The following is a 57,671-nucleotide window of genomic DNA, read 5'->3' on the forward strand; positions in this document are numbered from 1 at the left end:
TGTCCTCCTCTCAGGGATGGACGGCGACTATTTCATGGAGAACGGCATCATTCGTCTGCAGGTGTTCCATATCTTCTCACCGATGGTCGATATGGTGCTGAATGGAGCCGTTACGTCACAGGGGATTCTTGACCTTGATGCCGAGGTGCGTGATCTTGACATGAAGCGGTTCCAGCACAAACTCCCCTATGAGGTGGAGGGACACGGCACGTTTGACGGCAAGATTGTGGGCTCCATTTCTCATCCCATTTTCCGCGGAGATCTCAAAGCGGACCGCATCGTGATGAACGGCACCGAGCTGACGGAGATTCGGAGCATCGTTCATTATGAAAACGGTATCGTCGAGATGGATCATACCGGATTCCGTCAGGGCGAGTCCGGCAGTGTGACGGCAAATCTGCGTTACGATACGCAGACGGAAGCCCTGCACGGGACGATGGATATGGAAAACTTTGATGTGGGAGCGCTCCTCGCGCTTGCAGATCAAAAAGAGGATCGCATCGCGGGTAAAATTACCAGCCGTGCATCCTTTGGCGGAACCCGGGACAACCCGTCCGCCGTGCTGACGGGGACAATTTCAGAAGGGACGGTCGCGGGCTATCCCGTGACCGACGTCGCAGTGGATATTTCATATGTCAACCATGTATTGACGATCAAGACGCTCGCGGGGAAACAGGGAAGCGGAACGTTCTCCGCTGCGGGAACGGCTGATTTTTACGGCACGTCGAACGTAGACATCACAGCGTCGGATATTGCGCTCGGCATGTTCACCGGGCTCGCAGGCATCCCCGACGAGGTGACGGGAACGGCGTCGGCCGCAGTGCATATCGGGGGCAATACGCAGAGTCCCGAGGTGGATATGAATCTCACGGCAGTGAACGGCGGCATTCACGGTTCCGCCTTTGACGAGCTGACGGGAGCGGCACAGCTGCGCGGCTCCGTCATTGAACTCAGCAGCCTTACGGTGAAAAAAACGATCGATGGTGTTGCCTATACGGCAAGTGCCCATGGAAAACTGCCCGTGCGCGCCCTGACGGCGGAGCGCGGCGAAACGCTCAGCTCCTACGAGCAGATCGATCTCACGCTGTCGCTCGACAACGCCGATCTCTCGCTGCTGCCTGTGTTCTCAGACCGCGTGGAATGGGCGCTCGGCAAGACGGAGGGCGGCCTGCATGTGCAGGGATCGCTCGCGGCACCGCGCATTGAAGGTTCTCTGCGTGTTACGGGCGGTGCCGTTAAAATTAAGGGCGTAGAAATTCCTATAACAGAAATGCAGGTGCAGATCGATGCACTCGGGGATTCCCTTGCCGTGCGCACCTGCACGGGACGGATGGGATCGGGCGGCTATATGCTGACGGGACAAACAAAGCTGAGCGGCGTCCGTCCGACTGCCTACGATTTCACACTTGTCATGAACGCGCTTGAGCTCAAAACATCGTTCTACGACGGGCCTTTTACCGGGACGCTGCATCTCACGGAGGATACCTATTGGGGAGAGACGCTGCCGAAGATTTCGGGCACGATCGATATTGACCGCGCGCTCATCTCCATTCCATCACTTCCGGATACGGAAGATACGCTGCCGAATATCATCCTGGATGTGGATCTTTCGGTCGATCGCCATGTGCATTTCTTTAGTCCAAATCTCTACGATATGCATCCCTCGGGGCATGTGCATTTTGGCGGGACGACCCGGCATCCGCGCACGACGGGACAGATCAGTGTGCGGCGCGGCGATACGGTCAGCTATCTGCGCACAGTGTTCAAGATTCGCGAGGGTACGGCGACGTTTAATCAGATGGAGTCGTTCCTCCCGGAGATCGATTTCTATGCGCAGGCGCAGCTCTCCCGTACGCGGGTATACCTCTCTGCACACGGACCGCTCGATCATATGGATTTCAAGTTGGGGTCATCGCCGGAGATGTCCGAAGAGGAGATTATTCGGATGCTCACATTGCGCAGTGCCTATAACAATGGAGAGAGCGGCATCACGGCGGCAGATCTGTTGTCGATAGGGCTTCAGATGAGCATCCTTTCAGAGGTGGAGGATACGGTGAAGAACTTCCTCCGGCTCGATGTGCTCCGCATTTCGAGCGGCAGCGGTGCGCTGTTTGAAACCAAGGATGATGAGGCGATCAAAAAACATGAGGACGAGTATAACATCGAGATGGGGAAATATCTTGGCGACCGCGTGCTTGTCCGCTATGTACAGGGACTTGGCGGCGCGGCAGATAAGCATCGCTATGGCGTCCAGTATGATTTCAATGATAAATTCGGCATATCCTACGATCGCGACGAAAGCGGGAAGCATCTGCTCGGCGTAGAGGCGCGGATTCGGTTCTAGAATATGCTTCAGGAAAAGAGGTGAGACCATGTTTGCAGATTATGTGAAAAAACTCTCCGCCGTCGAGAAATTGCGCCCCGACGAGGAGCGTGCGCTCTGGCGCGCTTATAAGGAGAAGGGAGACGAGGGGGCGCGGCGGCGCATCATCGAGGCATATCAGCCGCTCGTCTTTCGGGAGGTGATGCCGTATCGTGCACTGCCTGCCGTCATGGATGCGGTACAGGAGGGAACCATCGGTCTCATTGAGGCGGTCGAGCGCTATGACCCGGCGCGCGGTGTTGCCTTCAGCCTCTATGCGGTACACCGGGTGCGCGGATGCATTCTGGATTTCCTGCGGCGTGAGGGAACGGTGGATCTCCCCTGTCTCGAGGCATCGGATGAAATGCATGAGACGGCAAAGGAACTGATCGCCGCCGTGCAGCCCTCCGTCCCCGAACTCGCAGAGCATCATGCGCTCGTCGGTGTGCTTGGTGATGCGATGGCACGTCTGCCGCTGCAGGAGCGCCGCGTCTTGGAGGGCGTTACCATCGGCGGAACCCGGGCGCAGACGATGGCGCAGATGCTCGATGTGACCCCCGCGCATATCTATCGGCTGCAGCAGAGCGGCATTCGCCGCATACGCGGAATGCTCTCGCGTTTTATGCAGTACTGGTAAGACTTGAATCTATTACCCTGCTTGTAGTATAATCTAAGATATCTGTGCAAAAGGAGGTGCGGCGATGGATGCGGATCGCCAAGAACGGCAGAAGTCTATCTGTGCTGCCCGTGACTGGCTCTCGGGTGCGGCGGATGCCATTGCGGGTGAGGACGACCTCGCAGGTGATCTGAAGGTCATGCTCGCGCATGCGGAGCTCTCCCGTCTCGCCGCAGCGCGCAGAAAACGAGTGCGCCGCGTCCTGCGGTGGCTCGTTCCGCCCCTTGCGGCAGCGGCCGTATGGGCGGTGGTGTCGTGGAGCGGAGCACCGCCCGCAGAGCGGGCGCAGGCAGTACCGCCCCCACCCGCTGCTCCGCCGCAGGAGCAGCGCATTGAGACACGTGCACCTGTGACGGTACCTGTGCAGACGGAACAGGCGGCACATACCGCCGCGGAAACCGAGGGAGCAGCGCAAACGGCAGCAGCCCCCTCCGCACCGCAGGAGGAGCGTGTGCCAAACGCCGCTCAGCCGCAAGAGACGCAGGCGCCGGCGCCGCAGACAGGTTCCCATGAGACGATTCCCACCCGCGACATGCAGCGTCTGATGCAGGTCGGCGGTAAGATTTTAAGAGAATAGCCGAGTAGGAGGTTTCCCTTTGAACAGTAAAAGATATCAAAGACTTGCATGTGCCGTAGCTCTTGGACTTGGTGTGTCCGCATCCGGACTCCCGCATGGATTTGCGGCAGAGGAGACACAGGACGCTGGTGCGGCAAGCGCCGCCGCAGAGATGGCAGGAACGCCTGCGCCCGCGGCAGCGGAGACTGCCCCCGCACAAGCTGAGCCATTGACCACCGGCGATACCGTTGTATCAACGGATGGGCGTGCAGCGGCATGGGCGGAGAAACGTCCCGCTGAGGAAGCGATCGAGAGCAGCATGATGTCCGTTGTTGGAAAAACCATTGTGGAGATCAACTTCAAGGGTGCAGCCGAGGTGACCGAGTCGGCGGCACGCGGCGCATTGACACTGCACGTTGGAGATACGGTGACGGAGGAGGGACTGACGAAAGACCGCGATGCGATCTATGCTACGGGCTATTTTTACGACCTCTATCCCGTATTTGAATCCGTGCCGGAAGGGATTGTACTCACCTACTATGTCCTCGAGAACCCGCTGCTCAAGGAAGTGAAGATTGAGGGCAATACCGCCGAGTCTACGGAGACCCTGATGGGGCTTATCACGGTGAAGCAGGGGGAGCTGCTGAACTCGCGTACCTTACAGGAAAACGTGCAGGCGATTCAGGAGAAATACCGCGCAGACGGTTATATTCTCGCAAAGATCACGGATCTCAACATCGCACAGGACGGCACGCTCACCATTAAAATCAGCGAGGGCAATCTTGAGGGGTACAAGGTCAAGGGGAATAAAAAGACAAAGGATCGTGTGATCCTGCGTGAGATGCGTCAAAAACCTGGCGAGCCGTTCAATGCGAACATGGCGCGCCGCAGTATGCAGCGCGTCTACAATCTGGGCTACTTCGAGGATGTCAATGTTAAGATGAACCCCGGTATTGAGCCGAATGCGGTCATCATGGAGATTGACGTTAAGGAGAAGCGCACGGGATCGTTCGGTATCGGTGCAGGGTACTCGAGTCAGGACGGCATGGTCGGTATGATCAGCATCAGCGACACGAACTTCCGCGGCGTGGGCGATACCATCAGCATCAGCTACGAGATGAGCGGCGACGATACGGATGCACGCGGCTATACGTTCATGTACCGCCGTCCGTGGCTCGATAAAAAGGAGACTGCGGGGACCCTGCGTCTCTACAATCGCACCTACGAATATGACGACTATGATGCGAACGGCAATCACAAGGAGTCGTTCATGCGCAAGTATGCGGGCGGAGAGTTCACGCTCAGCCGTCCGATGAGCGAGTATTCGACCAACTTTATCACCCTGCGCAACCGTAAGGACGAATATGTCAAACATACGGAGACGGGCAATGCGGGCGATCGCAGCGGCGATATGGTTTGGCGCAAGAAGAACTTTGGAACGACGCGCAGCATTACGCTCGAACATGTGACGGATACGCGCGACAATGTCTATGAGCCTACGATGGGCGCACGTGCCTCGATCTCGGCGGAGTTTGCAGGTTTTGGCGGTGACTTCAGCTTCCGGAAATACACGATCAGCGACACGCATTATTTCAAGGTGGGACACGCGCAGGTCTTTGCTGTGCGGGGACAGTACGGCATCGGCAGCGGGTCGATCTCGGAGTACAACCAGTACCGTGTCGGCGGACAGGATACGATTCGCGGCTACCGTGAGGATCAGTTCCGCGGCGACCGCATGGCGCTTGCCTCGATTGAATACCGCTTCCCGATCGTCTCGAAGGTGACGGGCGCACTCTTCACTGATTTTGGCGGTGCGTGGGACAGCGGCTTTAAGCCGTCCAATATGCACGGCAGCGTCGGCATCGGGCTCGGGCTCAATACGCCGATCGGTCCGCTGCGCCTTGACTATGGGCGCGGCTCGCAGGGCGGACGCGTACACTTCCGCGTCGGCGGCACGTTCTAATGCGTGGGGGGCATCCCCCGGCGGTACTTCCGGGGTGGGTGCGTGCATTCGTATGCCTGCTCGTTCTCTTCTGCGCATCGCCCGTCTTTGCGGGAGAGCTGCGGGTGGATGGGGCGACGGCAGTTGTGACGGGAGCGCAGCCTATCCCACCGCTCGTACGTGCGCGCATGGAGCGCACGGTCGCGGCAATCGCGGCGGAACGCATGGAAGGACGGCGGATCTCTGAGATTGCTCCTGCAGAGGAGGAGCAAATCATCGGTGCGGTCTTTGACCGCCTGCTCGTCGGCTATACCGTCACCGGAGTGCATGTCCGACCGGATGTATCCGCTGTTGTTGAGATCACGCTTGCCCCGTGGGCGGACACGATTACGTCGGTCACGGTCACGGCAGAGGTGGAGGGAATGCCTCCCGCGGTGGAGGCGCTCGTACGAGAGGATTTGACCGGCGCGGAGCAGGTCTTTTCCGATGCGCTCATTGGCCTGCCTGTTGCGGCGACGGACTGGGCGTCAGGCGCGTTAAAGCGCCGATTGACAGATTATATGGAAGAACACCTGCCGTCGTTTCGTGCGGATTATGATATCGATGTGGATCGGACGGCACATGTGCATCTGACGGTTTATCCGCGGCTGCCCGTTGTGCGGACGGTCGATCTTTCGATGCGCTCCGACACCATACCGAACGTAATGCTGCTCACGCGGCGCTCTGTCCTGGAGGCGGAGGTCAACCGCCTGGTGGGTGTGCCGGTTGCCTTTATCGAGCAGCACCGCACGGATTTTGAGCGGCAGCTTTCCGGTGTGATTGACAGCGGGAGTGACTTTCGACGGCTGCATCTGGTTTCGCATGTTGAGATCACGCCGGGCGAGCGCATGAGCGTTATGTGCCGTACGGATACGACGCGCTATCGGCTGCGCCTTACCGGGTGGCTTGATATTGGGCGTTCGGCGCAGGGGAACGACCACACACGGCGCAATCTGAACGTGCGTCTGCACGCAGGGCAGATGCTCAGTGCTCGCGAGGAACTCTATGTGGAGGCGGATGTTGCTCCGGAGGATGTTCGCTTTGACGGGCGGATCGGCTATGCGCGCACACTCCTGCCGCATTTAACGGGAGAACTGCGCTGCGACCTGCGTGGGGGGGGACTCTCTGTGGCGGGGTTGTATGCATTCCATCCGCGCTGGCTGCTTCGTTATGAGCACTTCACGAAGAGCGGCACAGGGGAACTCGAACTGCGCTATAAGCTGCACGACTTCCTTAGCCTTGCGGGGCTCGTTGACCGACACGATGCATGGCTCCGATTGATTGGTAACTTCTAGGGAAAGCTACCGTACAACAGGGGAGAGGAGGCACAGACTGCATAGTGAAACGAATTTCCATTGTTGTTCCCGTTTATAACGAGGAGGGGAACATTGCGCATTTTGCTCGCAGCATCGCCGTCGTAATGGCAGCGCTCCCCTATGATTACGAACTCCTCTTTGTGGACGACGGCTCCCGCGACGGCAGCAGGGAAATCCTCCTGGAACTCGGCGCGGCGGATCGACACGTGCAGTCGATTTTCTTGGCGCGCAATGCGGGTCACCAGATCGCGCTGACCTGCGGCATCGACCATGCGGACGGCGATGCCGTGATCACGATGGACGGCGACATGCAGCATCCCCCCGAACTTCTGCCGGAACTCATCAAAAAATGGGAAGAGGGCTTTGAGATTGTACAGACAGTACGTCTGACGACCGAGGGCGTGTCCCTCCTCAAACGTCTGACGTCAAAATATTACTATCGTCTTCTCAACGCACTTTCGGATGTAGAGATTCAAGAGGGCGGGTCGGATTTCCGTCTGATGGACAGGAAAGCCGTCCTTGCACTGCGCCGTTACCGCGAACATGCACGGTTCATCCGCGGTATCGTCGGCTCGATGGGATTTCGTAAGACAATTGTGGAGTTTGTGGCACACGAGCGATTCGCCGGGCAGTCGAAGTTCTCCCTGCACAAGATGATTTCGTTTGCACTCGACGGTATCCTTGCGTATTCGGTGCAGCCGCTGCGCGCCGCGTTCTACGTTGGAATGCTCTCGGCGCTCTTTTCCGTACTGCTCTTCCTGCATGTTCTCTTTGAGACCATGCGCGGTGAGACGGTGCCGGGATGGTCGACTATCGTCGTCTGCTGTGCTTTTTTCGGCGGGATGCAGATGATGATGCTCGGCATCTGCGGAGAATATATCGCGCGCATCCTGCAGGAGGTCAAAAACCGCCCGCTCTACCTCATCGCGCAGGATAACCGGCAGGGGGCGGCGAAAGAGGAGGAGGTATGAACGACAGTCTGAAATACGGCGGCACGCTCTTTCTGCTCGCCGTTCTCTACTTTTGGGGCAACGCTGCCCTGCCCGTTACGGCACCTGTCGAGGTGAACTATGCCGAGACCGCGAAGGAAATGCTCGCTGCGGGGGATTATCTCTCGCCGCAGATCTATGGCAATTATTGGTATGATAAGCCCATCTTCTTTTACTGGGAGCTGATCGCGGCGTTTTCTGCGTTCGGTGTGACAGATTTTGCCGCGCGGTTTTTCCCCGCCCTCTTCGGTGTTTTCGGGCTTCTCTTGACTTACGCCTTTGCGCGGCGCCTCTATGACGAGCGGACAGCCTTTTGGTCGACGCTGATCCTCGGCTCCTGTGTGCTCTATGCCGTGCTTGCGAAGCTCATTCTTACGGATATGAGCCTTTTTGTCTTTTTTGGGGGGACGCTTGCGGCGTTTTTCCTCGGCTACGAAACGGGCGGGCGAGGATATTTCTACGCCGCGTATGCCTGTGCGGGATTGGCGACATTGACCAAAGGACCCATCGGGATTCTCCTGCCCGGTCTGGTTATCTTCGTATTTCTCGTACTGCGGCGGGACTTTGGTGCACTCGTGCGCATTCGGATTCTGACGGGGCTCGCGGTCTACCTCGCGGTCTGCGCACCGTGGTACTGTTATATGTATCTGACGCACGGCGCAGATTTCGTGAATACGTTCCTGGGAATTCACAATGTCCTGCGCGCGACGGTCTCCGAGCATGCACAGTGGAACGTGTGGTATTTCTATCTCGGTATCTATTTCCTCGGCATGTTTCCGTGGAGCTTTGCGCTGCCGCTCGCACTCTTTCGCGCGTGGCGCGTGAGCCCTGTGATCGATGTGCGCGCGCAGTTCCTGCTCGTTTGGGCGATTGTTGTGCCGCTGTTCTTTCAGTGTATGGCGACGAAGTACCCGACATACAGCTTCCCCGCTTTTTTGCCAACGGCGATTCTCACGGCGCGTCTGCTGCTGCAAAATCCTCGCGTCCTGCGCGCTGCAGGGACGGTGGGCGTCGGGATGTACCTCGCCGTGGTGCTCCTCGTGACGAATTACGCGATGCACGACGGGCATTTCAGCGGGAAGGAAGCGGCGGAGCTCATCCGCCCGCAGATACAAGCCGACGATCTGCTCGTTTGTTACGGCGACTATACGGCGACCGTTCCCTACTATACGGGGCACACGATGTATGAGCTCGCGGCGCGCGAGGAGATTGCGGCGCGTGCACCAAAGGAGATGAGCTGGAACAGCAAGAACGTTATGCCGTTCCTTCCGCTCGACGAGCTGCCGCGTGACCGCACGGTCTATCTTGTGGTGGAGCGGCACGCCTTCGACGCTTTTACCGAGAATTTTGCGGCGGAGGAGTGGGAGCTGCTTGGCGAGATGCCTGCGCAGAAGACGAAGCTGCGCATCTACCGGCGTGCGGCACAGAAGGAGTAAGCGGTTTTATGTGTTTATCTTGCGGAATTACGCCGTATGGTGTATGATTGAGACATAACTATTCTGCGGGGAATTGTTAGGAGAGTTGTGCCCGTAAGGGCACGGAGAAAGAGGGGAAGCCATGGTGAACATTAAAAAGCAAGGTCTTGCAGCCGCCGTCTTTGTTGTCTCGTCCATGCTGATCATGGGCTGCGGAGGAAAGTCGGCGGAGCGTGCACCGGGATCGGGGGCTCTTCAGGGAGAACGCGACCCGCAGCAGGTGATTACTGCTGAGAATTTTGCTTCTATCGAACCGGGGATGACGCGCGGCGATGTCGAGGCAATGTACGGAAAGGGACGCCACGTTGGCAAGAGTATCGAGAGCGGCGTCTACACGGATACCTATGAGTGGCAGGACGGTCCCTACAAAGTGGTCACATGCACGTTCCTGCATGAGAATTGGCTCAACAATCCGCTCTCTTATCCGCGGCTCGTCAGCAAGGAGCTCCGTGCAACGGATGAGATTGCCGAGACGGTGAACGGTTCCGTGACCAAGGCAAAATACGATACGCTCACCTACGGGATGAACCTTGTGGGCGTACGCTATGCGCTTGGTGCGGACGGAACAAAGCTCGGCGAGAGCGTCGTCCCGGGAGCCGAGACAGAGACCTACGGGTGGGCGGTACCCGACGGACGCGTAGCCCGCGTGACCTTTCAAGACGATAAGCTGATCGCGATGAATCTTGAAAACGCGCTTTCCTCTTATCGCAAAGTAAAATGATATTGAATTGCGGCGCACTCTTTGTTATAATGAGTGCATTCGGCATTCGTGCCGGAGTTTCTTATAGGAAAAGGAGATTTTTTCATGATCAAACTTGAGAAGAAGCAGGTTAAATTCATCAGCATCCTCATCGCCGTCGTCTTCGTCGGCTCGGTGGTTGCGCTCGCGCTCACGCAGAGCGGCTCGGGCATTGCGTCGGCGGCGTCGTCCGCGGTCGGTGTTGTGGACTACCGTCAGGTCGGCAGCCAGCATCCGCAGCTCGCGGCGGCCAGTGCAGAGATGCAGAAGGCTGCGCAGGAGGCACAGGCGGATTTTGAGTCGAAGTCGGCAAACATGAATGATCAGGAGAAATCCGATTACTATCAGCAGACGAGTCAGCGCCTTCAGCAGAAGAATGAAGAGCTGATGGAGCCGATTGAGAAGAGCATTCAGGACGCCGTGAAGAGCGTCGCGGAGAAGAAGGGACTCTCCGTCGTCATCGATAAGGGCGCTGTGGTCTATGGCGGACAGGACATCACGCAGGATGTCATCAAGCAGCTCAGCAAGTAATCCACATCCTACGATATTGACATGCGCATATGTACCGGGCAGAGCGCTGCTCGGTACATTTTTATAGGAAAGCGCGGGAGGAGACGGGCGTATGCGCGAACTTTGGCACACAAGGCGCGGGCAGATTCTTGCGGGGGGAGCGGCGCTGCTGCTGATTCTCCTGCTCCTCATGTTCCTCACTCCCAAAAAAGAGCATGCTTCCGAAGAGAGCGACATTGCTTTCCTTCGGATCACGGAGGTACTCGCGGCACACCCCGCCTATGAACGTCTCGTGCAGCTTCGCGCCGAGGAACGCATGCTTTCGCTGCGCATAGAGGATATGCCGGCCGCACAGGAGGTTACTCCGCCTGATGCAGATCCCGCGCCATTTGATGACTCCGTGTGGCAAAAGAACGCGCAGACTGTCATCGGGGCGCGCGTCGCACTTGAACGTGAGCGCAAACGCCTGATGGAGGTCTATGCAAAGGAAACGGAGGCGGACTACAAGGCGCGCAGCAAGGCGATCGACGACGAGTATCTGAACGCGATCCTCAACCTCAACCTCAAGATCGACAATCAGCGCGCCATGCACGGGCTGCGCGTCTCCGAGGAGGAGCTTGCTCGCGAGCGCGCGGGCTGGGAGCAGCAGCTAGATGCGCTTAAGACCGAGCGCGGGGCGCGTCAAATTGCGCTCTACAATGCGTGGCGGGATGAGATTGCGGCACGTGTCGCGGCGCGCATCGAGCCGCAGGAGGCAGCATGGACGGCGCGCGCGGGGGAGACCGTCGCCGCGCAGAAAGCGGAGGCGGATCGTCTGCGCGCCGCAGCGGAGGAACGCGGCGCGCAGATGATGAAGCGCGCGCAGGAGGCACAGGAAGCGCGCAGTGCGGCGGCGCAACGCGCCCTGCGCTTGGCGCAGGTACGCAGCAGTGCGGATGCCCTTGAGGAGCAGATTTTACGCGATGTGCGCAGCCGCGCGGCAAAGCTCGCGCTCATGCATAAGCTCTCCCTCGTCCTCGCCGCGCCCGAGGAGCGCGCCGCGGCACATCTGCCGGGGGCAGATGCATTTGCTCCCGTGCGGCGAACTCCGCTTGTCTCCGTGACGGCGCGTGATATCACAGCGGAGATGGTGCAGGAAATGCAGAGCATCAAAGAATGAAAGGAACTTTATCCATGAAATATTTCAGCGCAGCCCCTGCGGCTGTCCTTCTTGCGGCGAGTATCTTTACGGCGGGCTGCGGCCAGGTGCATGTCGGCACGGTCGATCGTGAGCGTGTGCAGAATGAAGCACCGCAGCTGCAATCTCTCGTTGCGGAAGCCAATACGAAGCTCGCCGAGGCACAGGCGGAGGCACAGCAGCGGTTCCAGGCGAACCCCAATATGACGCCGGAGGAAGTACAGCAGGTACAGATGGACGCCCAACGCAAGATGGCGGGGCTGAACCAAGTCTACAGCGTTCAGCTCGAACAGAAGATGGACGCTGCCGTCCAAGAGATTGTAAAGGATAAGAAACTCGACGTCGTGATGGACAGCTCAAAGAAGTACCCAACCGTCATCTCCGGCGGCACAGATCTGACCGATGAAGTCATTCAAAAACTTCAATAAAAGGGGAATCATGCATGGAAAAGACAGTCGGTGAGATTGCTGTACTGGTTGGCGGCAGGGCGGGCGGCGACACCGGACGCATCATAAAAAGCCTTGCCGCTCTCGATGAGGCGGGCGTGGACGATCTCGCCTTTGCCGTGCCCCCGCATATTGATGAGGCACGCGCCTGCGAAGGGCGCGTGGGTGCCCTCCTTCTGCCCGGCGGCACGGAGGGCTTTTCGTGTGCGGTGATCTATGTGGACGATCCCAAGGCTGCGTTTGCAAAGCTGCTCGCGATCTTTACTCCTGCGATCGAACACCCGGTCGGTGTGAGCGACGAGGCGTACATCGGCGCAGGCGTCCGCATCGGCGCGGGCGCGACCGTCCTGCCCTTTGCCTATGTGGACGACAACGCTGTGATCGGCGCAGGCGTGACGCTCTATCCGCATACCTACGTCGGGCAGTACAGCGAGATCGGCGACGGGACGACGCTCTACCCGAACGCCGTTGTGCGCGAGCACTGCCGCGTCGGGGCGCGCTGCACGATTCACAGCTGTGCGGTCATCGGCGCGGATGGCTTCGGCTTTACGACGGAGCGGGGCGTACATACAAAGGTGCCGCAGGTCGGCGGCGTCGTCATCGAGGACGACGTTGAGATCGGTGCCCATGTCGGCATCGACCGCGCGACACTCGGCGCAACCGTCATCGGCAAGGGGACGAAGATCGACAACCTCGTCCATATCGGGCACAACTGTAATATCGGGGCGAACTGTCTTATCGTTGCGCAGACGGGCATCTCCGGATCAACGAAGGTCGGGCACAACGTTACGTTCGGCGGGCAGGTCGGCACGGTCGGGCACATCAACATCGGCGCAAACTCGGTCTATGCCGCGCGCTCGGGCATCATCGGCGATATGCCGGAGGGGACGTTCGGCGCAGGGTTCCCGGTGCAGTCTCATGCCGAGTGGCTGCGCGTACAGGCAGCGATCCGTCGTCTGCCGGAGATGGCAAAAAAGCTGAAGGCGCTCGAAAAGAAGCTCTCCGGGGACGCCTGAGATGCTTTCCTACTATGCGGTAAAACTCCTCAGCCGTCTCATCTGTCTGCTGCCCCATACCGCGGCGATGCTGCTCGGCGAAGCGCTCGCAAAAATCGCATGGATCTTCGTCCCGGCAAAACGCAAACGGCTCGCACGCGAACAGGTCATGCGCTGCCTGCATACGGACGCGGCGCAGGCGGATCGCATCGCGCGTGCGAGCAGCCTGCGCTTTGGCACGATGCTCATGGAAGTGCTGCGTTTCCCGGTGATGAAGGAGCACATGTCGGACTATGTGACGATCGTCGGCGCGGTGGACGAGCTGAACGCCGTCATGGCGGAGGGCAAGGGCGCGATCTTTGCGACCTCGCACAGCGGCAACTGGGAGCTCATGGGAGGGGCGTTCGCCTGTGCGGGCTACCCGCTCGTCGGCGTCGCCAAGAAGCAGTCCTCGGCGGGGATGGATCGCTTCATCAATGAGTACCGCACACTCGTCGGGATGCACATTACCTACAGCAGCAGTGTGCGTGAGATGTTCCGGATGCTCGCCGAGGGCTGGATCATCGGACTCATCAGCGATCAGGATCCGAGTCTGCGTGACGGCATCATCATCGATTTTTTCGGCCGGGAGACGAACGCGTTCACAGGCGCGGCGTCCATCGGACGGTTCCGGAGCGTTCCGATTTTCCCCGTGTTCATGCATCGGGAGCCGAACGGGCATCATGTGCTCCTCGTCGAGTCTGCGATCCGTGCGCCCAAGACCGAGGATAAGGAAGCGGATATCCGCCAAACGACGCAGTACGTCAACGATCGTATCGAGGCATGGGTGCGGAAATACCCGGAGGAATGGTTTTGGCTGCACGATCGATGGAAATCTATTCGTGAGCGCAGCACTTGACAAGAATAAAATCAATGTTATAATAAGCGCAAATAATATAGAATGTGCAGAGAGAGCGGTGCACGCAGCATCTTGCGTGGTGTACCGCCCGTACTGCACGGGTTGGGTATCCGCAAGGATTTAATAGAGAAGCCGGAGCGTTTCCGGCGCGGTCACGCCACCGTATTGGGGAGCAAATTTGCAGAAAAGCGCGATGTTTTTGCCGAAAGGTGAAAATGTGCGTCTTTCGATAGAGCCACTGAAGCTGTTGCTTTGGGAAGGTGCAGAGGAGCTGTGAACCTGAGCCGGGAGAACTGCCCTACCGACAGTCACCGTTTGACCCACGAGCGATGGGGAGGGGATTTGCAGCGTCGGCAGAGCATTGACCGCATTGTGCCGCAGGTCGGCGCGTAGAATCCACCGAGGGGTGGATTTTTTTATTGTCCGCGGCATCATAACAAGGAGTTATCGGCGTTATGCATATCGCCTTTTATACCAACGTATCGAGAAATTATTATATGGCGGGACGTCTCGCGCTGCCGGAGGGCGTCTCCTGTGCGGCATACTATGTGCAGGGCGAGGACGAATGGTCGCCCGCCCACATGCGCATCTCGGCGGCGGCGGATGCCGTGCTCTTCCTATGGATGGGGACGGGGCTGGATCGCCCCTTTCTTCAACGTGCATCCGCCTATCTCCTGCGCGCGCGGAAATGCCATGCGTTCCTCGTAGAGAACAGCGGGGCGGAGCGTATTTCGCATGGCATGACGGATGACGATCTGATGGAGCTGCGCCGCTATTTCCGCTTTGACGGGGAGGAGAACGTGCGCGGTGCGATGTTCTATCTCGCGGCACGCTTCGGGGGCTATACGGGAGAGGTGCCGCCGCCGCAGGAACAGCCGTGGCACGGCGTGTGGCATCCCGACTACCGGGGGAACTGCGCCGACATCGCGGCGTACCGTGCGGCGCACGTCGACCCTGCGCGTCCGACGGCGGGCATCGTATTCTACCGCTCCGAGTGGATCATGGGCGATTTCACCTATCACACGGCGCTCGTGCGCGCTTTTGAAGCGGCGGGGCTGAACGTCATCCCTGTATTTACGAATACGCTTGCGAACGCAGAGCTCGGTTCGCCGCCGTTTGCGGAGACGCTGCACCGTTACTTTTACCGTGACGGGGAGCCGGCGGTCGACGTCGTCGTGAGCTGCTTGAAATTTTCCCTGCACGCGGCGGGGACGCCGATCGAAGAACTCGTACGGCTCGGTGTGCCGTGGCTGCAGGCGTATACGATACTCGCCGAGCGCGTGGAGTGGGAGGACTCCCTCATCGGGATGAACGCGATGGAGGTCTCCATCAGCGTGAGCCTGCCGGAGTTCGACGGCGCTATCCACGCCGTGCCGATCGCGGCGAAACAGCGCATGGAGGACGGGCTGTCCGTCTATGTCGCGCTCCCCGAGCGCATGGAGCTCCTCGCGCGGCGGGCGCATCGCTATGCCGTATTGCGGCGCAAAGAGAATGCCGAGAAGAAGATCGCCGTTATTTTCCACAACTATCCGCCCACGAACGCGAGCATCGGCAGTGCGGCGGGGCTGGACTCGCCCGAGAGCGTCGTGCGTCTCCTGCGCGCGATGAAGGAGGCGGGATACCGCGTCGAGGACATCCCCGAGACGGCGCAGGCGCTCATGGACGAGATCACGGCGCAGGCGACGAACGACCGCCGCTGTCTGACCGACGCGCAGATTCAAAATGCCTGCGGGCGTCTCCCGGCGGCGGATTACCGCGATTACTTTGAAACGCTCCCCGCACGCGTTCGGGAGCGCATGTGCGTCGACTGGGGCGAACCGCCGGGCGACGTGCTCGTTGCGGACGACACCTTTATCCTGCCCGGCATCGAAAAGGGCAACATCCTCATCACCATACAGCCGCCGCGCGGATTCGGCGAAGATCCGGGGAAACTCCTCCACTCGCCCGACGCCGCGCCGACGCATCACTATCTTGCGTTCTATCACTGGCTGCGCACGGTACGCCGTGTGGACGCCGTCGTCCATGTCGGCACGCACGGCTCGCTTGAATGGCTCCCGGGCAAGAACGCGGGACTCTCGCCCTCGTGCTACCCCGACATCTCCATCGGCGACCTGCCCGACATCTATCCCTACTGGATGACGATTGTCGGCGAGGGCATTCAGGCAAAACGGCGCGGCGCGGCGTGTCTCATCAGTCACCTCTCGCCGCCGATGAGCCTTGCAGGCGCGTGCGACGATATTGCGGAGCTCGAGCGCGCACTCGACGAGTACGGGCATTTTGCCCGCACGCAGCCCGAATCGGCGGACGCCGCCGCGGAGCTTGTGCGCGAAGCGGCGCGCGCGGCGCATCTCGAGGACGAGGTGCCCGAGGAGGAGGATTTCGAATCGTATGCGCTGCGCCTGCACAACTACATCACAGATCTTAAAAATCTCCAGATTCGCACGGGGCTTCATGTACTCGGACGGATGCCGCCCGAAGAGGATCGCGTCGATTATGTGAAATCCCTCGTCCGCATGGACAACGGCGACATTCCCACACTCACACGCGTACTCGCCGACGGGCAGGGATATGACTATGACGCACTGCTCGATGCGGGCGGGACACTGCTCCCCGACGGCACGACCTACGGCATGGCGCTTGACCGCCTTGAGCAGTTGGGAACACGGCTCGTCGCCGCATTGATGGCGCAGGATTTCGCACCGGATGCCGTGGATGCGGTTATGGAAACGCTGAGAGAGGAGGAATGCAATGCGGAGATGCGGGCGCAGCTTGCGCGCGTTCTCTCCTACATCTGCACGGATATCGTGCAGAATTTGCGGCGCACGGACGAGGAGATCACGCATACGGTAACGGCGCTCTCGGGCGCATATATCGAGCCTGCGCCGGGCGGCGCGCCGTCGAGCGGCGGGGCAGATTTGCTCCCGACGGGGCGCAACTTCTTCGGCATCGACCCGCGCACACTCCCCTCGCCCGCGGCGTGGGAGCTGGGAAAGCAGCTCGGTGACGCCGTGATTGAGGACTATATTCGTGAGGAGGGGCATTATCCCGAGGCGGTCGGCATCGTCCTCTGGGCGGGCTCAAACATGCGCAGTCACGGACAATGCATCGCTGAGTTCCTCTACCTCATGGGCATACGCCCCGTATGGCAGCAGCCGAGCGGACGCGTGCGCGCCATCGAGGTCATCCCGCTTGCGGAGCTCGGGCGTCCGCGCATCGACGTCACAGGGCGGATCAGCGGACTGTTCCGCGATACCATGCCCGACGGCGCGCGCTGGCTCGATGAGGCGGCACGCATGGCGGGCGCGCTCGACGAATCCCATGAGGAGAACTATATCCGCAAACATATGGAGGAGGACACCGCGGAGCTGATCGCCGCGGGCGAAAATGAAGCGACCGCATGGGAAAAGGCGTCCTACCGCATCTTTGGCGACCCGCCCGGCGCATACGGCGCGGGCATCGGCGCACTGCTCGAATCCAAGGAGTGGGAAACGCTTGACGACCTCGCCGCCGTCTATACGCGTTTTTCCGGACACGCCTACAGCGGCGGCGTGTGCGGCAATTACGAACCGGAGATCTTTCGGCGGCGCATGGCGGGGCTTGCGGTCACAATCAAGAACGAGGACAACCGCGAGACGCACATGTTCAGCTCGGACGATTTCAACGCGTACCACGGCGGTATGATCGCGACCGTGCGCGCCCTCACGGGGAAAGCGCCGCGCTCCTACAGCGGCGACAGCTCCGACCGGCGGCGCACCTGCGTCCGCACGGTGCAGGCGGAGGCAAAGCGCATCTTCCGCGCCGAGGCGATGAATCCGAAATTTATCAACGGCATGAAAAAACACGGCTACAAGGGCGCCTCCGACCTCGCCTCCTATCTCGCGCACAGCTACCAATGGGATGCGACGAGCGCGGTCATGGAGGACTGGATGTATGAGAAGTATGCCGAAAAATATGCGCTCGACGAGGACATGCGGGAATGGATGAACGAGGTGAACCCGTGGGCGCTGCACCGCATCGTGGAGACATTGCTCGAAGCGGCGCACCGCGGACTTTGGCGGGCGCAGGAGGAGACCCTTGCGCAGTTGCGGGAACTCTATCTGTCGATGGAAGGAGAGCTGGAGGAACGTGCGGACGGATAAACGACTAGGCGGCATTTTACTGCTCGTCCTATTTTTACTGACCATCATCGGTGCAGGATGCGGGAGCGATCAGGCGGCAAAGCCCGCGGAGAAGCATTTCGTCACCGACGCGCAGGGGACGAAGGTCGAGGTGCCTGCAAAGGCGCAGCGCATCATGACCTACTCCATGTCGATGGACGAGATCGTGCTCGGACTCGTCGAGCCGGAGCGCATGATCTCCGTCGACGAGCTGCACACCGATCCGATGCACTCAAACGTGGCGGCATACGCGCAGCGCGTGCCGAACGCGATCCCGCGGATGCCCTCGGTGGAAAAGGCGGCGTCCATGAAGCCCGATCTCATCTTTACGATTCCCTTCATGCCCGCCGAGCAGGTCGACGCCCTCCGCGCGCTCGGTATTCCCGTCGTCGCGTGCCGGCAGGTGCGCAATCTCGACGATGTGATCTACAACATCCGTCTTGCGGCGGATGCCGTGGGCGAGCCGGAGCGCGGGGCAAAGCTCGTCGAAATGATGCAGACGGAGCTCGCGGCGCTCAAGGCACGCGTGGACGCCGTACCCGAGGAGGAGCGCGGCAAGAGCGTCGCCTTTATCTCCATCATGGCGGGCTACGGCGGCGCGGGGTGCAGCTTTGACGTCATGTGCGACTACGCGGGCGCGATCAACGCAAAGGCGGCGGCGGGGAATAAGAGCGGGACGGTCATGACGAAGGAACAGCTCGTCGCGGCGAACCCCGACTATATCTTCCTCCCGTCCTATCGGATTCCGAGCTCGAACGAGGAAACCTACGGGCGCGAGTACATGAGCGACCCGTCGCTCGCGCAGATGACGGCGGTGCGCGAGGGGCATATCAAGCATCCGTGGGGGCACTATGTCTACAACGGCTCGCAGAACATCGTGTTCGGCGCGCAGGAGACGGCGGCGATGCTCTACGGCGACGCATTTGCACAGCCGACGAACCGTCATTTGACCGCCGTGGAGGGTGAATGATGAAAAAAATCGACTCTCGATTGCCGTCCTGCTCCTCTTCATGCTCGCGCTCGCGGGCTGCGGCAGGGACACGGCGCAGAATGTGCCGCAGGGCGGCTACGACGTCACCGATATACAGGGGCATGTCACGCATTTTGCAGAAAAACCGAAGCATATCGTGACGCTCTCCCTCAGCACCGACATCACCATGCTGGGACTGGTCGAGCCCGAGCGCATGGCAGCGATCAACGCACTCGCGGATGATCCCGTCAGCTCGAACATTGCGGGGATCGCGCAGAATATCCCCGAGAAAATCGGAATGCCGACGAGTGAGCAGCTCATGGCGCTGCATCCCGATCTCGTCGTCGCGCCCGACTGGGGAGACATCACGATCGTCGACAGCCTGCGCGATCTCGGTATCCCCGTCGTCGTCTGCAAGGGCGTGCGCAGCATCGACGAGATACGAGAGACCGTCACGCTCCTCGCCGCGGCGGCGGGAGAGCCGGCGCGCGGGGAAGACCTCGTGCGGCAAATGGATGAAAAACTCGCGGCGCTGAAGGAAGAGACAAGCAAGATCCCGACAGCGGAGCGCAAGACCGTTGTCCTCATCTCGCTCATGAGCTCGTACGGCGGCATCGGATCGACCTTTGACGACGCGTGCGGTTATGCGGGCGTGAAGAACGGCATGGCGGAGCTGGGGATACACACGGGGCAGGTCATGACGAAGGAACAGCTCGTCGCCATCGACCCCGACATTCTTTTCCTGCCGACCTACAACGCGCACGGCACGTATGATGTCGCCGCGTTCCGTGAGAAATACCTCGGTGATCCCGCGCTCGCAACACTGAAGGCAATCAAGACAGGCGCACTGCGCGAACCGCGCGAGGGCTACATCTACAACGGTTCGCAGGACATCGTATTCGGCGCGCAGGAAATTGCGTACATGGCGTACGGCGACGCGTTCGCGCAGCCCGACGGGCTGCACCTCACGGCGGTCAAGCGCTAGACAGTCGGATCATGCGCGTCCGTTCCTGTATGAGGAGGACGCGATGATATATATCCCGCTTTCAAACATATAGGAGGAACTGAAATGAACGCATGGAACACAAAGAATGCACATCGAAAACTCTCGGCTGCTGTTGCGGTTGCACTGCTGACGGGGGGGTATTGTACTAACGATGTGTATGCAAATGAGGTGCAAGATCGTGATACATATACACTGCCGGATGTCGTTGTGACGGCGGAGCGCGTGCCCACTCAGATTTCTCAGACGGCGGCGAACGTCGCGGTTGTGACCGCCGAGGAGATCGCGGAGAATCACTACCGCGACGTTGCGGAGGCAATCTCACATGTCAACGGCGTGGTTGTTTCGAACAATATGATGCAGGATGCCGTACGACTCAACGGCGACGAGCGCGTCCTCGTACTTGTGGATGGACGGCGCATCAATACCTCACAGGGCATGGCAATGAATCGCGCGACGGCATCGCTCAAGGAAGCCCCGCCCATGTCCATGATCGAGCGTATCGAGATCGTGAAGGGCGGTGGATCGGCACTCTACGGCAGTGATGCGGCGGGCGGCGTGATCAACATCATCACGAAGCGCGGTAAGGAGAATCGTACGACAATCGATGTGGCTGCGGGGGCGTGGAGCACGCAGGAGTATCGCGTCATGCACGAGGGCAGTGCGGGTTCTTGGAGTTGGACGGTCGGCGGCGGTCTCGAACGGCGCGGCTATATGCGGTTCAAATATGACGGAGAGACACGGCGGATGCCCACGAGCGACTACCGCAACAATAATTTGAATCTGCGTGTCGATAAAAAATTCGGCGCGGGGAATTCTCTGACGCTGTCCTTCGACCACCGGGGACTCACGGGGAACAGCTATTATTATGATAATTATGCAAAGAGCTTTGTCCCGTCCTATCATGCGACGCGGCTTTATAACGAGTGGAGCGCCGCGTACAATTTTAAGGAAAATACCGAGACACCGGGCGTCCTGCGCGTTTTCAACAACCATAAATCGATGGAGTTCGGCGGAGCGTTCCAATCGAAAATGACGGGCATCGAGTATCAGAACGGCTGGCGGCTCGGTGCGCATCATCGCCTTGTCGCAGGTGTCGATTGGCATCACAGCAAATCGGCGAATGCGCAGAGCGGCTATGCGGGGCGCACATTGACGAATACGGCGGCGTATGTGCAGGATACGGCGGAGTTTGGAAAATGGTCGATCATCCCCGGCGTGCGCATGGATCGACACAGTACCTTCGGCACACATTATTCGCCCAAAATTGCCGTAAACTATGCGGCGAGCGATAAGACACAGGCATATGCGTCTTGGGGGCGGGTATTCAACGCTCCGAATGCGGACGATCTGTATTACCATGTCGAAGGTTTCGGTTGGGGACTGTATGGGGATCCCAATTTGAGACCGGAGAGCGGCTATACGGCGACCGTCGGTGTACGCCATGCGTTCGACGGGACGAAATCAATCGAGGTCAGCGCGTTCCGGAGCAAGATTCACGATGCGATAAATTGGAAAAGCAGGGGAGCGAATACCTATGCGGAAAATATCGAGCTGGAGAAGAAACGCGGCATCGAGCTGAACTATCGGCAGGAGCTGAGCAAGAAGTGGAGCTATGATCTCGGCTATTCCTATATTCGCAGAGAGCGTGACAGCTCCAATGGCAAAGGGCTTGTTTGGGAGAACAGGGATGCACAGCCGAACGGCTACCGTGCGGGGATTCGCTACAGCGCGGACGCGTGGACGGTCAATCTGCACGCGACGAGAGCTGCGGGGCTTGACAGCGAACAGTTCGGGCGGAAGAGCTATACGGTCGTCGACCTGAACGCGGATTATGCGATCGACACGCACACGAACGCCTATGTGAAGCTGCTCAACCTGACGAACGCCCAGTATTCGGTACTGACGGGCAAAAACTATCCCGGGCAGGGACGTTTCTTCGAAGCGGGACTGACCTATGAATTCTAACAACGACTGAGGTTTTTGATGAAACAGGAGTATATCTATCCATTTGCCGCTATCGTCGGGCAGGACGAGATGAAACTTGCGCTCATCCTGAACGTCATCGACCCGACGCTCGGCGGTGTGCTGCTGCGCGGGGAGAAGGGGACGGCGAAGTCGACGGCGGTGCGCGCGCTCGCGGCGCTCTTGCCGCCGCTGCGCACCGTGCGCGGGTGTCGCTACCGGTGCGCGCCGACGGGCGGAACGCTCTGCGCCGACTGCGCGGAGAAAGTTGCGGCAGGGGAACGGCTCGCCGAAGAGATGCGCCCCATGCGCGTCGTGGAGCTGCCCGTGAACGCGACGGAGGATCGCGTCGCTGGAACTCTCGACATCGAGGCGGCGATCCTAGAAGGGAAGAAGAAATTTGAGCCGGGCATTCTCGCCGCGGCAAACCGCAATATCCTCTATGTGGATGAGGTGAACCTGCTCGAGGATCACATCGTCGACATCCTCCTCGACGCGGCGGCGATGGGCGTCAATACCGTGGAGCGCGAGGGCATCTCCTACGCGCATCCTGCGCGCTTTGTTCTCGTCGGGACGATGAACCCCGAGGAGGGCGAGCTGCGCCCGCAGCTGCTCGACCGATTCGCGCTGTCCGTGGAGATTCACGGCGAGCGCGACGCCGCGCAGCGCGCCGAGGTTGTGCGCCGCCGTCTCGCCTATGAGCGCGATCCCGCAGTGTTCGCGGAGGAGTATGCGGCGGAGCAGGCGACGCTCGCCGCGCGCATCGCTGCGGCGCAGGAGCGGCTTGCATCGCTCGTTCCGGATGATGAGAGCATCGACAAGGCGGCGCGGATCTCACTCGAACTCGGCGTTGACGGTCACCGCAGCGACATTGTGCTCATCAAGACGGCGCTCGCCCATGCCGCTTACGAAGGACGCGACGCCATCGCGGCGGACGACCTGCGCGCGGCGGCGCATCTCGCTCTTGCCCACCGCGTGCGCCGCCGTCCCTTTGAGGAGACGGTCGTCGACTGGGCGCGCGTGGAGGAGATTCTCGCATGAGCTCTTTTCTGTGCGTGGCACCGTGTGACTTGCGGCGTTGGGCAATACGATGAAAAATATTGTTTATCCCATGTCCGCCATCGTCGGACAGGAAGCGGCAAAACGCGCGCTCCTGCTCGCCCTTGTGAATCCGCGCACGGGAGGACTTCTCCTCTCGGGTGCGCAGGGAACGGCAAAAACGCTCCTCGTACGCGCGGCGGGCGCACTCCCGCAGGTGGGAAAGCTCACGCAGCTCCCGCTCGGCGCAACGGACGACATGGTGTTTGGCGGTGCGGACATCGAGCGACTGCTCGCGGACGGCGTACGCAGAGCACAGCCGGGGATTCTCCGGCGATCGGCGGGCGGTCTGCTCCTCCTCGATGAGGCAAATCTATTGCCGCGCCCCTTCCTCCACGCCGCCATTGCTGCGGCGGCGGCGGACACCTCCATCGTTCTCGTCGGGACGATGAATCCCGCCGAGGGGACGCTCCCCGCCGCCGTGCTCGACGGATTCGGTATGTTCGTCTCTCTCTCGGGGGCGGACGATGCGGCGGAGCGGCGTGAGATCGTTCGCCGCGCCTGCGCCTACAGCCGTGCGCCTGAGGCGTTTGCCGCGGACTATTGTGCGGAGGAGGAGGAACTTGGCGCGTCTATTGCGGCGGCGCGGGAGAGACTTGCGGATGTCGCTGTGTCCTCCGCGATGCGCACGCTCGCGGCGGAGTTCGTCGTGCGGGCGCGCTGTGCGGGCAACCGTGCGGAGCTGTTTCTAACGGAGACGGCGCGTGCCGCCGCCGCCCTCGCGGGACGCACCTATCTCCTGCCCGCCGATATGGAGGAAGCGGCGCTCTACGTTCTGCCGCACCGCATGAGCGCGCCGCCCGAGATGCCCGCGCCCCCGCAGAGTGCGGAGGAAAATGAGGGGGACGGTGCGGACGGCGACACGCAGGATGCGGACGATACGGCGCAGGAAGAGCAGGGGCAGGATGCATCGCAGGGCGATCATCCCGAGGTGGGAGATGCCGCAGGGGATGATTCCCGTGCCGACGAGTCCCCGTCGGAGGAGCGCACGGAGGAAAGCGCGGACGAGGACGGCGGCGATTTGGGTGACGCGGAGCCGCCGCAGAATCCTGTCGGGGGCGGTACGGACGCGATATTCGACGCGCTCGCACAGATGACGATGCCGCTGCTGGATTTTACGCGGGAGCGGCGCGCCGTGGGAGCGGGCAGCGGCAAGCGCCTGACGGCGGCGAGCACGGCGGGAGGGCGCATGGTGCGTGATGCCGCCGCGCGCGAACGGGAGCATGATATTGCCCTTGCCGCGACACTGCGTGCCGCCGCGCCCTATCAGCGCCTGCGCCGCAGTGCGGCGGACGGGCGGCGCATCGTCATCGCGCGGAGCGATCTGCGGCGTGCGGTGCGCGAGCGAAAACGCGGTGTGAATATCCTCTTTGTCGTGGATGCGAGCGGGTCGATGGCGGCGCGCGCGCGGATGCGCGCGGTGAAGGGGGCGATGCTCGCCCTCCTGCGAGAGGCGTATGTGCGCCGTGACCGCGTGGGTCTCGTCGCGTTTCGCCGCGATCGTGCCGAGACACTGCTGCCGCTGACGCGCAGCGTGGAGCTGGCACAGCGGTTGCTGCGGGAACTGCCGACGGGAGGGCGCACGCCGCTCGCGGCAGGTCTGTCCGAAGCGCTCCTGCATCTCGCGGGGGCGGCGCGGCGCGGGGAACTCGCGGAGACGCTGCTGGTGCTCCTCACGGACGGGAGGGCGACTGCCGCACCGGAGGGAGAAGACCCCGCGCAGGCGGCGCTCACGGCGGCGGAGACCATCGGGAATACGGGCGTCCGCGCTCTCGTTCTCGATACCGAGCAGGACCTTGTGCGCCTGCACCTCGCGGCGCAGATTGCGGCGCGGATGCACGCGCCGTGTTATACGATCGAAGAGTTGTCGGTACAGAGAATTTTACATCTTGTCAAAGGCGTGACGCGGGATTTTGGCGCCTAGCGTCGTCATTTTTGGCAAACGCTTCGTCGACGTAGGTTATGCCTTACGGCAATCGATACCGAATACATTATTGCTCTTGAAAGGAGGTCTTTTATGAACGCTGTTCTTGAGGCGCGCGATTTGTCCGTCGGCTATGCACGGCATCATACGATTCTGCACCATATGAATTTCACCGTCGGGCGCGGCGAACTCGTCGGCATCATCGGTTCGAACGGCGCGGGCAAAAGTACCCTCCTCAAGACGATGCGCGGGCTGCTCGCGCCCCATGCGGGTGAGGCGCTCCTCTACGGGCGCCCCGTCGATAGGTACGGGGAGAAGGACTGCGCGCGCCTCGTCTCCTACCTCCAACAGCAGGTTGCCATCTCCTTTGGCTACACGGCGCACGACATCGTGATGGCGGGGCGCTATCCCTATCTGAAATTCTACGAGCAGGAGGGGCCGGAGGACGAGGAAATCGTCCGCGCCGCGATGGAGTACACGGGCGTCTGGGACATCCGTGACAAGGCGGTGCAGGAGGTCTCGGGCGGTCAGCGTCAGCGCGTCCTGCTCGCAAAGATCCTTGCACAGCAAGCGCCGCTCCTCCTGCTCGACGAACCGGCGACGGGGCTTGATTTCATCTATCAGGAAGAGATTTTTCGCCTGTGCAGTGAACTCTGCGCCGCCGGGCGCACCGCGATGCTCGTCGTGCATGAGCTGTCCCTCGCCGCACGGTTCTGCTCGCGGCTTCTGCTCATCGGGGCGGACGGCATCGTGGCGGACGGCGCGCCGGAGGCGGTCATGCGCGAGGAGACCCTCTCCCTCGCGTACGGCACGCCCGTGCGCGTCGCGGAGAACGCGCGGACGGGGCATATCGAGGTGTTTACGGAGTCGGAGCGGCGCACGCTCTCACCGCTGCTTGCGGTATCCGAGGACAAAGGAGCGACGGCATGAAGAAAATCGCGTTTTACGGCAAGGGCGGCATCGGAAAATCGACGACCGCGTCGAACGTCTCGGCGGCGTTTGCGGAGATGGGGCGGCACGTCTGTCAGATCGGATGCGACCCGAAGAACGATTCCACGCGCCTGCTGCTCGGTCGCATCTGCAAAGAGACAGTGCTCGATATCGAACGCGAGAAAAAGGGCACGGCGCAGCTCTCGGACATCGTTCACACGGGCTGGCACGACATCAAATGCATCGAGGCGGGCGGTCCCGACCCCGGCGTCGGCTGTGCGGGGCGCGGCATCATCGTCGCGCTGGAGCGGCTGAAGGCACTGCATGCCATCGAGGACGAGGACATCGTGCTCTATGACGTCCTTGGCGACGTGGTCTGCGGCGGGTTCGCCGTACCGATTCGCGAGGGATATGCGACGGAGATCTACATTGTCTCCTCAGGCGAGCTGATGAGTCTCTATGCGGCGAACAACATCGCAAAGGGCGTCGCGCGCTTCGCCGCGCGCGGCAGCGTCCGGCTCGGCGGCATCATCGGCAACAGCCGCAACGTCGCGCGCGAGGAGGAACTGCTCACGGCATTTGCCGCGCGTCTCAATACGCGTCTCATCGCGTTCGTACCGCGCGCGCAGATCGTCCACGCGGCGGAGATTCGGCGCAAGACGGTCATCGAGCACGCGCCCGAGGATGCGCAGGCGGAGGTCTACCGCACGCTCGCGCGCGCGATTGAGACGAACGACCGGCTCTCCGTCCCGCAGTCGATGGAGTTTGAGGAGCTGGAGGCATTGGTGGAGTCCTATGGCAACTGAGGCAAAGCGGCTCATCTTTCGCCGGACGAACTGCAGCTGCGCGATGCCGGGCGTTTGGCGCGCGCTTGCCTATGTGCGCGGCGCGGCGGTCGTGTTCCACAGCCCGCGCGCGTGCGCCCATATCGCGCGTACATTAGAGACCGGGGCGCATTACCGCAGCATGGCGCGCGCTGCGGCGGAGGAACGCGGGGCGGTGCCGCTCTTTGTGAGCGGGATTGCGGAGGACGAGGCGGTCTTCGGCGGCGAGGAGCTGCTGCGCCGCTGTCTCGATCACGTTGTCCGCACGGCGCATCCGGAGGCAATCTTCATCGTCTCGTCCTGCGTGGCGGGCGTCATCGGCGACGATGCGGAGCGCATCGCGGAGGAGACGGCGGAGGAATACGGGATGCCCGTCATCGCGCTGAAATCGCATGGATTTCTCGACGGAGACTATTTCGGCGGCTATTTGGAGACGATGCGTCTCCTCGCGGAGAACTTTATGACGCCGACAGAGGAAAAAAAGCAGGGGCGCGCCGTCCTTCTCGGCGACTGCGGCGGCGCGTCGGGCGAATACGTCCGCGAGGTGCGGCGTCTGCTCGCGGCACTCGGCGTGCGGGATGTCCTTCAGTTCCCCTCCTATCTCTCGCTCGCCGAGCTCAAAGCCGTCCCCGCCGCGGAGTTCTCCGTTTTGCTCGGCAGGGAGGGGGACGCGGCGCACGAACGGGAGGTGCGGGACTTTGCCCGTCTCCTCACGGAGCGGTTCGGCATCGTCTGCGCAGGGGACATCTACCCCGTCGGCATGGGAGAGACGCTGCGCTGGATCGCGCGCATCGGTGCGCTCACGGGACGCGAGGAGGCGGCGGAGGAGCTGATTGCGCAGGAGCGCACGGCGTTTGACGCGGTGCTTGCCGCGGGACGGGACGCACTCGCGGGAAAACGCGTCGTGCTCGCCGTCGGGCGTGCCGTGCGGTATTTTAAGCCGGAACCGCTCTGCCGTCTGCTCGAGGAACTGGGCGTTGTGCTCACGGGCGTGGTGATTCTCGACGCCTATCTGCCGGACGACCGCGCGGAGATGGAGCGGCGCGTGCGGGAGGCGAGTTCCGCGCCCGTGATTGCGGAGCGCGACGCGGAGCCCTTTTACGCGGCGGCGGACTTCGTGCTGACGACGCATGAGCTCGCGAATCCGCGTCTGCGGCAAATCTTCCTCCCGATGCTGCCCGTGGCGGGGCGGCGCGGGGAGGAACTGCTCATCGACTGTATGCGGCGCTGTGCGGCGCGGCGGCGGGAAGGGGGCGTGCTCTATGCCTGAGGACGCGTTTCAAAGCGTTTGCCGGCACTCGGATTCCTGCGCGCTCGCGGGCGCTGCGGGATTTTTCGCAGGGATTCAGGACGCGCTCATCGCCGTCAACGGCCCTATGTGGTGCTATTTTTACGCGATGCGGACGCTCGAACAGGAGTGCCCGATGATTGCGCAGCGCATGATTTCAACGCAGCTCGACAATGACGCCATCGTGTTCGGCGCGGAGGAGTACATCCGCGAGACGCTTGCGCCGCATCTCGACCCGCCGCCCGCCTTGCTCGCGGTGGAAAACAGCTGCGCGGCGGGGCTCATCGGCGACGATGTGCGGAGCATCGCGCGCGGCATGGGCTTTCCCCGCGTCGCCGCCTTTGACAGCGGCGGGCTCGGCGGCATGTTCGCCGCGGGCTACCGAAAAGCCGCCCGCGCCTGTATGGAGGAGATCGCCCCCCGGAGGGCGGCGCGGACGCCCGGACGCGTCAACCTCCTCGGGCTGACGCCCGCCTATCTGCGCGCGGGGAATGATCTGTGCGAGCTGATGCGGCTTCTCGAACTGTCGGGCTATACGATCGGCGCGTCGGTGGGCGGCGGATGTACGGCGGCGGAGCTCGAGACGCTCGGCACGGCGGAGCTGAACATCGTCGTTCACGCCGAACTCGGCGCGGAGCTTGCGGCATATTTGGAGCAAACGACCGATGTGCCGTACATTGCGCCGCTTCCGCCGTACGGCGTCGAGGGAACGCGCCGCTGGCTCACGGAGATCAACGATGCCCTGCGCGCGCCGCGTATCGACGCCGCGCTTACCGAGGCGGAGCGGGTACAGCGGCAGATCTTCTTCCGCATCAACGCGGCAAAGAGCATGTGGGGCGATCTCTGGTACGAGCGCGCCGTTATCGCGGCGCCGCCGTCTGCGGCACTGGGCATCGCTCACGCACTGCGCGGCGAATGGGCGGACATGGGGCGTCTGACCGTGCTGATGGAGGACTTTGGCGGCCTGGCGGAGCGATACGCCGCGGATATTGCGGACGAGACCGCCGCGCCCGAGAGCGCCCCGGGGCGCGCGGCGATTGCGGCGCTCCGTGAGGGAATCTTCCTTGGGAGCGGCAGCGAGACTGCGGGGGTGCCGCCCGAGGATGCGGTCGCGCGCTTTCATATTGCTCAGCCCGCACCCGACGCGGTGCTTTTGACCGATGCGCCGCTCATGGGACTGCGCGGCGCGGCATACGCGCAGGAATATCTTTGGAACGATCATATCCGGCGGGCGATCCGCCGTGCGGAAAAGGGGGGAGACCATGCCTAGAAAATTTTCACTGCGCGCGCTTGCGCCCGTCATGGGAGTGCTGCTTATTCTCGTGTCGTTGTTCTCGCTCTCGTGGGGACAGTTTGATATTTCCTTTGTGCAGGTGCTCGCCTCGCTCGCACACGCGGCGGGGCTGCCCGTGCTCACGGACGTTGCGGTCACGCCCGAGCAGGAAGCGGTGCTCTGGCATATCCGCTTTCCCCGTACCTTCGTCGGGCTGATGGTCGGCGCGAGCCTCGGCGCGTCGGGGACGGTCATGCAGGGCATTTTCAGCAACCCGCTCGCCGACCCCGGAATCATCGGCGTGTCGAGCGGCGCGGCGGTCGGCGCGGTCATCGCGATCTCGCTCGGGCTATCGGAGGAGAGCATGTTCTTTTTGCCGATGTTTGCCTTCCTCGGCTCGCTCGCGGCGGTCTCCCTCACGGTCATGCTGTCCATGCGGCACGGCAAGATTCCCGTGATGATGCTGCTCCTCGCGGGCGTCGTCGTCGGCATGCTGCTCGGCGCGATTACGGCGGGCATCTTGACCGTCATCAGCGAGCAGAAAATGCAGCAGTACCTCTTTTGGACGATCGGCAGTCTCGACTATCGCCGCTGGGAGCACGTTCTGCTCGGCGTGGGACCCATCTCTATCGGGCTTGCCGTCATGCTCTTCATGGCGCGGCATCTTAACATCCTCGTCCTCGGCGACGTTGAGGCGCGCGCCGTCGGAATGCCCGTCACGCGCTACCGGCTCATCCTGCTTGCCGTCGCGTCCATGACAACGGCGACGGGCGTCTGCATCAGCGGAAATATCGGCTTTGTCGGACTCATCGTGCCGCATATGATGCGCATGATCGTCGGACCCGACCACAGGCGGCTGCTCCCCGCGAGCATCCTTGCAGGCGGGATGCTGCTCGTCTTTTGCGACACGCTCGGACGCGTCGTTCTCGATCCCATCGAGATTCGTGTCGGCATCATGACCGCACTGCTCGGCACGCCGTACTTCCTCTATCTCCTGCGGAAGAATCGGAGGATGCTCTCGTGACGGAGCGGCGCGGATGAAAAACTGCAAGCTGCTCGTGCTCGCGCTGACGGGGGACTGCAATTTCGCCTGCCGCTATTGCTACGCGGCGGAGATGCGGCGCGAGACAATGGATTTTGAGACGGCACGGCGCGCAATCTCTCTCGCCGCGGCGGGCGGCACGCCCTTCGTCCTCCAGTTCAGCGGCGGAGAGCCGATGCTCGCGTTTCCCCTGATCGAAGAAATCGTACGCTATGTCGAGGCGGAGCGCATCCCCGCGCGGATGCAGGTGCAGACGAACGGCTCGCTCCTCACCGAAGAGCGGGCGCGCTTCCTGCACCGGCACCGCGTCGGCATCGGCGTCAGCATCGACGGGCGCGCGGCGGTGCATGACTGCCTGCGCAAGCTCCCGAACGGTACGGGTCTTTTGCCGCCGTCATGCGCGGCATGGAGGTGCTGCGCGCCCTGCGGATTCCCGTCGGCGTGACCGCGGTCGTCTCGCGCGAGAATGTCCGCGACCTCCCGGGGCTCGCCGAGCTCGCATACTACCTCGGTAACGTGCGGCGCATCGGGCTCGACCTCCTGCGCGGGCAGGGGCGCGGCAGAGGGCTCGTCCCCGCAGGGGAGGCGGAGACCGCGGCGGCGGTCACGGCGCTCTGCCGCCGCCTCGACGAACTCGCCGCGCTCACGGGCATCCGCATCGCCCTCACGCAGACGGAACGCTGCGGTGCGCTCGCGTGCGGGCGCATGGAGGCGTTCGAGCACTGCTTTGTCCTGCGCGGCGAAGCGGCGTTCGTGCAGGCGGACGGCGGCATCTATGCATGTTCGTCGTTCTTCGGGGACGCGCGCTTCTTCCTCGGCAATGTCATGCAGGGCATCTCCGAGGAACGCGAGCGCGCGGTCGCCGCGCTCGTGCATGACGGCATGGCGCGCTGTCGCTCCTGCGATACACTCGCCGCGTGCGGCGGCGGATGCTTCGCGCGGATGCACACCGCGGGCACGGATAGTGCCGAGTGCGGCATGAAGCGCGCCGTCATCGCCCATGCGGCGGGCGGCGTATAAGGAAGTATCTCTCATGCAAAGAACCGCATGTAAAGATAGATGAACTAATTTTTATAGGGAAAGGAAATGTTTTTATGAAGAAAAGCCTCTTACAGACGTTGGTCGTCACGGCAATTCTCTCCGGTATGAATGGAGTTGTGTCCGCAGGGGGGGGACAAGATACATCAAAACTCGATGAGTATACGCTCGACGATGTGGTTGTCACCGCACAGCGCGTCGAAACCAAGGATTTGGATACGCCCGCGACGACGACGGTGATCACCGCGCAGCAGCTGAAGGACAGCGGCGCGCAGACGGCGTTTGATGCACTCGAGCGTATACCGGGAGTGAATGCATATTCTTACGGTCCTGCAGGCGAGGGGAGTATTGATCTCTCCCGCATCAATATCCGCGGATTGGATAAGGGGACATTGGTACTGATTGACGGCAGCCCCGCTAACCTCATGAACTATAATCAGATGATGAATGCGATCCCCGTCGAGTCCATCGAAAAGATTGAGGTCGTTAAGGGAGCATCCTCCGTTCTCTATGGTGCGGAGGCGATGGCGGGCGTTATCAATATCATTACAAAGAAACCCACTGATGATAAACTTCATGGAAGTGTCACAGGGATGATTGGCAGTCATGAGAAGAACTATGGAATTGCAGTCTCAGGGCAGAATTTTAGCATTCAGTATAAGAAAGAATACCGCAAGGAGATTTCCCAGTATAACCGGATGTTTCCGTACACGTACGCAGGGCGGAACTTTACGCGCAAATCCAGCGATAATTCGATGCGGGATTCCATCTTTCTCAACCTGCGCCTGAGCGATAAGCTGACTGCAAATTATACGTACAATGAAACTGACCGCGGGCATCGGGAGTTTAAGTATGATACGCATGTAAAAGACTGGGTCACGCCGTATAAGCACTATCGCTACGAGTATAAGACCAACCGATTCGCGCTCATCTATGACGACAAGCATACGGGGCTGAAATCAAGCCTTGCCTATCTCAAGCATACGACGCGCCCGCTCAATGCCGACAGCACTACAGACACGGATGCGACGAGTTGGAACTTTGACACACAGAAGAAATGGGATCTGCGCGGCGGGCTTGATACCCTCGTCGCGGGATTTGATTTCCATCGCGAGGGTCATGTGAAACGGCACTCCACGAATCATGGCAGCCTCCATCGGGATCAATACGCCGTCTTTGCCGCGTACACACGTCAAATGAACGATCGATTCTCGGCAACGGTTGGGATTCGTGAGCATTTTGTTAAGGGAAACGGGTACGACCGGGGGCAGAGCATCTTCCTGCCACAGGTGCAGACCCTCTACAAGATGAGCCCACGCGCTTCGTGGTACGTGAACGTAGGCAGGTCGTTTGAAACTCCCGCGGTGAACTCGCCCTACTACAGTGCCAAGGTGTCGACACGGTATCGACTCAATCCGCAGGATGGATGGACGTACGAAACGGGCATCAAGTTCGGCGACGTGAAAGAATCGCTGAAAGTCGCGCTCTTCCATATGGACATCAATAACAAGTTCAAATGGGTGAAAGAGAATACGGTGATTTCGGGCGGTGACCCCAATACGTGGGTACAGACCAATCTCGACAAGTTCAAGAACACGGGAATTGAGCTGGAATACAGCAGGCAGCTCAGCGACCGCCTGAGCATTCGTACCGGCGGTTACTACGGGAATCCCAAGGCAAAGAGCAGCAACGGCAATTGGACACAGTCTGATGCACGGGTTCAGCTCTTTGCAGGGCTCCAGTACCATGTCAATAAGCTGCGCCTTAACACGGATTGGTACGTTACGGCAAAGAGACAGCCGTCGGCGTATCTCCTGACCGGTGTTTACGGAGCAAGCAGCGGGAAGTCGGATCATGCAATACCGAATCGTATTGAGGGAAATCTGACGATGGAATATACGATTTCTCCAGTGCAGACCGTATCGTTCGGCGTTTATAACCTGCTTGACCGAGATAATCCAATCAATGACAATGAGCATTGGTCGCTCCCGCGGAACTATCGTCTGTCCTACACCTATCGCTTCTAAGATAATCATATGCATCGTACAGCGTCTAACCGCATGGAGCAGCGTGCCGTTAGACGCTCGCATAATATGTTGCCCAGAACAATTGAAAAATTAAGGAGGAACAGTTTTGAAGAAACAACTGCTGCAGGCGGCTGTCATCACTGCGATTCTCTCCGGTATAAATGGAGTTGTGTCCGCAGGAGGAGAACAAGATGCCTCGAAACTCGATGAGTATACGCTTGACGATGTGGTTGTCACCGCACAGCGCGTTGAGACCAGAGATTTGGACACGCCCGCGACGACGACTGTAATTACAGAGCAGCAGCTGAAAGACAGCGGCGCCGTTACGGCATACGAAGCGCTTGAACGCGTGCCGGGACTGAACTCAAGCGCCTATGGACATGGCGGCGAGCAGTACGGCGGCATGTTCTCGCGTCTCAGTATCCGAGGACTTGACCGAGGAACCCTTTTGCTCATTGACGGGACTCCGGCGAATTTGCTGAACTATAATTCTATGCTGAACTCGATTCCCGTGGATGCCATTGAGAAAATCGAAATCGTGAAGGGGGCGGGATCGGTTCTCTACGGTGCGGAGGCAATGGGCGGCGTCATCAATATCATCACGAAGAAGCCGGAGGGGAAGAAGGTGCAGGGGCACGTTACGGGTGCTGTCGGCAGCTATGATAAAAACTATGGCGTCATGGTCGGGAATGAGCATGTGATATTCTCCTACCGCAGAGATTACAGAAAGCCTGTTCACCAAACGAGCCGCATTTTTTTCAAAACGCCGACAACAACCACGACACGCAAGAGCCGCGAAGCCGGGACAAAGGACAGTGCGTTTCTCAGCCTGCGTATTACCGATAAACTAACCGCTACCTATGCCTATAACGATACCGATTCCACAACGAACGAGTACGATTACCAATCCGCCCTGCGCGACTGGTCAAAGCTCAAAGCGTCACGGCGGTATCACTATAGACAGCAGCGTGTCGGCGTGACTTATGATGATGCCGATCGGCAGTGGCACAGCAAGTTTGCGTGGATACGGCAGGAAGTTCGTCCCATGACCAAGGATGCCAGCTCCGATACCAATTCCAACGCATATCATTTCGAAGTCCAGAAGGCGTGGAATTTTCGTGAGGGCAAGGACAGTCTCGTCGGCGGACTTGAATTTCATCGTGAAAACTATCTGAATAACGTAAAAACAGAAGCGCATTTGGAACGTGATTCCTACGCCGCGTTTTTCTCTTACACACGGCGGTTCAGCAATCGGTTCTCCGCAACACTTGGCGTGCGCGAGCATATCGTCAAGAAGAATACCTATGAGCGGCGCCAGAACGTATTTCTCCCGCAGATCCAGACGGTTTACAAAATCACGCCAAAAGCCTCATGGTATGTCAATATCGGAAAATCGTTCGAGATGCCGGCGGTCAACTCTTGGTTCACGAAGCGGAACGTATTCAAGCTGTATCCGATGAAACCGCAGGTCGGGTGGAACTACGAGACGGGAGTCAAGTTTGGCGACAATAAAGAATCGCTCAGGGTCGCAGTATTCCGCATGGCGGTCAAAAATCAATTTGTCTGGGCGGTAGAGGAAGACCCGGTTACTCATGAAAAATTTGATATACAGACAAATGGGGACGAGTTCCGAAACATCGGCATCGAGTTGGAGTATCACAAGCAGATTACGCCAAATCTACAGGCACGAATCGGCGGATACTACGCAAATCCGCGTGCAAGAGAGAAGGGGGAATGGAGACAGTCGGATGCGCACCAACAGTATTTTGCAGGACTCCTGTACCGCAAAGATAAGCTGCGCATCAGTACGGACTGGTATGTTACGGCAGGGCGGCAGTGGGCATATTATACACTGACCGGGAAAACCGCATCAGGAAAACCGGATCACAAAATCCCCAACCGCATCGAGGGACAGCTCACGATGAGCTATGAAGTAACGCCCGATCAGACGCTCTCGTTCGGCGTCTATAACATACTCAATCGAGAGAATCCGATCATTCAGCACGAATACTGGTCGCTTCCGCGGAACTATCGCCTGTCGTACACATATCGGTTCTAAAATTAAACATATCGCCGTCATATCTGCATGGATGCGGCAGCACCGTGTCCATGCGGGGCGGTATGTGAATAAATATCGCGCTGAAATGGTGTACAGCGCCAAAAAGGAGGAAAAACTTTGAAAAAGCAACTACTGCAAACAGCGGTCATTACCGCGATTCTTTCCGGCGTGAACGGAATTGTATCCGCCGGGGGGGGACAAGATGCAGACGTCATGCCTGTTTATACTCTGGATGACGTTATCGTCACCGCGCAGCGCGTCGAAACTAAAGAGCTCGACACGCCGGCGTCAACGACGGTAATCACGCGCGAGGAGATCGCGCAGAGCGGGGCGAAAAGTGCCGCCGATGTGCTGAGCAAAGTCAACGGGCTGACCTATAAAACCTTTGGACCCGGCGGCGCGTCGATGGGGACAATGACGAACGAGGTCAATATCCGCGGCGTAGAGGGCGACGCGCTCATCCTTGTCAACGGAAATCCCGTTGCGTGGCGCGGGAAATATAATCTCGACGCGATTGCGGCGGAGAATATCGAGCGCATCGAGATCGTTAAGGGAAGCAGTTCCGTTCTCTACGGCAGCGAGGCGATGAGCGGCGTCGTCAATATCATTACGAAGAAGGGCGGAGAAAATTCCGTTACCGTTGGTGCGGGCAATTTCGGTCAGCGTGCTTATGGCGTCAGTGTCGGCAACGAGCGCTTTGGACTCAGCTATCACGTAAAACGCTGGGGGGAAGTCGGCAGAATCAGTGCGTCCGATTTGAAATTGACGAACGACAGCGGAACCAAATTGCTCTTTGGCGAAAATCATACCGATGTCGATAAGGTAAAGAAGGAGGATCTCGCGCTGAACTACCGCATCAGTCCCTCGTGGGATATGGTGTATCACTATTACAATACCGAGGCGCGGTATAAGCGATTTATCGATCGTGTTGACTATACGCTTCCCACTGCAAGAATCAAAGCAGGAGAACCATACAATACGCGTATGTACGAGACGGATCAGCACACGATGCAGCTGCATTATAAGGCGCATGACTGGAAAGTCGATCTGTATTTCAACACGACGGAATCCAAAGGCGATGGACCGACCTACATCAGTCAGCGCACCGGCAGACGTACGACCAGCACGCAAAAGACGTCTGCCAACTGGTATCAAAGCCGCGAGCGCAACCGCAGCTATGGGGTTTATGCACAGCATGACTGGAAGTTCGGCGAGAAATCAAGCCTGATTGCCGGTATGAGCCTCGCACGCGAGGACTATCGCAAACTCGCAACGATTTCGACAGCGGAAAAAGACACGCTCCATTATGCACGTAATAACTGGGGACTGTTTGCGCAGTGGACGCAGAAATTTGACGAGCGCAACACGGGGGTTTTCGGGATGCGCGAGACGTGGACAACAGGCGAAAGCAACGGTTCAAATTTCAGCAATTTCAGCATGGCAGGACAGTTCCTGCACAAGCTGGACAAAGAGAGCAGTCTGTATCTGAACATTGCCCAATCCTTTAAGATGCCGACATTCTCACAGATGTACAATTCGAATGACCGCGCGACGCCGAATCCGGGATTGAAACCGCAGACGGGCGTCAATTACGAGATCGGCTGGAAGAAAGATCACGGTGCGCACCGCCTGCGCGCGGCGCTGTTCCATATGCGTATCAAGGACAATATTACGGCATCGGTTGATAAAAAGACCGGGTCAGCCGTCTATACCTACGTCAACGAGGACTTCCGCAATACGGGGGTTGAACTGTCAGATACGATCACAGGCAAGCATGGGTTCACCTACAACTGGGGACTGACATGGCAGAACCCCGTGAGCAGGAAATCCGGAGACGCGTCCAAGAGTTACTGGGATCGGAAATTCGGAAAGATTCAGCTGACGGGCGGCATTTCCTATGCGCGCGGCAAATGGACGTCTGCGCTTTCGGCTTCTTATCTCGCCGACCGTGTACAGACCCCTTCCAAGGAGCATTCTTACGCGTGCAAACCTTATCTTCTCACATCGTGGAACACAACCTACCGACCGGATGAGCACAGTGAGCTCTCTCTCTTGATCGACAACCTGCTTGATCGGGAGGATAATCTCGGACACTCCGGGTCGGTTTATTGGTCAACTCCTGTGAACTATATGCTCAATTACACCTATCGGTTCTAAAACGAGTCGCCGTATCGCCTCCAAGGGAGGGGCGCGGCGGCAATGAAAAATCCCGCGCCGGGGAATTTCCCCGCGCGGGATTTTTATATGTATGGGTCGTAACCCATACGAAAAGAGAGCCGCATTTTGCGGCTCTCCGAACGATGTCCTACGAACAAGCTTATTTGGCTTGTTCGTCTCATATTCATTTGGTGGAGATGAGGAGAATCGAACTCCTGTCCGAAGATAACGTCACATGGGCTTCTCCGAGCGCAGTCTGTGCTTTTATTTAGGCGACGCATCCCCCGCAGACAAGGTATGCGCTGCCGATCACGATTGATTTCCCCTGAGAGTTATCGTGCGGTTGCTCCCGGGTATCCCGCGTTTGACCCCTTGCTCCGTCCGTGCGGGAGACGGTCGGAAAGGGGCTGGCTTAAGCCGCCAGAGCGTAGTCTTCGTTTGCTTTTATGTTTAATAAAAGTTTTCACCTTACTAACGGGTTGATGACCCCCCGGCTCGCTGTCCACATACCGCCCATCCCCGTCGAGACCATTACATCCCCGGTACCGGAAGCATGTGATTTGCTTGCCCTTATATTATCAGATGTTATATCGTCTGTCAAATCCCTTGCAAGTTCGGAAAATTTTTAGTATCATGTAACGTGGATTGAAATGCGACAGAATTCGCAGGAGGCGATCGCTTGCAAAAAGAAAGAACGCTGGCGGCGCGTGCGGTCTATGACGGCATCGGGCTGCACTCGGGACGCCGGGTTCATATGGAACTCGCACCGGCGCCGCCCGGGACGGGCATCCTGTTCGGACGCTCCGATCTGCCGGAGCAGCCGCCCGTCGCCGCCGTTGCGGCGAACGTGACGGCGACGCTGCGTGCAACGACGATTGGCGCGGGAGCGCTGAAATTCTTCACGATTGAGCATCTGATGAGCGCGCTGCATGTGCATGGGGTCGATAACTGCCTTGTGACGCTTGATGCGGAGGAACCGCCCGTTGTAGACGGCAGCGCGCGCGCGTTTTTTAACCTCATCGCAGGCGTGGGGACGGTGGAGCAGGAGGCGGAGCGCAAGACGACGGTCATTGACCGCATCTATCGTGTGGACGACGGCAGCCGGTTTGTGATGGCACTGCCGTACGACGGGCTGCGCGTCTCGTTCACCTCGCTCAACGAGCACCCGCTCATCGGCGTGCAGTATTTCGACGTGGAGGTTACGCCTGAGACGTATGCAAAGGAGATTGCGCCGGCGCGTACGATCGCCTATGAAAAGGAGGTCGAGGCGCTGCGCGCGCAAGGACTGGGGCTCGGCGGCTCGCTCGAGACGGTCATTGTCTATAATGACGAGGGGTGGGTGAATCCCCTGAATTTTTCCAATGAACTGGTGCGCCACAAGATCCTCGATGTGATCGGGGACATCCGTCTTGCGGGCATCATCCGGGGGCATATCGTAGCGGTGGCGTCGGGGCACGCGCTCAACACGGCACTGGCGAAGCAGATTGCAGAGAAGGGGAATTAGCATGACTTTGGACATCAATGAGATTCAGCAGATTCTGCCGCATCGTCCGCCGATGCTGCTTGTGGATCGTATCGTCGATCTGGTTCCGTTCAAATCGGCAACGGGCATCAAGTGCGTGACGATGAACGAGCCGTTCTTCCTCGGTCATTTCCCCGGGCACCCGATTATGCCGGGCGTACTGCTCCTTGAGGGAATGGCGCAGGTCGGCGGCGTCACGATGCTCTATCCGGACGAACACCGCGGCAAGATCGCGCTTTTTGGCGGGATGGAAAATGTGAAATTCAAACGCCCCGTCGTCCCCGGCGACGTGGTGGTGACGAAGGCGGAGCTTGTGCGCGTGCGCGGCGTGTTCGGCGTGCTGCACGCGGATGCCTATGTCAACGACGAACTCGTGGCGGCAGCAGATTTCAAATTTGCCCTGAAAAATGGGGATGAACTCTGAAAAAAGAGCCATAAATACAGGATAAAAGGACATAATCCACGCTCAGAAAGGAAAAAGCCCGTTTTCGGCGAATTTTCCGATGTGAATATGCGATGCTCACGCAGGATTATAGCAGAGAGTGGAATATGTCTGCCCCGGCCTAAGTGCCGAGGCTGAAGGAGTTGAAATAGATGACAGGCAGCAGCAAGGTTATCGCCTATATCCATGACACCGCTGTCGTTGCGCCGACGGCGCGCATCGCGCGGAACGTGGAGATCGGCCCCTACGCGGTCATCTCGGATCATGTTGAGATCGGCGAGGGCACAAAGATCGAACCGCACGCCGTGATCAAAGAGTGGACGAAGATCGGCCGGGACTGCCATATTTTTCAAGGAGCCTCCATCGGCGAGGTGCCGCAGGATCTGAAGTTCAAGGGCGAAAAGAGCTATACGTTCATCGGCGACCGCACGACGATTCGTGAGTGCGCGACGGTGCACCGAGCGACCGGCGAGGGCGAGGAGACGCGCATCGGTGACGACTGCCTCCTCATGGCGTATACGCATATTGCGCATAATTGCATCCTCGGCAACCGCATCATCATGAGCAACGCGGCGATGCTCGCGGGACATGCCATCGTCGAGGACGGCGTCGTGATCGGCGGCATGGCGGGCGTGCATCAGTTTGTAAAGATCGGGCGCAACGCGATGATCGGCGGCACGTCAAAACTCGTGCAGGATGTCGTGCCGTTCACGATGGTGGATGGACATCCTGCGCGTGCCGTCGGTCTCAACAGCGTCGGCATCTCGCGCGCGGGCATTCCTATCAATGTGCGCCGCCGCATCAAGCAGGCATATAAGATCCTCTACCGCTCGGGACTGAACCTCACGCAGGCGATTGCCGTCATCGAGCAGGAGGTGGATTCCTGCGAGGAGATCGATCATCTCCTGCGATTCCTCCGCAATGCGGAGCGCGGCATCTGCCGGGAACGCCACGAGGACGAGTAAGGGGAGAGATTCATGGAAAAAATAGGTCTGCTCGCAGGCGTCGGACATCTGCCTGCCGCGTGTGCACGTGCGGCGCGTGCGCTCGGCTATGAGGTGCATGCGGTTGCGCTTCTGCCGGATACGGATCCGGAGCTGAAGGATGCGGCAAATGTCTATCACGAGATCAGCATCGGTCAGATCGCTTCCATCCTTGCGTATTTGCAGCAGGAGGAGATCAAAAAAGTGACGATGATCGGCAAGGTGACGAAGGAACTCCTCTTCACCGGGGCGATCGTACCCGACGAAATGCTGCGCGGGATGCTGATGCAGCTGCCGAATCAGAACGACGATACCATCATGATGATGTTCGTCGGCGCCTTGATGAAGATCGGCGTGACGCCGCTCGATCAGACGGCGCTCATTCGTCCGCTCATGCCGGCGGAGGGGACACTCACGAGCCGCGCACCGAGCGAGGCGGAGCGCCGCGATATGGAGTTCGGGCTCCAAATGGCACGTGAGATCGGGCGTCTCGACGTCGGGCAGACTGCCGTTGTGAAGGACATGGCGGTTATGGCGCTCGAGGCAATCGAGGGGACGGACGCCTGCATCCGCCGCGGCGGGCAGCTTGCGGGCAGCGGCGCCGTCGTCGCGAAGGCGGCAAAGCCGCAGCAGGACAGCCGATTCGATGTGCCCGCGGTCGGGCTGGATACCATCGAATCCCTTGTTGCCGTCAAGGCGTCGGCGCTCGCGATCGAGGCGGGCAAAACGCTCTTCATCGACAAGGAACGCGCCGTTGCACTTGCGGAGGCGAACGGCATCACGATCGCGGCACTCTAAGAGAAGGAGGTCTTGCCGGTGAAGATCATGCTGTCGGCGGGCGAGACTTCGGGCGACCTGCACGGGGCGGCGCTCGCGCGGGAACTGCGGGCGATCGATCCGGAGGTTTCGCTCATCGGCTTCGGCGGGGCGCGGATGGCGGAGGCAGGCGTTGTGCTCCGCCAAAACTATACGGACTACAACGTCATGGGCATCTCGGCGGTGCTGATGAATCTGCGCCGCATTCTTGCCCTCCTCGACGACCTCACGCGGCTCATGGAGGAGGAGCGTCCGGATGTGCTCGTCATCATCGACTATCCGGACTTTAACTGGCGGCTCGCAAAGCGGGCAAAAGAGCGGGGCATCCCCGTCTTTTCTTATATTCCCCCTTCTGCATGGGCGTGGCGCAAGGGGCGCGCGAAGGACTGCGCAAAGATCGCGGACGAGCTCGTGGCGATCTTCCCGCATGAGCTCGCGCCGTATGAGGCGGCGGGGGCGAACATCTCGTTCGTCGGCAACCCTCTCGTGGATACGGTACGGGCGGAGCTGCCGCCCGAAGAGGCACGCCGGCATTTCGGCATCGCGGACGGCGAGGTTCCCATCCTGCTCATGCCGGGCAGCCGCCGTGAGGAGATCGAACGGCTCCTCCCCGCGATGCTCGGCGCGGCGAAGATTCTCTCAGCGGCGGATCCTGCGCGGCGTTTTTTTCTGCCTGTTGCGGGGGGCGTCGACGAGGAGCGGCTTGCCGCGCACCTTGCGGCGGCGTCCGTACCCGTGATGCTTGCCCGTGACGCGCGCTATGCGCTCATGGGCATTGCACGCGCGGCGATGGCTACGTCGGGGACGGTCGTGATGGAGGCGGCGATTATGGGGCTGCCTGCGGTCGTGCTCTATCGGCTCTCGATGCTGTCCTACATTGTCGGGCGTCTGCTCGTCGATGTGGAGCGGTTTTCCCTGCCAAACATCCTCCTTGGAGAGACCTTTGAGACCGAACTCCTGCAGGGCGACGTCGAGCCGCGGCGCATCGCGGCGGAGATGGAGCGTATCATCCGGGACGGAGAGGATCGCTCCTATGTGACCGAGCGCCTTGCGCGCGCTGTCGCGTGTCTTGGAGAAAAACATGCTGCGCACCGCGTCGCGGAGAAGATCATCGCTCTGGCGCGGCGCGCATAAATTTTTATTTTCACCGGGAGAGCTATGAAGAATTACAAGAGACTGCTTGCCTACATGCAGCCGTATGCAAAGAAATTTGCACTCGCCGTCTTGTGCATTATCCTTGCCTCGTCGGCGAATCTATATGTCCCGTGGATCATCAAGGACATGATCGACGATGTCCTCGCGGATAAGAATATGGCGCTGCTCAACGCGATCTGCGTGGGCATCGTTGTGATTTTCTTCCTGCGCGGGATTTTTTACTTCGGGCAGTCTTATCTTGTCTCCTACATCGGGCAGAAGGTCATCATCGATGTGCGCGAGGTCATGTTCCGCAAGTTCCAGCGGATGCCGCTTGCGTACTACGATCGCCACCAGACGGGCGAGATCATGAGCTATGTCACGAATGACGTTGCCGCGATACAGGCGGCGCTCGTGGACAATCTCATCGATATGGTGACCGAGGGGTGTATCCTTGTCGGATCGCTCGTTCTCATGTTCTATCTCGATTGGAAGCTCTCTCTCTTAACGCTTGTTGTTATTCCGATGGTCGGGCAGGCGATGAAGATCTTCGGGCGGAAGATTAAGAAGTCAAGCGGCGTTATTCAGGCACGGCTCGCGGAAATCACGGCGCTCCTGCAGGAGAGCTTTGCCGCAACGCGCGTGGTCAAGTCGTTCGTGCGCGAGGACTATGAAATCGATCGCTTCGTCAACTGCAACAACCGCAACTTTGACGCCGTGATGAAGAACGTCCAGCAGACGAGCATGCTGACCCCAACGGTCGAGTTTCTCGCGGCGATCGCCGTGACGTTCATCGTGTGGTTCGGCGGCTATGAGGTTGTCAACGGTGACATCACTGCGGGCGCGTTCGTCGCGTTCCTTACCTATGCAGTGAACCTTGCAAATCCCGTAAAGCGTCTCTCGCGCATCTACGGCAACCTCCAAAAGGCGATGGCTGCGGTGGATCGCGTCTTTTCCGTTGTGGATCTTAAAGAGTCGATCACGGATCAACCGGGGGCGCAGCCCCTGCCGCCCGTGGAGGGGCATGTCCGCTTCGAGAACGTTACGTTTTCTTACAAGGAGGGGCACGCGGCGCTCAGCGGCGTGACGCTCGATGCCGCCCCGGGAGAAATGGTCGCCTTTGTCGGTCCTTCGGGCGCGGGCAAATCGACGATCGCAAACCTCATTCCCCGGTTTTACGAGGTGGACAGCGGCACGATCCGCATTGACGGGCATAACATCCGCGATGTAACGCTCGCGTCTCTGCGCGGGCAGATTGGGCTTGTGCCGCAGGAGACGATGCTCTTTTCGACGACGATTCGCGAGAACATCCGCTACGGACGCCTCGATGCGACGGACGCGGAGATCGAGGAGGCGGCGCGCGCGGCGAACGCGCACAATTTCATTATGGAGCTGGAGCACGGCTACGATACCGAGATCGGCGAACGCGGCGTGAGCATTTCGGGCGGTCAGCGCCAGCGCATCGCGATCGCGCGCGCGATTCTCAAAGACCCGCGCATCCTCATCCTCGATGAGGCGACGTCTGCGCTCGACACGGAGAGCGAGAAGATCGTGCAGGCGGCGCTCGACCGTCTCATGGTCGGGCGGACGAGCTTTGTTATCGCACACCGCCTTTCCACCATATTCAACGCCGACCGCATCTATGTCATCGACGCGGGGCATATCGTGGAGCAGGGGACGCATGAGGAACTGCTTGCAAAGGGCGGGCTCTATCGGCATCTCTATGACATTCAGTTTCAAGGGGGCGACGTATGAGATTCCTCTACAATCTAGCGGCGATCCTCATTGTCACCATCATCATACCGATTTTCGTGCTGCGTGCGACACGCGAGCGCGGTTTTATCGAGCGCATCAAGCAGAGCTTTGGATTCTACCCGCAGGAGACCATCGAAAAGGTCGCGGGGAAAAACGCGATTTGGGTGCACGCCGCATCCGTCGGTGAGATCGTTGCGACAAGCCCGCTCGTCCGCGAGTTCCGCAAGGTCTTCCCGGACAGTCCCATCCTCGTCTCGGTCGTCACGACGGGCGGTTACGAGATGGCGCACCGCATCATCAAGGATGCGGACGCCATCATCTACTTCCCGCTCGACCTGCCCTTCCTCGCCTCACGCGTCGTGGGGCGCATCCGGCCGCGCGTGTTCCTGCCCGTTGAGACGGAGCTTTGGCCGAATTTCCTCAAAAAAGCGAAGCAGCTCGACGTACCCGTCATGATGGTCAACGGGCGCATCAGCGACCGCAGTGTCAAGCAGTACAAATACCTCTTTGGAATGCTGCGCGAGATGATCGGCACGGTGAAATGCTTTGCCATGCAGTCCTCCATCGACGCCGACTATATCATGCGTCTCGGTGCGCCGCGCGAGCTGGTCACGGTGACGGGCAATACAAAATTCGATCAGGCGTATACGAGCGTCAGCGCGGAGGAGCGTGCCGCACTCATCGAGGAACTCGGACTCTCGGGCGCAAGCCGGATCATGATCGCAGGTTCTACGCACCGCGGGGAGGAGGAGCTTGTCCTCGCCGCATTCAAGGCAGTGCGCGAGAAAGACCCGGGCGTGCGCCTGATCATTGCGCCGCGTGAGGTGCTGCGCACACTTGAGGTGGAGCACCTTTGCCGCAAGGCGGGCTTTACCGTCACGACGCGCAAGGAGCTGCAAAAAGGAGACGCCGCGCGCGGCGAGGACATCGTTATCCTCGACACGGTGGGCGAGCTCGGGCGCGTCTATGGACTCGGCGATGTCATCTACATCGGCGGCAGTCTCATCCCGCACGGCGGGCACAATATCCTGGAACCCGCGGCGCACGGCAAGGCGATCATCGTCGGCAATCAGATGTTCAATTTCAAGGACATTCATGCACTGTTCCGCAACCGCAATGCCGTCGTCACCGTTGCCAGCGGCGAGGAGCTGACGCGCGAAACGCTGCGTCTCTTTGGCGACGCTGCGGAGCGTGCGCGGCTCGAGGCGGAGACCCTTGCCATCATCAACGAGAACAAAGGCGCGTCGGAGAAATCTGCACGCATTCTTGTCGAGATGCTTGAAACCTATGAATCGCGCCGCTCCATTCGTGCGCAGGAGCGGATTGTCGGGCATCGCGTCCGCGCGACGCAAAAGGTCGCGAACTTTCAGACGTACTTCATCGATCTCGTGCATGATAAAGAGGTGCGCGGCATTTCGCGCAGGCTCATCATGGGCGTGTTCTATGTGTTCTCGCTCATCTACGAGCAGCTGGTCAATCTCAAGCTGACCATGTACCGTTGGGGATGGGCAAAGAAGGAGCGGCTCGGCTGCTACGTCATCAGCCTCGGCAACGTCACCGTCGGCGGCACGGGCAAAACGCCGACCGCGCAGCATCTCGCGCGTGAGATCTCCGATATGGGCTATCGTGTCGCGATTCTCAACCGCGGCTACCGTGCCAAATGGCGCGGCGAGGTCGGCATCGTTTCCGACGGACATACGCTGAAGATGGACGCGGAGACGGCGGGGGACGAGGCGTTCATGCTTGCAAAGCATCTGCCGAACGTCCCCGTGCTCATCGGTGCGCAGCGCGCCGTGACGGGGCGCTACGCCATCGAGCATTTCGGCGCGGAGGTTGCCATCCTCGACGACGGCTATCAGCATTGGCAGCTCGCGCGCGATATGGACATCCTGCTCGTCGATGCCGTCAACGTTTTTGGCAACGGCTACCTGCTGCCGCGCGGAACGCTGCGCGAACCGCTCTCGCACATTGACCGCGCGGACGTCTGTCTCATGACGAAGGTGGATCAGGCGGCGCCGGGAGCCATCGCGCACATTTGGGAGACGTTCCGCAGCTACAATCAGGACGGGCTTATTCTTGAGAGCATCCATCAGCCGCGCCAATTTGTACGGCTCTCGGACTGGTATGAGGATATCGCCGCGGGCGGCGTGCCCGTGACCGAGATGGAAGGCAAGAAAGTGCTTGCCGTCTCCGCGATCGGAAACCCCGCCTCCTTTGAACAGACGCTCGCCGACCTTGGCATCGAGATGGTCGAGAGTATGCGCTATCCGGATCATCACGACTACGGCGAGCGCGACATGGCGGAGGTGCTCTACCGTGCGGAGACGCTTGGCGTCGAGGCAATCGTCATCACGGAAAAAGACGCGGTGAAGGTGCCGGGCGATGTCGTACGCGCGAAGTGGCGCATCCCCATGTATGTGATCTCCGTCGAGGTCACGCTCCAAAAGGGGCGCGAAGAGTTTTTCCAAGAGCTCAAACGGCAGCTCGCGGAAAAACTGCGCGGCGGCGACATGCCGTCGTAAATCTGCATTCTTTTATGAAATCAGGTGAAGCATCGTGAAGGTTCTCTGCATCATCCCCGCGCGCTACGCGTCGACGCGTCTGCCGGGAAAGCCCCTGCGCGATATTGCGGGCAAGCCGATGATCGTCCGCGTCTATGAGCGTGCTCTGCGGGCGAGGCTCGTGCAGGACGTCGTTGTCGCCACCGACGACGAACGCATTCGCGCGGCGGTGGAGGCGCACGGCGGGCGTGCCGCCATGACGCGCGCCGACCATGCGACGGGGACGGATCGACTCGCCGAAGTGGCGGCACGGATGACGGACTATGACCTCATCATCAACGTGCAGGGAGACGAGCCGCTCATCGAGCCGTCCGTCATCGACGCGCTCGTCGAGCCGTTCCTCGCGGACGAGACCCTGACGATGGCGACCGCGAAAACCGAAATCACGGACGGTGCGGAGCAGGAGAACCCGAACAACGTCAAGGTGATTACGGACAAAAGCGGAAATGCCCTGTATTTTTCCCGCGCCCGCATCCCGTATGCGCGCGTTCCGGGGGCAAAGGTCTACAAGCACATCGGCATCTACGCCTATCGCCGCGACTTCCTGCTCACCTATGCGCGGATGGTGCAGACGCCGCTCGAACTCTCAGAGTCCCTCGAGCAGCTCCGCGCCATCGAGAACGGATACCGCATCCGCGTCATCGAGACGAACGCCGTATTCATCGGCGTCGACACCGAGGAAGACCTCATCGCGGTCAATGAAGTGTATCGAAAAAATGCTGCCGATTGACCGCGGCGGGAGAGTTCTTTATAATAGGACATACATACCGTTCTACCGGTTAACAGGCAAGATGCACACTGAAAGGAGCCATGAAGATGAACAAAGTGAAGCTGGCGAATTTTGAGATCGGCGGCGGTGAGCCGCTCGTCCTGCTCGCGGGTCCGTGTGTCCTCGAAGGACTTGACCGATCGCTCATGATCGGGCGCGGCATCAAGGAGATCACCGATCGTCTCGGCATCCCTTATGTGTTCAAGGCGTCCTTTGACAAGGCGAACCGCTCCGCGTTCCATAGTTTCCGCGGCCCCGGGCTGATCGAAGGACTAAAGCTCCTCAAGACCATCAAAAAGGAACTCGGCGTCCCTGTCGTTACGGACATCCACGAGACGCATCAGGCGCGCCCTGCCGCGGAGGTCGTCGACATCCTCCAGATCCCGGCGTTCCTCTCGCGCCAGACCGATCTGCTCCATGCGGCGGCACAGACGAACGCGATCGTCAACGTGAAAAAGGGGCAGTTCCTCTCGCCGAACGATATGCGCAACGTCGTCGACAAAATCCATGAGAGCGGCAGCGAGAAGATTCTCCTCACGGAGCGCGGGGCGAGCTTTGGATACAACAACCTCGTCGTCGATATGCGTTCGTTCCCCATCATGCGCAGCTTCGGCTATCCCGTCATCTTTGACGGGACGCACAGCGTACAGCTGCCGGGCGGCGCGGGGACGAGCTCGTCGGGACAGCGCGAGTTCGTGGAGTACCTTGTGCGTGCCGCGGTCGGCGCGGGCGTCGACGGGCTCTTCCTCGAGGTGCATGACAACCCGCCCGAAGCCCTTTCGGACGGGGCGAACATGGTCTACCTCGACAAGCTCGAGGATCTGCTGAAGGACGCGCTTGCCATCTATGAAGTCGTGCGTAAAAAACTAGTCTGAGCGGGGGATTCTATGTCTTTGCATACGAGCATGATACAGGAAAAAGCCGTCGAAACGCTTGATCTTGAGGCTCGGGCGGTCGCGCGGCTCAAAGAGCGCATCGACGACGAGTTCGAGGCGGCAGTACGCGCCATTTTGGACTGCAAGGCGCGCGTCGTCGTGACGGGCATGGGCAAATCCGGCCACGTCGGACGCAAGATCGCGGCGACGCTCGCGAGTACGGGGACGCCTGCGTTCTTCATGCATCCCGCCGAGGCATTTCACGGCGATCTCGGCATGGTAACGACGGACGACATCGTGATTGCCATCTCCAACAGCGGCGAGTCGAACGAGGTTGTCAATATCCTCTCCATCATTCACCGCATCGGCGCGCGCATCATCGCTATGTGCGGGCGGCGGCAGTCCCAGCTCGGGCGCAGTGCGGATTTTTACATCGACATCGGCGTGGAGCGCGAGGCGTGTCCCCTCGGGCTCGCGCCGACGAGCTCGACGACCGCGACGCTCGCGATGGGAGATGCCATCGCGATGGCGCTCATGGCGGCGCGCGACTTTAAGAAGGAGGACTATGCACTGTTTCATCCGGGCGGTGCGCTCGGGCGCAGACTCCTCCTCACCGTGTCGAACGTCATGCATACGGGCGACGAGAACCCGGTTGTCTCCTATCATACGAGCGTGAAGGACGCCCTCTTTGTCATGACGGACAAGGGACTCGGTGCGGCGTCCGTCGTCGATGCCGACGGCAAATTCATCGGACTCGTCACGGACGGCATCATCCGCCGCGCCCTTGCGAAGGACTACACCTTCCTCGACGAAGAGGTGCAGAACATTATGTTCGCCACGCCGCTCACGATTGCACCGGACAAGATGGCGGCGGCTGCTCTGCATGTGATGGAGGCGCATAAGCCGCGCCCCGTCACCGTCCTGCCCGTCGTTGATGCGGCGGGCGTACCCGTCGGTATCGTCCATTTGACGGATCTCCTCAGGCAGGGGGTCGTCTGATGCCGATACGAGAAGATGCCGTTGGGCGGGCGAAAAAAATCAAGCTCGTCATTCTCGATGTGGACGGCGTGCTCACGGACGGGAGCATCTACGTCGCCCCGGATGGGAGCGAACTCTATAAGCCGTTTTTCGTGCGTGACGGGCTGATCATCTCGCTTGCACGGAAGGTGGGCATCAATACTGCCGTCATCACGGGACGTGCCTCCTCCATCGTTGCGAACCGTGCACAGGAGCTGCATATCGACCGCGTTTATCAAGGAAGTCTCGATAAACGCACCGCCTATGCGGACATCAAGGAGCGGACGGGGCTGTTGGATGAGGAGATCGCCTATATCGGCGACGATATTGTCGATCTGCCGATCCTGCGCCGCGTCGGGTTGCCGTGCACCGTGGGCGACGCTGTCCCCGAGGTGCGCGATGCCGCACAAATCATTGCCGCCGCTCCGGGCGGACGCGGTGCGGTGCGCGAAATCTACGAGATCATCCTGAAGTCTCAGGGGCTTTGGAATGATGTGTTGACAGTTTTTTTACAGAACGAGGATGAAATTGCACAGTGAGACATCTGTCCCGGCGGTGTATGATAACATCATGCGCAGAAGCATCAAGATAGGCGTGCCCTTGATCGGCTGATGTGCGCTTTAGATCATGGTAAGAAGGAGGTGCGGTGCGCCGTGCTGTATAATACTTTAATGCTGCTCAGCTATATCGCGTGCCGTACGCCGCGCCCCCTCCTGCTCGCGGTCGGGTGGGTACTCGGCAATCTCTACTACCTCATCATCGCAAAGATGCGTCGCCGCGCCGTTGCGCAGATGATGCCCGCGCTCGGCATCGACGAAGCGGAGGCAAAGCGGCTCGTGCGCGCTTCGTTCATCAATATGGCGCGCAACGTTCTCGACATCCTTGCCATGCCGATGCTCAATGAGAAAAACCTCGGCGACTATATTGAGATTGACCATATGGAACGTATGGAGGAGGCTCTTGCAGAAGGACGCGGCGTCGTCGTACTCACGGGGCATATCGGATGCTGGGAATGGCTCTCGGCAGCGTTCACGCTCAATGGAATGCCTGTCAGCGCGATTGCAAAACCGCAGCCGAACATCCAGTACACGCGCGTGCTTGACGACTTGCGCGCGACCATTCACGTTGAGATCTTCTCGCGCGGCACGAGCGAACTGCTTGCGGCGGCGCGTGCCCTCAAGGGCGGGCGCATCCTCGGCTTCCTCGCCGATCAGGACGGCGGTCCCGGCGGCGCATTCATTGAGTTCCTTGGGCGCACGGCGTCCACACCGCTCGGTCCCGCGGTATTCTCACGCAAGTTCAAATCACCTGTGCTGCCTGCCTTTATCCTCCGCCAGCCAAACGGCAAGCATCGGGTTGTCATCGGTGAGATCATGCGCTGCCCGAACACGGGGGACAGCGACCGTGACCTGTATGAATTTACAGTGGAGATGACCGCTGTCGTCGAGCGCATCATCCGTGAGAATCCGACCCAGTGGATTTGGTTCCAGCACCGATGGAACACCGCGCCGGAACAGCAGCGCACGGGCAAGCATCACATGTCGGTCGCACAGGAGGAGGGGACGTAACGGTGCAGAAGAAATATCTCTACGGCGGTGCTGCGGCATTCCTGATCCTCCTTATCGTGTGGGCAATATCGACCGCACCGCAGCCGCCAACCTCATCAGAGGTCTCCGATGCGCCGCGCATCATGTCCTACGAGAATAATACGCTCAGCGAGGAACGCGACGGGCGTACAGTATGGACGCTCACCGCGCAGCAGATGACTGTTGACATTGATACACAGGATACGAGTATGCAGGGGATAGAGGGCGCCTTCTACAGCGAGGACGGGCGGACACTCACACTGCACGCGGATGAGGGGCACATGGATCACGAGACACGGGATGTTGTGCTCACGGGCAGTGTGAACGCTGCAACGAGCGACGGTGCGAGCCTCATGGCAAATGAACTCAAATGGACCTCAACAGAAGGGACTCTTACCGCGACGGGTGATGCACAGGTAGAGCGCGATGATCTGCGCGCGACAGGCGACCGCATCATGAGCATGGATGAATTCCGGCAGTTTCGTATCGAAGGAAACGCGCGGATAGAAAAGGGGGCGTCGAAATGACGAAGAAGAAACTCTATCACGGCATTTTGCTGCTGTTGGCGGCGGGCGCATTCTCCGCGATGGCATCTGCGGCGGGCTCGAACGAGCCGACATCGCTCACGGCGGATTCCCTCAGTTATAACACGCAGACGGGACTTGTCACGGCGGAAAACAACGTGCGTATGGAGCAGGGGACGGGGCATATCGAGGGGCAGCGTGCCACCTATAATATCAAAACGCAGGAGGGGACGGTCGAGGGCGGCGTCCATGCCGTGCGCGACGATATGCAGCTCTCCTGCGACCGTCTCTTTGCCGCAGGGCAGGAGCACTGGCAGGCGATCGGCAGCGTACGGATGGTCAAGGCGGATCGTACCTTTACAGGCCCGCAGGCCGATTATTACCCCGGTCAAAACGATCGCATTCTTGCGGCGTCGGGCGGAACGATTACAAGCGCGGACGGCACCTTTTCCGCAGACCACATTGAGGGATGGCTCAAAGAAGAGCATTATATCGGCACGGGGAACGCGCATCTTGTGAGCCCCCCGCGCGATATGGAGGGGGGCGGCGACCGTATGGATTACTACGGCAAGGCGGAAAAGCCCTACGTCGTCCTTGATGGCAGCGCGTGGGTCATGCAGGCGAACAATATCGCGCGCAGCAATCATATGACCGTCTATCTCGCGGACGACGGCACGCCGGTGACGGAGTAGGGAGGGCGGCATCTTGCATCTCGAATCCCGAAACCTCGTCAAGAAATTCGGCAGCCGCACGGTCGTCGACCGCATCTCCGTTCGCGTGGACAAAGGGGAGATCGTCGGGCTCCTGGGACCCAACGGCGCGGGCAAGACGACGACGTTCTATATGATCGTGGGGCTTGAGCAGCCCACGCACGGCGACGTCTATCTCTCAGACATCTGCATCACGGATTATCCCATGTACCGGCGCGCCGCGCTCGGCATCAGCTACCTCACGCAGGAGCCGTCCATCTTTCGCAAGCTCACCGTCACGGAGAACATCGCCGCGATCCTTGAGACGACGAAGCTCTCCAAGGCGGAGCAGAAGCATCGCCTCGACGGACTGCTTGAGGAGTTCCACATCGGACATGTGCGCGACCGGCGCGGCACGGAACTCTCGGGCGGCGAGCGTCGGCGCGTCGAGATCGCGCGCTGTCTCGCGCTCGAGCCGCAGTTCATCCTGCTCGACGAGCCGTTCGCGGGCGTCGATCCGCTCGCCGTCGCCGACATCCAGGAGATCATCGAGTATCTGCGCCAGCGCGGCATGGGAATTCTTATTACCGACCACAACGTCCGCGAGACGCTGCACATCGTCGATCGCGTCTACCTCCTCAGCGAGGGCAAACTCCTCCTAGAGGGGGACAGCCAAACCATCGCCGACAGCCCTGTCGCACGGAAATTCTACCTGGGCGAGAACTTCTCCCTTTGAACGCATCCGTACGAGGTGAGGGGCTTTCATGGATTTACAACTATTTGCTATAGATTATACAAAATACGGTGATAAGGGACTTCGTTCCTCCATTCGCCATAATTTAGAGCAAATCGAAAAGCACAGGAATAAAATAGCCCATCCGGAAGATTATGTGACAGATTATCACCTGAGGAGCGAACAGTATCGGTCAGGGATTGTTCGTCATTGGGAAATGGAAATCGCTAATTTCCGGCGGCAAATTGCAAACGCACAAGAAGAGATGAAAAGGAGGGGACTCAAATGAGACTGCGTGATGATGTGACGCGTGATATGCTCGCGGATATGATGACGGAGATTATGGAGGATGTAAAATTTTATAAAGATGACGCCGCGAAGATGCTCGCGTCTGATCCCCATAACGAATTTCAAGCATGTATGCATACGGCATACCGCACGATAGAGGAGCTGATGCAGTCGCGACTGGCAACGCTGGAAGAAACGTCCGCCGCGCCGCGCATACCCCCCGCCCGATATAAGCGTTTGGCATAGCCATGGGCGAGAACTTCTCCCTTTGAACGCGAGCGCTCCTTGGAGAGACTTCTTCGAGGAGCTTTTGTTATGGGCGGAGGAACTCGCAAAATATGTATCTTGATTCGCATCTTCGTTTGTTATAAAATAAACTCCGATTGAAAAATGCAGAGCGCCGTCCGTGCGCTCGGAAAGTGGGTTAAACAATGGCGGAATCCGCATGGTCCGTACTTCCTCCGGTCATTACGATCGCGCTTGCGCTGTGGACGAAGGAAGTTTATATGTCGCTCATCATCGGGATTTTCTCCGGAGCGATGCTCTTTACGAACTTTAACGTCCTCGAGGCAGTCCTCGTCATGTTCTCAGTGATGGAGGAGAAGGTCGGCGCGAACGTGAACATCCTCGTGTTCCTCGCGATCCTCGGCATCCTCGTCGCCGCGATCACGCGCTCGGGCGCGACACGTGCGTATGGCGAATGGGCGGCGCGCACGATTAAGGGCGAGCGCAGCGCACTGATGCTGACAGCATTGCTCGGCGTCGTCATCTTCATCGACGACTATTTCAACTGTCTCACCGTCGGTACGGTCATGCGTCCCGTAACGGATAAACTCAAGATCGCGCGTACAAAGCTCGCGTACATCATCGATGCCACGGCGGCGCCCGTCTGCATCATCGCGCCCGTCTCGAGTTGGGCGGCGGCAGTCGGCTCCTCGCTTCCGGAGAACAGCGGCATCGACGGATTCTCCCTCTTTTTGCAGACGATACCGTTCAACCTTTACGCACTCCTCACGCTCACGTTCATGGTATTCATCATCTGGACGGGACGCGACTACGGCGCGATGGGACGCTCCGTGCGCGAGAACCAAAAGGAGTTCTTCATCCCCGCCGAGTACCGTGAAAGTGCGGGCGCGCGCGACGAGGAAGCGGGCAAGGGCAAGATGATCGACCTCCTCCTGCCGCTCGCCGTCCTCATCGGCGCGTGTATCTACGGGATGCTCTACACGGGCGGTATCCACGAGGGCAAGAGCGTCGCGCAGGCGTTCGCCGACTGCAACTCGTCGAAATCGCTCGTCTTCGGCTCGTTCCTCGCGTTCGCCTTTACCGGACTCCTCTACCTGCCGCGCCGCGTGCTCCCCTTCACGGAGTTCTGCAAGAGCTTCAGCAAAGGCTTTAAGGCGATGGTGCCGGCGATCTTCATCCTCTGCCTCGCATGGACGCTTTCGGGCGTGTGCAGTGATAAATATCTGAACCTCGGCGGATTCGTCGGCGGACTCGTGAGTGCGCACGCCTCCATCATCATGTTCCTGCCGCCCATCTTCTTCCTCGTCGCGCTCGGACTCTCGTTCGCAACCGGGACGTCGTGGGGGACGTTCGGCATCCTCATCCCCATCGCGATCGCCGTGCTCGGCGACATCGAGAGCTCCGCCATGCTCGTCGTCTGCGTCGCGGCGGTGCTCTCGGGGGCGGTCGGCGGCGATCACGCTTCGCCCATCTCGGATACGACCATCCTCGCGTCTGCGGGCGCGCAGTGTCATCACCTCGACCATGTGAGTACGCAGATCCCGTATGTGCTCACCGTCTCGCTCTGCTCGCTCATCGGCTACGTCGTCGACGGCATGACGCAGAACGGATGGCTCGGTGTCGCCGCGGGATCCGCCGCACTCGGCGTTGTCATGCTGGTGATTTTGCGCCGCGTGCCGCCGCAGGGGGAGCGCGCGGAACTGTCCGCGTAATCAATACATCAGCTCGGACTGCCGTACTGCGTTTTACGCGTGTGCGGCGGTTCTTTTTTTACCCACAGAAGCGGCAACAGTACGAATGCCGCTTTCATCAAGAGCTTGCGCAAAGATAAGATGCTTTATCCCTGCAGATGATGAATATGCTGTCCTGCAAAGCGCTGCATGTTTCATCCAATAGGGTTCTATCCGATGGATTTTCTTTTCGTCGGCTTATGTTATGATATTAAGAGAAATATCTAGAAAAAGGGGGAACGCTGATGATCATCCACACAGGGATGCGCACGGACATCCCCGCATTCTATACGCCATGGCTCTGCAATCGTCTGCGTGCGGGATCGGTCTGTGTGCGCAATCCCTTTGATCGGGCGCAGGTTACACGCTATCGCCTTGACCCTGCCGTCGTCGACCTGATCGGATTCTGTACGAAAAATCCTGCGCCGATGATCCCGCATATGGAACTGCTCCGGGACTTTGGGCAGCTCTGGCATGTGACGATCACGCCCTATGGGCGCGACGTGGAGCCTCATGTGCCGCAGTGGCGGGAGGTCACGGCATCCTTTCGCCGCCTCTCTGCGATTGTCGGCACGCATCGGATTGTTTGGCGTTACGATCCCATCTTTCTCCATGGTCATTATACATTGGACTTTCATCGCCGTGCGTTCAAAGAGATGGCGGAGACACTTGCGGGAACGACGGAGAGCGTCGTCATCAGCTTTATCACGCGTTATGCAAAGACACTGCGGAACTTCCCGGGCATACGTGCCGTCCTCCCGGAGGAGCGCATGGAGATCGGCGCCTGCATCATAGAAACTGCACGCGCCCATGGCATGACCGTCTATCGGTGCGGCGGGGGAAGGGAACTCGCCGCCCTCGGCGCGGACTGCGGCGGATGCATGACGGCGCGCATCTACGAGCGTGCGCTCGGCGCGCGGCTCCGGTTCCCGCAGTATGTGCGGCAGCGAACGGAATGCGACTGTTATCTTGGCGCGGACATCGGCGCTTATGACAGCTGTCCGCACCTCTGCCGCTATTGTTACGCGACAAGTCACGCCGGGCGGATGCAACGGAATATCCATACGCATGACCCCGCATCCCCGTTTCTCCTCGGCGATGCGGAGCCGGACGATCGGGTACACGACGCCCGGCAGGAAAGCTGGCTGGAGCGGCAGGAAGTCCTATTTTGATAAATTCAATAAAAAGTGCTTGCACTCTATGAAAAAACTCTGTATAATACAGAGCGTTGAAATCCTTTCCTCTTGACCTGTTAGTCGTTCGGCGAACGAGTGAAAGACTGCTTATTTGTTCAGTCCTTCTGTCGTACCGCATCTCAATGAACGCTCTCTAGTTCGGCGGATGGAGCGTCAAAATAATATCTATTCAAAGGGAGATTGTGGAAGAATGGCTTTTGAAGACAAAACCCTCGTATGCAAAGAGTGCGGAAATAATTTCGTATTCACGTCAGGGGAGCAGGAGTTCTATGCGGAGAAGGGGTTCGAGAACGAGCCGGCACGCTGCCGCGACTGTCGCGACAAGCGCCGCCGCAGCCGTGATGAGAGTCACAGCAGCGAGCGTCAGATGTTCCATGTCGTCTGCGCAGAGTGCGGAAAGGATACGGAAGTGCCTTTCGAGCCGAAGACGGATCGTCCGGTGTACTGCCGTGACTGCTTTACTGCGAAGCGGCCTGCACGTTTCTAAGCGTTTATAAGGGGACTCAGCGTTTCCTTTGGGGAGAGGGATTGCTGCAAGCGTTTTGCAGCGTCCCTCTTTCGTTTTTATCCACATGAGGAGGTTTCCCAATGAAACTGAAAAAATTAGCAATGATCTTTACCGGCGCACTTTTGAGCCTTGCCGTGGTCGGCTGCGGCGGATCCGGCGATCAGGCGAAACAGGAGGCAAAGACGCTCCGCGTCGGTGCGACCATCGACTTTGCTCCCTTCGAGTTCCAGGATGAGGGACAGAAGGAATATCAGGGATTTGACATGGATCTCATCCGTGCCATTGCAAAGGAGATGGGACGCGAGGCGGAGATACAGAATATCGGCTTTGACGGACTTATTCCCGCCCTTCAGGCAAAGAATATCGACGTCATCATCAGCGGTATGACGATCAATGATGAGCGTAAGGAAAAGGTCAACTTC

At 59.7% G+C, this 57,671-nt stretch carries 49 protein-coding genes, 1 other RNA gene, 1 pseudogene and 1 riboswitch (2 of these 52 cut by a window edge); of the genes and pseudogenes, 49 read left to right on the top strand and 2 right to left on the bottom strand.

Translation table 11 applies throughout. From position 1 onward, the window contains the following. The 28 genes and pseudogenes from HMPREF9162_RS03530 to HMPREF9162_RS03665 all read left to right on the top strand — a co-directional run. Positions 1-2,344, top strand: the 3' portion of a protein-coding gene (locus HMPREF9162_RS03530) for a translocation/assembly module TamB domain-containing protein (RefSeq protein ID WP_009752678.1). The gene continues 1,994 nt to the left of window position 1, outside the view; the window shows 2,344 of its 4,338 coding nt (coding positions 1,995-4,338); its start codon lies off the left edge, out of view; it ends in the stop codon at positions 2,342-2,344. Positions 2,345-2,372: 28 nt separating this feature from the next. Beyond that, a complete protein-coding gene (locus HMPREF9162_RS03535; RefSeq protein ID WP_009752771.1) occupies positions 2,373-2,999 on the top strand; it encodes a sigma-70 family RNA polymerase sigma factor in 627 nt (208 codons plus the stop codon). A 64-nt stretch (positions 3,000-3,063) separates the two neighbouring features. Further along, entirely contained in the window at positions 3,064-3,615 is a 552-nt protein-coding gene (locus tag HMPREF9162_RS03540; protein ID WP_009657276.1) for a hypothetical protein, read from the top strand. Between the two features lie 19 nt (positions 3,616-3,634). Next, entirely contained in the window at positions 3,635-5,557 is a 1,923-nt protein-coding gene (locus tag HMPREF9162_RS03545) for an outer membrane protein assembly factor (protein ID WP_009438296.1), read from the top strand. Beyond that, on the top strand, positions 5,557-6,870 hold the full coding sequence (locus HMPREF9162_RS03550; RefSeq protein WP_009349713.1) for a hypothetical protein: 1,314 nt from the start codon (positions 5,557-5,559) through the stop codon (positions 6,868-6,870). The genes HMPREF9162_RS03545 and HMPREF9162_RS03550 overlap by 1 nt, the downstream gene beginning before the upstream one ends. Before the next feature lie 44 nt (positions 6,871-6,914). After that, positions 6,915-7,862, top strand: a complete 948-nt coding sequence (locus HMPREF9162_RS03555) for a glycosyltransferase family 2 protein (RefSeq protein ID WP_009752714.1) — start codon at positions 6,915-6,917, stop codon at positions 7,860-7,862. Then, the gene (locus HMPREF9162_RS03560) at positions 7,859-9,316 is read left to right on the top strand and encodes a glycosyltransferase family 39 protein (RefSeq protein ID WP_009752639.1); all 1,458 of its coding nucleotides are present in this window, start codon (positions 7,859-7,861) and stop codon (positions 9,314-9,316) included. Before HMPREF9162_RS03555 ends, HMPREF9162_RS03560 begins: the two co-directional genes overlap by 4 nt. Before the next feature lie 121 nt (positions 9,317-9,437). Continuing rightward, positions 9,438-10,076, top strand: a complete 639-nt coding sequence (locus HMPREF9162_RS03565) for a hypothetical protein (protein ID WP_009438219.1) — start codon at positions 9,438-9,440, stop codon at positions 10,074-10,076. 84 nt (positions 10,077-10,160) lie between these two features. Next, entirely contained in the window at positions 10,161-10,625 is a 465-nt protein-coding gene (locus tag HMPREF9162_RS03570) for an OmpH family outer membrane protein (RefSeq protein WP_009349717.1), read from the top strand. 91 nt (positions 10,626-10,716) lie between these two features. Next, a complete protein-coding gene (locus tag HMPREF9162_RS03575; protein ID WP_009752744.1) occupies positions 10,717-11,763 on the top strand; it encodes a hypothetical protein in 1,047 nt (348 codons plus the stop codon). A gap of 14 nt (positions 11,764-11,777) precedes the next feature. Continuing rightward, positions 11,778-12,209, top strand: a complete 432-nt coding sequence (locus HMPREF9162_RS03580; RefSeq protein WP_009438261.1) for an OmpH family outer membrane protein — start codon at positions 11,778-11,780, stop codon at positions 12,207-12,209. A 14-nt stretch (positions 12,210-12,223) separates the two neighbouring features. Further along, positions 12,224-13,243, top strand: a complete 1,020-nt coding sequence (gene lpxD / locus HMPREF9162_RS03585) for a UDP-3-O-(3-hydroxymyristoyl)glucosamine N-acyltransferase (protein WP_009752525.1) — start codon at positions 12,224-12,226, stop codon at positions 13,241-13,243. Position 13,244: 1 nt separating this feature from the next. Further along, positions 13,245-14,120, top strand: a complete 876-nt coding sequence (locus HMPREF9162_RS03590) for a lysophospholipid acyltransferase family protein (RefSeq protein ID WP_009752747.1) — start codon at positions 13,245-13,247, stop codon at positions 14,118-14,120. 87 nt (positions 14,121-14,207) lie between these two features. Then, positions 14,208-14,436, top strand: a riboswitch (cobalamin riboswitch). Between the two features lie 139 nt (positions 14,437-14,575). Further along, positions 14,576-18,259: a cobaltochelatase subunit CobN gene (gene cobN / locus HMPREF9162_RS03595; RefSeq protein ID WP_009752580.1), complete on the top strand. Its 3,684-nt coding sequence runs from the start codon at positions 14,576-14,578 to the stop codon at positions 18,257-18,259. After that, a complete protein-coding gene (locus HMPREF9162_RS03600) occupies positions 18,246-19,247 on the top strand; it encodes an ABC transporter substrate-binding protein (RefSeq protein WP_009438283.1) in 1,002 nt (333 codons plus the stop codon). The genes cobN and HMPREF9162_RS03600 overlap by 14 nt, the downstream gene beginning before the upstream one ends. 40 nt (positions 19,248-19,287) lie before the next feature. Continuing rightward, positions 19,288-20,232, top strand: a complete 945-nt coding sequence (locus HMPREF9162_RS03605; RefSeq protein WP_050782869.1) for an ABC transporter substrate-binding protein — start codon at positions 19,288-19,290, stop codon at positions 20,230-20,232. 84 nt (positions 20,233-20,316) lie between these two features. Further along, a complete protein-coding gene (locus tag HMPREF9162_RS03610) occupies positions 20,317-22,218 on the top strand; it encodes a TonB-dependent siderophore receptor (RefSeq protein WP_009752535.1) in 1,902 nt (633 codons plus the stop codon). 18 nt (positions 22,219-22,236) lie between these two features. Further along, a complete protein-coding gene (locus HMPREF9162_RS03615) occupies positions 22,237-23,256 on the top strand; it encodes an ATP-binding protein (protein ID WP_009752607.1) in 1,020 nt (339 codons plus the stop codon). 49 nt (positions 23,257-23,305) lie between these two features. After that, complete coding sequence (locus tag HMPREF9162_RS03620) at positions 23,306-25,237, top strand: VWA domain-containing protein (RefSeq protein WP_037350126.1); 1,932 nt, start codon at positions 23,306-23,308, stop codon at positions 25,235-25,237. Between the two features lie 93 nt (positions 25,238-25,330). Further along, positions 25,331-26,167, top strand: coding sequence for an ABC transporter ATP-binding protein (locus HMPREF9162_RS03625; protein WP_009752539.1), 837 nt, complete (start codon positions 25,331-25,333; stop codon positions 26,165-26,167). Next, positions 26,164-26,973 carry an AAA family ATPase gene (locus HMPREF9162_RS03630; protein WP_009657308.1) on the top strand — a complete coding sequence of 270 codons (810 nt, stop codon included), beginning with the start codon at positions 26,164-26,166 and terminating at the stop codon, positions 26,971-26,973. The genes HMPREF9162_RS03625 and HMPREF9162_RS03630 overlap by 4 nt, the downstream gene beginning before the upstream one ends. After that, complete coding sequence (locus HMPREF9162_RS03635; protein ID WP_009752700.1) at positions 26,963-28,261, top strand: nitrogenase component 1; 1,299 nt, start codon at positions 26,963-26,965, stop codon at positions 28,259-28,261. Before HMPREF9162_RS03630 ends, HMPREF9162_RS03635 begins: the two co-directional genes overlap by 11 nt. Continuing rightward, a complete protein-coding gene (locus tag HMPREF9162_RS03640) occupies positions 28,254-29,549 on the top strand; it encodes a nitrogenase component 1 (RefSeq protein WP_009752600.1) in 1,296 nt (431 codons plus the stop codon). Before HMPREF9162_RS03635 ends, HMPREF9162_RS03640 begins: the two co-directional genes overlap by 8 nt. Then, the gene (locus HMPREF9162_RS03645) at positions 29,542-30,576 is read left to right on the top strand and encodes an iron ABC transporter permease (RefSeq protein ID WP_009752647.1); all 1,035 of its coding nucleotides are present in this window, start codon (positions 29,542-29,544) and stop codon (positions 30,574-30,576) included. The genes HMPREF9162_RS03640 and HMPREF9162_RS03645 overlap by 8 nt, the downstream gene beginning before the upstream one ends. Positions 30,577-30,589: 13 nt before the next feature. Then, positions 30,590-31,614, top strand: a pseudogene (locus tag HMPREF9162_RS03650) (radical SAM protein). Positions 31,615-31,688: 74 nt separating this feature from the next. Further along, entirely contained in the window at positions 31,689-33,659 is a 1,971-nt protein-coding gene (locus HMPREF9162_RS03655; protein WP_009752576.1) for a TonB-dependent siderophore receptor, read from the top strand. 106 nt (positions 33,660-33,765) lie between these two features. Further along, the gene (locus HMPREF9162_RS03660; RefSeq protein WP_009752685.1) at positions 33,766-35,718 is read left to right on the top strand and encodes a TonB-dependent siderophore receptor; all 1,953 of its coding nucleotides are present in this window, start codon (positions 33,766-33,768) and stop codon (positions 35,716-35,718) included. Positions 35,719-35,835: 117 nt separating this feature from the next. After that, positions 35,836-37,875: a TonB-dependent siderophore receptor gene (locus tag HMPREF9162_RS03665; protein ID WP_009438292.1), complete on the top strand. Its 2,040-nt coding sequence runs from the start codon at positions 35,836-35,838 to the stop codon at positions 37,873-37,875. Positions 37,876-38,064: 189 nt separating this feature from the next. Here HMPREF9162_RS03665 and ssrA read toward each other — a convergent pair. Next, positions 38,065-38,416, bottom strand: a transfer-messenger RNA (tmRNA) gene (gene ssrA / locus HMPREF9162_RS11865). A 138-nt stretch (positions 38,417-38,554) separates the two neighbouring features. Here ssrA and lpxC point away from each other — a divergent pair. From lpxC to HMPREF9162_RS03755, 18 genes are all read left to right on the top strand, one after another. After that, positions 38,555-39,379, top strand: coding sequence for a UDP-3-O-acyl-N-acetylglucosamine deacetylase (lpxC, locus tag HMPREF9162_RS03670; RefSeq protein ID WP_009752492.1), 825 nt, complete (start codon positions 38,555-38,557; stop codon positions 39,377-39,379). Between the two features lies 1 nt (position 39,380). Next, positions 39,381-39,821, top strand: a complete 441-nt coding sequence (fabZ, locus tag HMPREF9162_RS03675) for a 3-hydroxyacyl-ACP dehydratase FabZ (protein WP_009438242.1) — start codon at positions 39,381-39,383, stop codon at positions 39,819-39,821. A gap of 170 nt (positions 39,822-39,991) precedes the next feature. Next, entirely contained in the window at positions 39,992-40,804 is an 813-nt protein-coding gene (gene lpxA / locus HMPREF9162_RS03680; protein ID WP_009349740.1) for an acyl-ACP--UDP-N-acetylglucosamine O-acyltransferase, read from the top strand. A gap of 12 nt (positions 40,805-40,816) precedes the next feature. Continuing rightward, on the top strand, positions 40,817-41,620 hold the full coding sequence (locus HMPREF9162_RS03685; protein ID WP_009752605.1) for an LpxI family protein: 804 nt from the start codon (positions 40,817-40,819) through the stop codon (positions 41,618-41,620). An 18-nt stretch (positions 41,621-41,638) separates the two neighbouring features. Continuing rightward, the gene (gene lpxB, locus HMPREF9162_RS03690; protein WP_009657365.1) at positions 41,639-42,772 is read left to right on the top strand and encodes a lipid-A-disaccharide synthase; all 1,134 of its coding nucleotides are present in this window, start codon (positions 41,639-41,641) and stop codon (positions 42,770-42,772) included. A gap of 24 nt (positions 42,773-42,796) precedes the next feature. Then, entirely contained in the window at positions 42,797-44,527 is a 1,731-nt protein-coding gene (msbA, locus tag HMPREF9162_RS03695; RefSeq protein ID WP_009752520.1) for a lipid A export permease/ATP-binding protein MsbA, read from the top strand. After that, the gene (lpxK, locus tag HMPREF9162_RS03700; protein WP_009438232.1) at positions 44,524-47,049 is read left to right on the top strand and encodes a tetraacyldisaccharide 4'-kinase; all 2,526 of its coding nucleotides are present in this window, start codon (positions 44,524-44,526) and stop codon (positions 47,047-47,049) included. Before msbA ends, lpxK begins: the two co-directional genes overlap by 4 nt. Before the next feature lie 34 nt (positions 47,050-47,083). Next, entirely contained in the window at positions 47,084-47,818 is a 735-nt protein-coding gene (gene kdsB, locus HMPREF9162_RS03705) for a 3-deoxy-manno-octulosonate cytidylyltransferase (RefSeq protein WP_009752731.1), read from the top strand. Positions 47,819-47,904: 86 nt separating this feature from the next. Further along, a complete protein-coding gene (kdsA, locus tag HMPREF9162_RS03710) occupies positions 47,905-48,732 on the top strand; it encodes a 3-deoxy-8-phosphooctulonate synthase (RefSeq protein WP_009752541.1) in 828 nt (275 codons plus the stop codon). A 12-nt stretch (positions 48,733-48,744) separates the two neighbouring features. Continuing rightward, complete coding sequence (locus HMPREF9162_RS03715) at positions 48,745-49,731, top strand: SIS domain-containing protein (protein WP_009438263.1); 987 nt, start codon at positions 48,745-48,747, stop codon at positions 49,729-49,731. Next, entirely contained in the window at positions 49,731-50,288 is a 558-nt protein-coding gene (locus HMPREF9162_RS03720) for an HAD family hydrolase (RefSeq protein WP_009752733.1), read from the top strand. The genes HMPREF9162_RS03715 and HMPREF9162_RS03720 overlap by 1 nt, the downstream gene beginning before the upstream one ends. 114 nt (positions 50,289-50,402) lie before the next feature. After that, a complete protein-coding gene (locus HMPREF9162_RS03725; RefSeq protein ID WP_009438270.1) occupies positions 50,403-51,317 on the top strand; it encodes a lysophospholipid acyltransferase family protein in 915 nt (304 codons plus the stop codon). Between the two features lie 2 nt (positions 51,318-51,319). Then, entirely contained in the window at positions 51,320-51,862 is a 543-nt protein-coding gene (lptC, locus tag HMPREF9162_RS03730; protein ID WP_009657392.1) for an LPS export ABC transporter periplasmic protein LptC, read from the top strand. Next, positions 51,859-52,551, top strand: a complete 693-nt coding sequence (locus HMPREF9162_RS03735; protein WP_009657285.1) for an LptA/OstA family protein — start codon at positions 51,859-51,861, stop codon at positions 52,549-52,551. Before lptC ends, HMPREF9162_RS03735 begins: the two co-directional genes overlap by 4 nt. A 13-nt stretch (positions 52,552-52,564) precedes the next feature. Beyond that, positions 52,565-53,284, top strand: a complete 720-nt coding sequence (gene lptB, locus HMPREF9162_RS03740; RefSeq protein ID WP_009349752.1) for an LPS export ABC transporter ATP-binding protein — start codon at positions 52,565-52,567, stop codon at positions 53,282-53,284. A gap of 28 nt (positions 53,285-53,312) precedes the next feature. Continuing rightward, the gene (locus HMPREF9162_RS03745; RefSeq protein WP_009438241.1) at positions 53,313-53,570 is read left to right on the top strand and encodes a hypothetical protein; all 258 of its coding nucleotides are present in this window, start codon (positions 53,313-53,315) and stop codon (positions 53,568-53,570) included. Next, positions 53,567-53,815, top strand: a complete 249-nt coding sequence (locus HMPREF9162_RS03750) for a hypothetical protein (RefSeq protein ID WP_009657429.1) — start codon at positions 53,567-53,569, stop codon at positions 53,813-53,815. The genes HMPREF9162_RS03745 and HMPREF9162_RS03750 overlap by 4 nt, the downstream gene beginning before the upstream one ends. Positions 53,816-54,000: 185 nt before the next feature. Then, positions 54,001-55,527 (top strand): Na+/H+ antiporter NhaC family protein, encoded by a 1,527-nt coding sequence (locus tag HMPREF9162_RS03755; RefSeq protein ID WP_009752720.1) that lies wholly within the window; start codon positions 54,001-54,003, stop codon positions 55,525-55,527. 33 nt (positions 55,528-55,560) lie between these two features. Here HMPREF9162_RS03755 and HMPREF9162_RS12590 read toward each other — a convergent pair whose 3' ends face one another. Beyond that, positions 55,561-55,704 carry a hypothetical protein gene (locus HMPREF9162_RS12590; RefSeq protein ID WP_217490379.1) on the bottom strand — a complete coding sequence of 48 codons (144 nt, stop codon included), beginning with the start codon at positions 55,702-55,704 and terminating at the stop codon, positions 55,561-55,563. An 86-nt stretch (positions 55,705-55,790) separates the two neighbouring features. On the opposite strand from HMPREF9162_RS12590, the gene HMPREF9162_RS03760 reads away from it, so the two are divergent. From HMPREF9162_RS03760 to HMPREF9162_RS03770, 3 genes are all read left to right on the top strand, one after another. Continuing rightward, a complete protein-coding gene (locus HMPREF9162_RS03760) occupies positions 55,791-56,717 on the top strand; it encodes a DUF1848 domain-containing protein (RefSeq protein WP_009752507.1) in 927 nt (308 codons plus the stop codon). Between the two features lie 214 nt (positions 56,718-56,931). Beyond that, positions 56,932-57,228, top strand: a complete 297-nt coding sequence (locus HMPREF9162_RS03765; protein WP_009349758.1) for a zinc-ribbon domain containing protein — start codon at positions 56,932-56,934, stop codon at positions 57,226-57,228. A 101-nt stretch (positions 57,229-57,329) separates the two neighbouring features. Then, a protein-coding gene (locus HMPREF9162_RS03770; protein ID WP_009438309.1) for a basic amino acid ABC transporter substrate-binding protein crosses the window boundary here: on the top strand, positions 57,330-57,671 show its 5' end (the start). 432 nt of this gene lie beyond the right edge of the window; 342 of the gene's 774 nt are visible here — the first part of the coding sequence; its start codon is at positions 57,330-57,332; the stop codon falls past the right edge of the window.

Origin of the sequence: Selenomonas sp. oral taxon 137 str. F0430 (assembly GCF_000183625.1) — a bacterium.
Classification (GTDB): domain Bacteria; phylum Bacillota; class Negativicutes; order Selenomonadales; family Selenomonadaceae; genus Centipeda; species Centipeda artemidis.

Bases quoted from the DNA above. Each gene is read 5' to 3' on its own strand.
- fabZ (WP_009438242.1), top strand. From the start codon at position 39,381: ATGACTTTGGACATCAATGAGATTCAGCAGATTCTGCCGCATCGTCCG.
- msbA (WP_009752520.1), top strand. From the start codon at position 42,797: ATGAAGAATTACAAGAGACTGCTTGCCTACATGCAGCCGTATGCAAAG.
- HMPREF9162_RS03550 (WP_009349713.1), top strand. From the start codon at position 5,557: ATGCGTGGGGGGCATCCCCCGGCGGTACTTCCGGGGTGGGTGCGTGCA.
- lpxD (WP_009752525.1), top strand. From the start codon at position 12,224: ATGGAAAAGACAGTCGGTGAGATTGCTGTACTGGTTGGCGGCAGGGCG.
- HMPREF9162_RS03625 (WP_009752539.1), top strand. From the start codon at position 25,331: ATGAACGCTGTTCTTGAGGCGCGCGATTTGTCCGTCGGCTATGCACGG.
- lpxK (WP_009438232.1), top strand. From the start codon at position 44,524: ATGAGATTCCTCTACAATCTAGCGGCGATCCTCATTGTCACCATCATC.
- HMPREF9162_RS03535 (WP_009752771.1), top strand. From the start codon at position 2,373: ATGTTTGCAGATTATGTGAAAAAACTCTCCGCCGTCGAGAAATTGCGC.
- HMPREF9162_RS03715 (WP_009438263.1), top strand. From the start codon at position 48,745: ATGTCTTTGCATACGAGCATGATACAGGAAAAAGCCGTCGAAACGCTT.
- HMPREF9162_RS03575 (WP_009752744.1), top strand. From the start codon at position 10,717: ATGCGCGAACTTTGGCACACAAGGCGCGGGCAGATTCTTGCGGGGGGA.
- HMPREF9162_RS03635 (WP_009752700.1), top strand. From the start codon at position 26,963: ATGGCAACTGAGGCAAAGCGGCTCATCTTTCGCCGGACGAACTGCAGC.
- HMPREF9162_RS03620 (WP_037350126.1), top strand. From the start codon at position 23,306: ATGAAAAATATTGTTTATCCCATGTCCGCCATCGTCGGACAGGAAGCG.
- HMPREF9162_RS03630 (WP_009657308.1), top strand. From the start codon at position 26,164: ATGAAGAAAATCGCGTTTTACGGCAAGGGCGGCATCGGAAAATCGACG.
- HMPREF9162_RS03760 (WP_009752507.1), top strand. From the start codon at position 55,791: ATGATCATCCACACAGGGATGCGCACGGACATCCCCGCATTCTATACG.
- lpxA (WP_009349740.1), top strand. From the start codon at position 39,992: ATGACAGGCAGCAGCAAGGTTATCGCCTATATCCATGACACCGCTGTC.
- HMPREF9162_RS03590 (WP_009752747.1), top strand. From the start codon at position 13,245: ATGCTTTCCTACTATGCGGTAAAACTCCTCAGCCGTCTCATCTGTCTG.
- HMPREF9162_RS03615 (WP_009752607.1), top strand. From the start codon at position 22,237: ATGAAACAGGAGTATATCTATCCATTTGCCGCTATCGTCGGGCAGGAC.
- HMPREF9162_RS03720 (WP_009752733.1), top strand. From the start codon at position 49,731: ATGCCGATACGAGAAGATGCCGTTGGGCGGGCGAAAAAAATCAAGCTC.
- cobN (WP_009752580.1), top strand. From the start codon at position 14,576: ATGCATATCGCCTTTTATACCAACGTATCGAGAAATTATTATATGGCG.
- HMPREF9162_RS03645 (WP_009752647.1), top strand. From the start codon at position 29,542: ATGCCTAGAAAATTTTCACTGCGCGCGCTTGCGCCCGTCATGGGAGTG.
- HMPREF9162_RS03755 (WP_009752720.1), top strand. From the start codon at position 54,001: ATGGCGGAATCCGCATGGTCCGTACTTCCTCCGGTCATTACGATCGCG.
- HMPREF9162_RS12590 (WP_217490379.1), bottom strand. From the start codon at position 55,704: ATGAAACATGCAGCGCTTTGCAGGACAGCATATTCATCATCTGCAGGG.
- HMPREF9162_RS03640 (WP_009752600.1), top strand. From the start codon at position 28,254: ATGCCTGAGGACGCGTTTCAAAGCGTTTGCCGGCACTCGGATTCCTGC.
- HMPREF9162_RS03750 (WP_009657429.1), top strand. From the start codon at position 53,567: ATGAGACTGCGTGATGATGTGACGCGTGATATGCTCGCGGATATGATG.
- HMPREF9162_RS03540 (WP_009657276.1), top strand. From the start codon at position 3,064: ATGGATGCGGATCGCCAAGAACGGCAGAAGTCTATCTGTGCTGCCCGT.
- HMPREF9162_RS03765 (WP_009349758.1), top strand. From the start codon at position 56,932: ATGGCTTTTGAAGACAAAACCCTCGTATGCAAAGAGTGCGGAAATAAT.
- HMPREF9162_RS03560 (WP_009752639.1), top strand. From the start codon at position 7,859: ATGAACGACAGTCTGAAATACGGCGGCACGCTCTTTCTGCTCGCCGTT.
- kdsA (WP_009752541.1), top strand. From the start codon at position 47,905: ATGAACAAAGTGAAGCTGGCGAATTTTGAGATCGGCGGCGGTGAGCCG.
- HMPREF9162_RS03580 (WP_009438261.1), top strand. From the start codon at position 11,778: ATGAAATATTTCAGCGCAGCCCCTGCGGCTGTCCTTCTTGCGGCGAGT.
- HMPREF9162_RS03565 (WP_009438219.1), top strand. From the start codon at position 9,438: ATGGTGAACATTAAAAAGCAAGGTCTTGCAGCCGCCGTCTTTGTTGTC.
- HMPREF9162_RS03655 (WP_009752576.1), top strand. From the start codon at position 31,689: ATGAAGAAAAGCCTCTTACAGACGTTGGTCGTCACGGCAATTCTCTCC.
- HMPREF9162_RS03745 (WP_009438241.1), top strand. From the start codon at position 53,313: ATGGATTTACAACTATTTGCTATAGATTATACAAAATACGGTGATAAG.
- HMPREF9162_RS03610 (WP_009752535.1), top strand. From the start codon at position 20,317: ATGAACGCATGGAACACAAAGAATGCACATCGAAAACTCTCGGCTGCT.
- HMPREF9162_RS03570 (WP_009349717.1), top strand. From the start codon at position 10,161: ATGATCAAACTTGAGAAGAAGCAGGTTAAATTCATCAGCATCCTCATC.
- HMPREF9162_RS03605 (WP_050782869.1), top strand. From the start codon at position 19,288: ATGCTCGCGCTCGCGGGCTGCGGCAGGGACACGGCGCAGAATGTGCCG.
- HMPREF9162_RS03735 (WP_009657285.1), top strand. From the start codon at position 51,859: ATGACGAAGAAGAAACTCTATCACGGCATTTTGCTGCTGTTGGCGGCG.
- HMPREF9162_RS03685 (WP_009752605.1), top strand. From the start codon at position 40,817: ATGGAAAAAATAGGTCTGCTCGCAGGCGTCGGACATCTGCCTGCCGCG.